Below are 57,671 nucleotides of genomic sequence, written 5' to 3' on the forward strand. Positions count from 1 at the left end.
ATTCACACAAGAAAACTTTTGAGGGTGTTATCAATAATTTAGAAAGAAGATTTTTGGAATCTGATAGTGAATGGAAGAGAGAGGCAATAGCCGAGTATCAATCAGATTCAGCCTGTGAAGGATGTAGTGGAAACAGACTTAAAGAAGAGGCTTTATGTGTAAAGATAGATAATCTAAACATAAGCGAAGTTACAAAAAAATCAATTTTAGATGCTTCTAAGTGGTTTAAAGAATTAGAAGTTAAATTAGATAAAAGACAATTTAAAATAGCTGAACATATTTTAAAAGAAATTAATGAAAGATTAAATTTTCTATTAAATGTTGGTTTGGATTATCTAACTCTGTCTCGTGAGTCTGGAACTTTATCAGGTGGAGAGGCTCAACGAATAAGATTAGCATCTCAGATTGGCTCCGGATTAACTGGAGTTCTTTATGTTCTAGATGAGCCATCTATTGGATTACATCAGAAAGATAATGTTAAACTAATTGATGCACTCAAAAGACTTAGAGATTTAGGAAACACTGTAATAGTTGTTGAGCATGATACAGAAACTATGGAAAATGCAGATCATATAATTGATTTGGGTCCTGAAGCTGGAACTAAGGGTGGAGAAATTATAGCTCAGGGAACTTATAATGAAATCTTAAAAAATAAAAATAGCATAACCGGACAATACTTATCTCACAAAAAATATATCGAAATACCAAAAATTAGAAGGCTTGCTAAAAATGGTAGATTTGTAGAAATTAATGGTGCATGTGGAAATAATTTAAATAATGTAGATCTAAAAATACCAATTGGTAGTTTTACTTGTGTAACAGGAGTTTCTGGAAGTGGTAAGTCTACGTTGATACTGCAGACCTTATATCATGCACTTAATTTAACCTTAAATAATAAGGCTCGAAAAGTACCAAAAGCATTTAAAGGATATAAGGGAGTTGAACTCATTGATAAAATTATAGATATCGACCAGTCTCCTATTGGAAGAACACCTAGATCAAATCCGGCCACTTACACTGGCGCTTTTGGTCCTATTAGAGATTGGTTTACAGCGCTTCCTGAGTCAAAAACTCGTGGTTATAAACCTGGGAGATTTTCATTTAATGTTAAAGGTGGTCGTTGCGAAGCATGCGAGGGTGATGGTGTAATTACTTATGAAATGCATTTCTTGCCTGATGTTTATATACAATGTGATGAATGTAAAGGAACTAGGTATAACAGAGAAACCTTAGAGATTAAATTTAAAGGAAAAAGTATTGCAGATGTTTTAGACATGTCTGTAGATGAAGGGTGTGAATATTTTGAAAATATTTCAAACATTAAAACTAAATTATTAACATTAAAGAAGGTAGGTCTTGGTTATATAAAAATTGGACAACAAGCTACAACTCTATCTGGTGGTGAGGCTCAACGTATTAAATTAGCTAAGGAACTTTCAAAAAGATCTACAGGAAGAACTATGTACATATTAGATGAGCCTACAACAGGTCTTCATCAACATGATATTAAAAAACTATTAGAAATATTGCACACATTTGTAGCTCTAGGAAATACAGTTGTTGTTATTGAACATAATTTAGATGTAATTAAAACAGCAGACTATATTGTCGATATGGGACCTGAAGGTGGTGTCAAAGGTGGAAATATTATCGCAGAGGGCAAACCTGAGGATATTATAAAGATAAAAGGTAGTTATACTGGTGAATTCTTAAAACCCATGCTCGAAGAAAAATTTAAAAAGAGGTTAAAGATTTAAAAATTTAGTGTATAAGTGATTCTAATTATGGGTAATTTACTATCATCACTTCCAAAAACTATTCACGCATCATTAGCTTTAGCTGTAATTTTTTTTCTAGGGTTATTTTATGGTAATGGTGGTTTTGATTTTGATATAATTTTTTGGAGTTGGTTAACAAGATTTATTCATGTAACGGTTGCTATAATGTGGATTGGGCTTCTTTGGTATTTTAACTTTGTACAAATTCCAAATATGCCAAAAATCCCTGATGAACAAAAGCCCGCTATAGGTAAAGTTATTGCTCCAGCCGCATTATTTTATTTTAGATACGCTGCATTACTGACAGTTCTGTCTGGATTAATTTTAGCTTATTTAAATGGTTATTTACACGATGCTATGACTTTAGGTGGTGGAGGAAAACATACAGCTATAGGTATTGGTATGTGGCTTGGTTTATATATGGCATTTAATGTTTGGTTTATAATTTGGCCAAATCAAAAAAGAGCTTTAGGCATGGTTGAATGTGAACCTGATGTTAAAGCAAAATCAGCAAGAACAGCTATGCTGTTTTCAAGAACAAATACACTTCTTTCTCTACCAATGTTACTTTCAATGGTAGCGGCACAAAATTTATATTAATTTTTTTCTGCTTCTTCTTTTATAATAGTTTTTTGTGATACTCTTAATTTAACTAATATTGGATTGGCAATATAGATTGAAGAATAAGTTCCGAAAATAACCCCAAATATCATAGCGAGTGAAAAACCTTTAAGTATCTCTCCACCGAATAAATATATTGAAACTAAAGCAAGTAATGTGGTTATTGAGGTAATTAAAGTTCTTGATAGAGTTTCATTTATCGACTTATTAGTTAGGTCAAAGATTTTAATATCAGAATATTTTCTGAGATTTTCTCTTATACGATCAAAAATTACAACAGTATCATTCATCGAATAGCCAACTATTGTTAAAACTGCGGCTACTATCGATAAATTAATTTCTAAATTTAATAGAGAGAATAAACCAAGTGTTATTAGAACATCATGAAACAAAGCTATAATTGCACCTAAACTAAACTGCCATTCAAATCTTATCCAAATATAAAATAACATTGCTGCTAACGACAAAAGTATTGCAGTTATACCAGACTTTAAGAGTTCAGAACTTACCTTGGGGCCAACATTTTCAACTCTTCTAAAGGTAAAATTTTCTCCAATAGAATTGGTAAGATCTTCTTTAATTAATTCAATAATATTTGAACTTGTGTCTTTTTTTTCAATTTTAATCAAATAATCACTATCTTGACCAAATTTTTTAATATTAACATCCCCTAAATTCATTTTACTGAATACACCACGAAGAGTTGCTACATTAGTTTGGTTATCTTGTGTTCTTAATTCAATTAATGTGCCCCCTTTAAAGTCAATACCAAAATTTAGACCTTTAAAAGATAAAAGTATAATTGAAATAGCAACTAACAATGTTGAGACTATACTGAATGATTTATAAAATTTATTAAAATTTATCATCTAAATAAGTTTAGGTTTTTCTTTATTTTTGACCACATAAAAACTTGTTAATAATCTTGCAATAAAATAAACCGAAAATAATGTTGTAAATATTCCTACAGCTAATGTTACAGAAAACCCTTTAACTGGTCCTGAACCCATAAAAAATAATATAATTGCTGCAATTAAAGTTGTTACATTGGCATCAATGATTGCTGTTTTGGATTTAACATAACCTGAGTCGAATGCTATAATATTATTTTTTTCTTCTCTTAATTCTTCTTTAATTCTCTCAAAAATTAAAACATTTGCGTCAACAGCCATACCAACAGTTAATATTATTCCAGCAATTCCAGGTAACGTTAAAGTTGCTCCAAATAATGTCAGTATACCAATCAGAAAAAATAAATTTACAATCAAAGTGATATTTGCAATCAAACCAAATACTTTATACTTATAAATCATAAAAATTATAACCAAAGCAAATCCAATACATAGTGAAATTATACCAGCATTTATCGAATCTTGTCCAAGATCTGGCCCAACTGTACGCTCTTCTATTATGTTAAGTGGGGCTGGCAATGCTCCAGATCTAAGAAGTAAAGCTAGATCAGTAGCTGATTGAAATGTAAAGTTTCCACTAATTTGTCCAGATCCACTTACAATGGCATCTCTTATTACAGGTGCACTAACAATTTTACCATCAAGAACTATAGCTAGTTGTTTGCCAATACCTTCTGTAGTAGCTTTACCAAATCTTTTAGCACCTACTCTATCAAGTGTGAAAGACACAACTGTTTCGTTGGTTTGAGTATTCATATTAGGTTGTGCATCAAGTAGGTTTTCACCACTCAAAATTATTCTTTTACTTACCAAGGCTTCGTTTATTTCATCATCGTACTTAAGAATTTCTGCACCAAAAGTATCATTGTCATTTTGTGTTATAAAACGAAAACTTAAATTGGCAGTTTTTCCTAATAAAGATTTTATCCTCATAGGATCATCTAAACCTGGTAATTCAACTAAAATTCTATCATTTCCTCTTTTTAGAATATTTGGTTCATTTGTACCTACTTCATCAACTCTTCTTCTAACTATTTCAATTGCCTGATCCTGTGATGATGTTTTAATTTCAACTAACCCATAATCTGAAAGCTTTAGTTGAAATTCATTATTTGAAGATATTAAGTCAAACTGGTGAGATTTGTATTGCGGATAATAAGGATTTATCTCACTATCTTTATCCATAAAAAAAGACTCTATCTTTTCTTTTAATGTTGGATCTACATTAAAAATTATAGATTTATTGGATATTCTTAAATCTATAAATTTAATATTTTCCTTGTTTAGAAAATTTCTAATATCGGTTGCTGTGTTCTGTAATTTTTGAAGTTCCACAGGATCATTATCAATTTCGAGTAAAAGATAAGATCCACCCTGTAGATCTAAACCAAGATTTATTTTGTTTGAAAAAAATTTATCTTCAGTATTTAAAAAATTTGATAACGATATAAATAAAAAAAATATAGTTATTATAGATATTATAATAATTCTTAATTTTGAAAAATATAACACTTCAACTTGATATTATTTTTTAACTTCAGGTGTATTTAGTAAACCTTGAATACCTGTAGATTTAATAATCTCAACTTTAACATTTTCAGAAATTAAAACCTCAACTTTTTCGTTATCAATAACTCTTTCAATGGTTCCAATAATTCCAGCAGAGGTAACAACTTTGTCTCCTCTTGTTAAGTTCTCAACCATGGCTTTATGCTCTTTAACTTTCTTTTGTTGAGGTCTTATTAAAAAAAAGTAAAAAATAACAAAAATTAAAATTAGTGGTATAAATTGACCTATTCCTTGATCCATATTTCTCCTAGATTAAAATGAATACTTATAACAAATGAGTGATTAAAACAACTTTAAATCTTATTGATTTTATCAATATTATTCATGTATGGTTTTAAAGCCTCTGGAATAAGAATTGAACCATCCTCTTGTTGATAATTTTCAAGTATTGCTACTATTGTTCTGCCGACAGCCAAACCACTTCCATTAAGAGTTCCAACAAATACTGTCTCTTTTTTACTATTTTTATATCTAGCTTTCATTCTTCTGGCTTGAAAAGAACCACAAGAAGAACAACTTGAAATTTCTCTATATTTATTTTCAGATGGTAACCAAACTTCAATATCAAAAGTTTTTTCTGCACTAAAACCCATATCACCTGAGCATAATATAATCTTTCTGTAAGGTAGTTTTAACAAGTCTAGAATTTTTGTTGCACAGTTAGTCATTCTATCTAATTCAGCTAAACATTGGTTTGGCTCTACAATACTAACCATTTCAACTTTGTAGAACTGATGTTGCCTAATCATTCCCTTAGTGTCTTTTCCATAGCTGCCAGCTTCTTTTCTAAAGCATGGTGTTGATGCAACCATTCTTATTGGAAGAATTTCTTTATTAATAATCTGATCTTTAACCATATTGGTTAATATCACTTCAGCAGTTGGTATTAAAAACTTTCTATCATTTGAATCATCAAGTTTGAGTTCAAACTGATCATTATCAAATTTTGGTAATTGACCTGTTCCAAACATTGTAGAGTCGGTTGCAATTAATGGAGGTGATATTTCTTTGTAACCATTTAAATTAATATGAGTATCAAGCATAAAATTAGAAATCGCTCTTTCTAGTAAAGCAAGTTTATCTTTAACAAAGACAAATCTAGATCCTGTGGTTTTTGTCGCAAGATCAAAATCAAGCATATTTAGATTTTCACCTAGCTCATAATGAGACTTAGGCTTGAAAGTAAAATTTGGTATTTTTCCTGATTTTAAAATTTCAATATTAGAGTTTTCATCTTTACCTATCGGAACATCATTATACGGTAAATTCGGTAATGATGCTAAAATATTGTCTAATTCATTTTTTATTTTACTTTGAGATGATGAAATTTCTTCAATTTTTTTTGAAATTTCTTTTGATTTTTCAAATAAAGATTTATCTTTTGATTTAGATATTTCTTTTTTTTCTTTTTCTAAATTTTCTTTTTCTTGTATAAATTTTCTATTATTTTCATCTAATAATAAAATTTTTTCAAAATCGACATCAATAAATCTTTTTTTAAGACCATCTTTAAATGATGAAATATCACTTCTAATATCTTTAATATTATGCATCTAATTTATTTTTTTTTTCAATAATATTTACTGAAAATATAGATAATTCATATAAAATCAATAAAGGTATGGCTAAACCAATTTGTGTTATTGGGTCTGGTGGAGTCAATAATGCAGCAGCAGCAAAAATTATTACAACAACATACTTTCTTCTTTCTCTTAGAAATTGAGCATCAACAATTCCTACTCTAGCAAGTAAACTTAAGACAACTGGTAACTGAAAACTAATCCCAAATGCAAAAATTAACTTCATTACTAAGGATAAATATTCATTTACTTTAGCCTCTAGCTGAATAGGCAAACCAGTTGCGGCTCCGGAGCTTTCAAATGATAAAAAGAATTTAATTGCAAGAGGCATTATCAGATAATAAACAAGCATTCCTCCTAAAAAAAATAATATAGGTGTTAAAACTAAGTATGGAATTATTGCAATTTTTTCATGCTTATACAATCCAGGAGCGATAAATTTCCAGATTTGCATTAATATATATGGACAGGTTACAAAGAAAGCAGCAAAAAAAGAAACCTTTAAATAAGTTAAAAAAGTTTCTTGTAGTGCAGTAAAAATTAATCTTCTATCTGTACCAGTTTCTTTTACTGCTTTAGCAAAAGGTTCTACCAAAAAACCATATAAACTCTCAGAAAAAAAATAACATCCTATAAAAAATATGAATAAAAAAATAAATGAATGGATTAATCTCTTTCTTAATTCAGCTAAGTGACTTATGAAGCCTCCGTCATTATCAGATTTTGTCATTATCTTTATCTTTATTTTTATTCTCTTCTTTTGATTTTTTTATTTCGTTAGATTCAATATCTAAATCTGCAACTTCACTTTGAATATTGTTAATATATCTCTTTGTTGTACCAATCCATGAACCTACTTTTTTTAACATAAATGGAAAATCTTTAGGGCCAATCACAATAATAGCTACTGCTACTATTAATAAAATCTCAAACCAGCCTATAGTGGGCATTTGACTTACTCTTTGTCTTTACTGTCTTGATTATCTTCAGAAATATTTTTTGGCTCTGGTTCATCGGTAATGTCTGAAGCCATTCCTTTTTTAAAACTTTTAATACCCTTGGCTACATCACCCATTAGACTAGAAATCTTACCTCTACCAAATAGTAGGACAACTAAAATTACAACGATTGCTATTTGCCAAATTCCAATGCTCATAAGGTTTTATACATCTTTTAAATAGTATTTTAAAGAAACTTTTTATTTGTCTTCATTGGAATTCAATGTGCTGCTTAACATCTCATCTATATTTTCATAGATATCTTCCTTTTTTTCTTCCTGTTTCTCCTTGTAAAACTTACCAGTACCAAAAATTGCATTATCAATATTTGAACTATCAATTAAACCAGCAGATCCCAATTCATCAACTGTAGGTAGGTCAGACAATTTTTGAAGACTGAAATGACTTAAAAAGTCATCAGTAGTTGCATATTGAATTGGTTTACCAGGAACATCTTTTCTTCCTTGGGGTTTGACCCAGTTTAACTCCATAAGTATTTCCAATGTATTCGTACCAAATGCTACACCTCTAATTTCCTCAATTTCAGCTCTAGTTACTGGCTGGTGATAAACAATAATTGCCAATGTTTCTATTGCAGCTCTTGAAAGTTTTTTTTCAACTGTTTTTTCCTGTGACATTAAATTTGATAAAGTTTCAGAAGTTCTAAATGACCATTTGTTAGAAATACAAACTAAATTTATGCCTCTTGACGAATAATCTGTTTGAAGTTTTTTTAAGGTTTTTAAAACATTAATTTTTTTTGAAATTTTTGACTCAATTGTTTCAATATCCAAAGGTTCTGCTGCTGCAAAAACTATAGCTTCAACTTCTTTTTCTCCAACATTTATTTTTTTTGGAAATTCAAAAATATTATTTTTTAAATCCTTTTTAACCTTGTTCATTTAATTTCCTTAACATAAATTTCATCAAATAAATTATCTTGTTTGATTGTAAGATTGCCTTCTTTAACAAGTTCAAGGGATCCAGCAAAAATTCCTGCTTTTCCAGTACGTTTATATTTAAGACCACTCTTAAACGTACTGGGTATTAAGTCATTTATATTTTTCCAATCTATGAGTTTGCCAAAAAATTCTTTAATTCTTTTAATGCCATCTTCTGTGGTGAAAACGGGTAGTTTGGGGATATTCATTCTTTGAAAATCTTTTGTCATAATAATAGATGAATAAGACTTAAGTAATTCGTATAAGTTTAATTTATATTCCGTGCTATAAATCGATCTTATATTACCTTTGATTCCTCTAAGTCTAATTTCTCTACCTAATCTTTTTCTTTTTAACATTTGATCAGAAAGTAAACGAATTAATTCCAATTTTTTTAATTGTAATTTTAATTTTTCAGCAACTTCTAAAACTTTAAATTCTTCTTCAGGATTACCGGGTAATAATAATTTAGATTTTAAATATGTAAGCCAAGTTGCCATTAATAAATATTCTGAGGCAACTTCTAAATTCAAATTAGATTGACTTTTTATATAATTATGAAATTGGTCGGCTAATAAAGTTATTGAAATATCTTCGAGATTAACCTTTTGAGCTTTTGCTAGATCTAATAATATATCAAGAGGTCCTTGATAATTATCAAGATCAACATTGAAGTTTTTAGAATCATTAATCGACATTCTAAATATTAGCTTATAATTTTGTAAAATTGTGATGTTTTTTTAATTATAAATTTGTTTAAAAATGGAGAATTAATAGCCACAGCTTTCATTTCCTTAAGATTTCCATTGCAGTGCAAAACCAAATCACATCCAGCACTGAATGCTTTTATCGTATTATCTTTTATACTAAATTTTAAACTTTTCATCGAAATATCATCTGACAACAAAATATTTTGAAATTTAATTTTTTTACGAATTATATCTATTACTTTTTTTGAATGAGTGGCTGTATAAACTTTATCAATATGAGAATAGACAATATGTGCCGTCATCCCAAAAAGACATCTCTTGTTCTTAAATGGTATAAAATCCTTTTTTGACAAATATTTAAGATTTTGTTTGATTGTAGGTGTTAATTTATGGCTATCTACTTTTGCTAAACCATGCCCTGGAATATGCTTCATAATGGTTCCTATTTTATTTTTATGAAAATTTTCTATGCAAATATCACCAATTCTTGAAACTACTTTGGGATCATGGGAAAAAGATCTATCACCTATGATGGAGCTTGAACCTTTTAATCTTAAATCAAGAACAGGGACAGTATTGAGATTTACACCTATTAACTTAAGATGATTAGCTGTTTCTGTAATAAATTCATTATATTTAACATTAAAAATTTTTCTATCTTTAGAATATAAATTTCCAAAAAATTCACTAGTTGATAAATCATTATTTAGAAAATTTGTAAGCCTGTTAACCCTACCTCCTTCTTGATCTAATAAAATAGGGTATTTTGTATCATTGAATATCTTTTTAATGTGATTGGTTAATTTTTTTGTTTGTTTAATTGTCTTAATATTGCGCTTAAAAAGAATTATTCCCCAGGGTTTATATTTTTTTAAAAAGAATATTTCTTTTTTATTCAATATTGTTGATTTAATTCCTATTATAAAACTTCTTCTATTAATCATTACTGTTTATCAATTTCCAAAAACTATGATTTTTTTTTTTATTATCTAAATTTTTTTCAACATATTTTACAACATTATCGGTGTCGTTATTTAACAAAATTAGTTTTTCTGAATAAGAAATAATCATTTCATTAATTTCTTGTACTGATCTGTAGGATTTCTTTTTATTATTATCTGAAAAATAATAATCAACAGCCAAAAAAATAGTTAATATTATAAATAATATAAAAAAAAGATATTTTAACTCTTTAAACATTACATTTTTTCAGGAGTGCTAACTCCTACAATAGACATACCACTTTTAATTACATTAGATATTATTTTTAAAAAAACTAATTTATCATTAGGAATTTTTTTATCATCATTTATGAATCTTTTGCTCTTATCTTCTTTGCCCATATTCCAGTATGAATGAAATTCAGATGAAAGTTCATAAAGGTAAATAGGTATTCTATGAGGCTCAAGCCTTGAACTTGCAGTTTCTATGCATTTTGGCCATTCAGCAATTTTTTTTAATATATTTATTTCATCTTTAGAATAATTAAAGTTATATTCTTTCATTTTTAAATCCTTATTAATATCTAATCCCACATGTCTAAAGACAGATGAAATTCTGGCAAAACAGTATTGAACATAATAAAGAGGATTTTCTTTAGATTTTTCTTTGACTTTACTAAAATCAAAATCAAGCTCAACATCACTACTTCTATTTAACATAATAAATCTTGTAGCATCCTTTCCAACTTCAGAAATTAAGTCTTCAACAGTTATATAGTCTCCTTTTCTTTTAGACATTTTAAAAGGTTTCCCTTCTTTAATAAGTTTTACAAGTTGGCTAACTTTACAAACTAACTTATTCTTAGATCCTGATAACGCTTCAACAACTGAGGTAATTCTTTTAATATAGCCGGCATGATCTGCGCCCAAAATATTAATTAAAACATCATAATTTCTCTCTAATTTGTTATGATGATAAGCAACATCACTTGCAAAATATGTCCATGTTTTGTCTGATTTTTGTAAAGCTCTATCTTTATCATCACCAAAATCTGTAGATCTAAATAAAAGCTGCTCTCTTTCTATCCATCCTCTATCATTATCTCCTTTAGGAGCTTTTATTTTTCCCTGATAGATCAATTTTTTTTGTCTAAGATTTTCAATTACTTTTTCAACTTCCTTATTTTGGACAATAGTAGTTTCACTAGTAAACTTATCGTGAATTATTCCAAGATTTGCTAAATTTCCCTTAATCAATTTTAAAGACTCAGAAACAGAAAGAAGTGTTAATTCTTTAGCTATATGCTCAAAATTGTCAAATTTATAATCATTTTTGATCTTTATAATATTATTAGCTATATCTATTAAATAGTCACCTGGATAAAGATCTGTATTATCTTTTGGAAAGTTTTCATTATAAATTATTTCTCTAATTCGATAATAAACAGACTTAGTAAAATTTATAATTTGATTACCATAATCATTTACATAATATTCTTTTGAAACATCATGTTTATTAAATATCAATAGATTAGATATAACATCACCCAAAATTGCACCCCTACAATGACCCACATGCAACGGACCTGTGGGGTTGGCGGATACAAATTCAATTAAATATTTTTTTTTCTTTTCTTTAATATTGGTTCCATAATTTATGTAATTGTCATTTACATTCTTTATAAAATTATTCCAATATTCTGATTTAAATTTAATGTTGATAAAACCTGGTTTTACTACATTTATTGAGTCAATTAACACATCTTGTTTCTTTATTTCATTAATTAAAAAATTAGCTAAATCAATTGGGGATTTTTTATTAATTTTTGATAAGAGCATTGCTACATTTGTTGAAATATCACAATCAAAGTTAGCAGGTGGAACATCTACATTAATTCCATTTAAAGATTCTGGCAAAACAATTAATTTATCTTTATTTAGTTTTTTAATTAATATTAATATCTTGTCTAAGTATAAATCGAAAATGTTCATTAAATAATTTTATTTAAATTAATTGCATACCTGTCAGTCATACCAGAAATAAAATCAGCTATTGCTCTATTAGAGTCTGCCTTTAATTGGTCCTTAGATATATACTTCGATGGGTTTTTTTTTATTTTAAAAAATAATTTACTGATAATTTTCTTACCTTGATTATTTTTTAATAATACATTTTTATTATTATACATTTTGGTTCTTAAAAAAAGTCTAATTTCTTTTTCAATTGATAAAAACTTATTTGAAAAGCAAACAATACTATTATCAAAATTATAAACATCTTTTATAGTCTTAATTTTATTAATCTTTAAATTGTACTTTGTATTAGCAATCAAATCTCTAACCATTAAATCAATCGAGTCTCTTATAATTTGATATATCAAAATATCTTTGTTATTTTTTTTTTTTAATTTTTTTTTATGTGATTTATAAATATCTCTAAAAAAATTAATTTCAATTAAGTCATTTAAATCAAATAATTTAGCTTTTATTCCATCTTGAATATCATGATTGTTATAAGCGATATCATCAGAAATTGTTGAAATTTGTGCTTCAAGTGATCCTGAATTCTCATATTTTATTTTTTTATTAAAATTTTTTAATCCAATTAATCTGTTAACAGTAGATAAGTCATTAACAGGACCATTATGCTTTAACAATCCATCTAGCGTTTCTATTGTTAAATTTAGTCCTTTAAATTTTAGATACTTGTGTTCTAAAAACATAACAATTCTTAAAGTTTGAAGGTTATGATCAAATCCTCCGTAATTTATCATGCAATCATTAAGAGCATCTTCACCTGCATGACCAAATGGAGTGTGACCCAGATCATGAGCAAGGCTTAAAGTTTCTGAAAGATCATCATTCAAACCTAAATATTTAGCAATAGATCTAGCTATTTGTGCAACTTCTATTGAATGAGTAATTCTAGTTCTGTAATGATCACCCTCTGTATTAACGAAAACTTGTGTTTTATGTTTTAGTCTTCTAAAGGAGGCACTATGTATAATTCTATCTCTATCTCTTTGAAAAGACGTTCTATAAACTGAACTGTTTTCTTTATGTAAACGACCTATACTTTTAGAAAGAGCCAAATGAGAGTAATTATTCATGCTTTAAATTCAATAAATTGATATTATAATAGTAATACCAGTGTTGTGTTATGTTTAAAGAAATTAAATTTACAGATAAAGCTATAAAACAGATTAATAATTTGCTCTCCAAAAAATCTCCTGGTTCTTTTTTTAGAATCGCTATTAAAGGTGGTGGATGTTCTGGTTTTCAATATGAATTTACTTTTGATAATGAGATATCTAAGGATGATCTAAATTATGAAAAAATTCTAATAGATAAAATTTCAGCTGATTTATTAAAAGGATCTGAAGTAGACTATGTTTCAGAACTTATTGGTGATCAATTTAAAATTTCTAATCCACAAAGCAAATCTTCTTGCGGTTGTGGTGTTTCATTCTCTATATAATGGTTATCACATCTTGGAATGTTAATTCTGTTAGAGCAAGAATTGAAAATATTAAAGAATACCTTCAAAAATTTTCTCCCGATGTTGTTATGATGCAAGAAATTAAAACACAAGATGAGACTTTTCCCTATGATGATTTTTCAACATTAGATTATGAAAGTTATGTGTTTGGTCAAAAAAGTTATAATGGTGTTGCTATTATATCTAAGCATAAACTAGAAAATGTTAGAATAGATTTGATTAAAGATAAATTGAAACAATCTAGAATTATTTCAGCAGAATTAAAATATAAGAAAAAAAATATACAAATAATTAATATTTATACGCCAAATGGTAACCCAGTTGATACAGAAAAATATTCTTATAAAAAAATGTGGTTAGATAGTTTGATTAAACAACTAAAGTCTCTTTCAAAAAAAAATGAAAATATTATTTTAGCAGGTGATTTTAATATTCTTCCTTCAGCAGAAGATGCTTATAATATTAAAGGGTTTGAAGATGACGCTTTATACCGACTTGAGATAAGAAAAAAATTTAGAGAAATAATTAATTTAGGTTTTCATGATGCTTACCGTCATATTCATGGTGGAACAGAGGGATATACTTATTGGGATTATATGAGAGGTGCTTGGCAAAAAAATAATGGCTTAAGAATTGATCACTTCTTAGTATCAAATTCTTTATTAAATATAGTTAAGAATGTTAATATTAACAAAGACCCCAGAGGAAAAGAAAAACCTTCAGATCACACCCCTATTGAAATTGAATTAGCTTAAAGATTTAATTTTATTAACAAGTTCTTCATTAATATTTCTTGGTCCTTTATCTAATCTATTTTTATGCCTTCTTTCACCTGGAAGTCTAACCCCATCCATAGCTGACATTTTACTAAAAAACTCATCTGCATGTTTATCCCAACCTTTACCAGAAATTTTATCTGGTGAAATTGCTATAATAAATTCACCACCACTTGGCGGACCACCATCGTTATTATCTTTAGCAGCAGTTTCAAAACTAAAATTTTCTCCAATTAATGCTCCGGCTAATAACTCAACCATCATTGCTATACTAGACCCTTTATAACCACCAAATGGAAGTATAACTCCACCATCAGCAATTTCACCAGGATCAGTTGTTTCTTTACCTTCTTTAGTTAAGCCTGTTCCGAGAGGAACTTTGTGCCCTTCTCTTTTTGCAATCTGAACTTCACCCATTGCCATTGAGGCTGTGGCCATATCATAGACAACTGGAGTTTTACCTGGTCTAGGCCAAGCAAAAGAAATTGGGTTTGTACCATATAAAGGTTTCGTAGCACCAGCTGGTGCAACTGCAGGCTTATAAGACGTACAAGCTATACCAACGAGGCCAGCTTCAGCAATAGCTTCAGTTTCAGGCCAAAGAGCTGCCATGTGATGTGAATTTTTTATAGCTAGAACTGCTACGCCATTTTTTTTTGCTAATTCAATAACAGCGGGTAGTCCTAAACTTAAAACCATAGGAGCAACTGCATTATTACCTAATACTTTAATAATACTTGGAGCAACATTTTCTAATTCAGGTCTTGCTTTACCATTAATCTTTTTACTTTTTAAGCCCGCAACATAAGCAGGTAATCTAAACAAACCATGAGACACAGAGCCGTCTCTTTCAGCTCTCATAATAGTGTCAGCTAAAATACTAGCATTCTCTTCATCACAACCATTAGCTAATAATGTTTTTTTTGCTAAATCAAAAATTTCATCTAATGTAAGGGAAACTGTACTCATTCCCCTATTAGATATTTTATTTATGCTTGGTTTTCAAATCTTTTTTTAGATCTTCATGATCACCTACAACAGTGTGATACTGACTTTTTGTTACATATTTTTCTAAAAAAGGTACGGATAAAAGAGGTAAAAAACCTCCAAGCACAATACCAATAGCTGCACTTTTTAAATCAGGATCAAGTAAGGCTGCTATAAAGTCTGCTATAATATGAGCTAAAACTATTCCAATTATTCCAGCAATTGCACCATTAGAAATTAATTTTAAAAAACGGTTTATACTCCAACCTGAATAAAAACCAATTAATGGAATTAAAGTATGCACAAAACCAAATATAAATCCTCTTAATATTTCGTATTCTTCTATAAGTTCTTCTAAAAAATGAAGAAATTCTGGTAATTCGTGCGCGTGCTCCATTAGTTACATCTCCTACATATTGTTGAAACTTCAAGCTGAAAATTACTGAAGTCATAATTTTTAATTGGGTTTTTTTTAAATATTGTTTCAAATAATTCTGATTTAAGCTCTTCTGTGTCTCCACAATCTCTACAAATAGCTATAGATGGATTATGTTTAACATGCTCATGACTGCACAATACATACGTTTTATTCTGATTGGATTTATGTATCTTGTCTTCTTCAATTAGTTTTTTTAAAGATCTGTAAACAGCCATTGGTTGTATCTTTTTAAATTTTTGAAATTTATCTAGTATTTCATAGGCAGTTAAATGCTTCTTCGATTTCTTAATTATATCAAAAACTATATCATTATTATTCATTATGTGATGTTATAACATAACATTTTTTTTTGTCAATACACTGTTAATAAAGATTTATGTATCCGTTATAATTGTAATAAGATTCTCATAAAACTTACATATAGAGGAGATTATGTTTATTAAAAAATACCTTAAATGGATCAGTACTGCTTTAGTATTAACTGGAATATTATTAACTAATTTAAATATCTATCCTATCAATATTTATTTTCATGGTTTAGGTGTGGTTGGGTGGACTGTTGCAGGATTTTTATCAAAAGATAAAGCAATACTAACTAATTTTGGTTTACAAATACCACTATTCTTAATTGGAATTTATAAAATTATTTTATAAAGAAAAATATCTTATGCGTTTATACAGGTAACACAGCTAGAAGCATAATAGCTGAAAGTATTATTTAATACGGCCGTATATATCTTGATATCTAACAATATCTGTTTCTTTAAGAATTGATCCTATTTGTGCTTCCATAATTTTGACTGGTTTCTTTCCAGGGTTTTGAATTCTATGAATAGCCTGTAATGGAATAAATACATGTTCATTAGGCTTTTTTATAAACTTATTTTTATTTAAAGTTATTTTTGGATTTCCTTGTGTAACTAACCAATGTTCGGATCTATGATGATGTTTTTGAAGGCTTAAAATACCTTTAGGTTTAACGAATAATTCTTTAATTAAGAATTCTTTTCCTTCAAACAAATTAGTATACCTACCCCAGGGTCGGTAATAAATATTTTTTTTCTTAGCATATTTATTTTTGTTTTTGTCATACATTTTTAAAATCTCTTTCCAACTTCCAAGATCAGACCAAGGTATATCTAATTTAATACCATTAATTTTTTTTGTTTTTTCTAAGATTGCATAATCAAAAGATTTAGCAGTTGCTTTAATAAATGACGCTTTATTTAAATAATAAGTATTATTTTTAAGTTTTGCTTTTTTAATAGAGTTAACACAATTTTTATAAATAATTGGCTGGTGTTTTTTAAAGTTATTTATTATTGAATCTTTTCTAAGGAAAAACATTCCTGAATTCCAATAACCTTTTTGTTTTATAACCTGTTTAGCTTTAGCTTCTTTTGGTTTTTCAATAAATTTAATTACTTTATTAACATTTCCTTTAATTTTTTTAGTTACAAAATATCCATATTCACTTGATGGAGATGTTGGTTTTATTCCAAATATAAAAATATTTTGATCAGTTAAATTTGATTTATTTCTATTAATTGCTTTATTAAAAATACTCATCTTTTCAATCAAATGATCGGCTGTAAAAAACATTAACGGTTGATCATCAGGAATATCTTTAATTAGAGCTGTGCTTAAAATAGCTGGAGCTGTATTTCTTTTTGCTGGTTCTAATACAATTTTAAATTTCTTAATCTTATTTTTTTGAAGATGTTGTTTAACTTGTTTTAAATATTTTTTATTAGTACTTATAATTGGTGAGTCATAAATGGACGCTTTAGTTCTTTCTAAAGTTTTGCTTAATAAAGTCCAATTACCAAAATCAATAAATTGTTTTGCTTGATGACTTTTTGAGTTGGGCCAAAGTCGAGTTCCAGCACCACCACATAAAATGACTGGACGAATTTTCATTAAATTTCTGAATAATCCTTAACTTCTTTTTTCTTACCAGGATGAGTTGGAGCACCTAAATAAGCAGGTCCTACTGTTTGCGCATATTTCCACAGTGTGCCAGAACCAAAATCTGATTTTCTTGGTTTCCATTTTCTTTTTCTTGCAGCTAATTCCTTTTTAGATAGTCTGACATTAATTGACCCTTTTTTAGCATCAATATCAATTATGTCTCCATTACGTAGTAGTGCTAATGGTCCTCCTAGAGCCGCCTCAGGGCCTACATGACCAACACAAAACCCTCTCGTAGCTCCTGAGAACCTTCCATCAGTTATAAGGGCAACTTTCTCACCCATGCCTTGACCGTAAATTGCACCAGTAGTTGATAGCATCTCTCTCATACCTGGGCCTCCAACAGGACCCTCATAACGAATGATGATAACATCCCCTTCTTTGTACTTTCTGTTTTGAACAGCTGACATTGCATCTTCTTCATTATCAAAACATCTAGCTTTACCAGTAAATTGTAATTTTTTAAGTCCTGCAATTTTAACAATACCGCCATCTGGTGCTAAATTTCCTTTTAAACCAACTACACCGCCATCTGGAGATAATGGATTATCATATTTTCTTAAAACTTTTTGCTTAGGATTAAATTTAATATTTTTTAAATTTTCCTTCATAGTTTTTCCAGTAACCGTCAAACAATCACCATGAATAAAACCTCCATCATGCAGTGTCTTTAACAACATAGGAACACCACCTGCTAACCACATATCTTTTGCAACATATCTTCCTCCTGGTTTTAAATCAGCAAGGTAAGGAGTTTTCTTAAATATTTTAGCAACATCCATTAAATCAAATTTAATTCCAGCTTCATTAGCAATTGCTGGTAAATGTAATGCAGCATTAGTGGATCCACCAGTTGCAGCAACTATGGTTGCAGCATTTTCTAAAGCTTTTTTTGTTACAATATCTCTAGGTTTAATTTTTTTCTTTAAAAGATTCATGACAGTTTTACCACTAGCTTTGGCATACTTATCTCTTTCCTCATATGGAGCAGGAGTTCCTGCAGAATATGGTAAAGCAAGTCCTATAGCTTCAGATACACATGCCATAGTATTTGCAGTAAATTGCCCTCCACACGCTCCAGCACTTGGACATGCAACTAATTCTAATTTTCTAAGTTCTGCTGATGACATTTGACCAGATGAATGTTTTCCAACAGCCTCAAATACATCAACAACTGTTACATCTTTTCCTTTGTATCTTCCTGGAAGAATTGAGCCTCCATATATAAACACACTTGGTACATTTAATCTAACCATTGACATCATCAATGCTGGTAAAGATTTATCACATCCAGCGATACCAACTAATGCATCATAACAATGGCCTCTTACAGTAAGTTCAGCAGAATCTGCTATTACCTCTCTTGAAATTAAAGAAGATTTCATTCCTTCATGACCCATTGCAATTCCATCTGTAACAGTAATTGTACAAAATTCTCTAGGTGTACCACCATTAGCTCTAACACCTTTTTTAACAGATTGAGCTTGTCTCATTAGGGCAATATTACAAGGCGCCGCTTCATTCCATGTAGAGACAACTCCTACAAATGGTTTTGCTACATCTTTTTCAGTTTCACCCATTGCATAATAAAATGATCTATGAGGGGCCCTATCTGCACCTAAAGATGTATGTCTACTTGGAAGTTTCTTTTTGTTAAATTTTGCCATTATATACCCTTAATTGTTACTGATATTTTATCAATATCATTCTTTAAATCATTATAATTAGTTTTTTCCTGTTCAACAATCTCTTTTGGCGCTCTATCTACAAAACTTTTATTTTCTAATCTTTGAGATATCTTGTTCATTTCGTCTTGAATTCTATTTTGTTTGCTAGTTAAATTTTCTTTTATAAGTTTTAAATCAACATCTTTATCAAAATAAATTTTAAATAAATCGCCTGAAACGACCATAGTTGCTGCTGGTTTATCCAAATCATCACTAAGAATATTATTTATTCTTCCTAATTTTTTAAGGATAATTTCATTATTATTAATAAAATCTTTTTGATCGTCATTAATATTATTAATGGATATGTCTATAAATGAACCAGGGCTTACATTTAGCTCATTTTTAAAAGATCTAATTTCAGATATGATGCTTATGATATTCTCAACTTGTTCAGTACTAGTGTCTTTATTAATCTTTCCAGTTGGCCAATTAGCATACATTAAAAAATCTTTACTAGAATTATCAAACTTATTTTTAAGCCAAATTTCTTCAGTAACAAAAGGAATAAAGGGATGCAATAAAATCAAAATTTGCTTGAATACATAGCTTGAAACTTTTTTAACTTCTGATTTTGCCTCTTCATTATTAGAAAATAGTATTGTTTTTGATAATTCTAAATACCAGTCACAATAAGAGTGCCAAGCAAATTGATAAGCATTTTTTGCTGCCTCATCAAATCTGTAGTCTTTTAAATTTTTCTCAATTTTTGACTTTGCTTCAATTAGCTCTGCATAAATCCATTTGTTAATATTAACTGATAAATTTGGAATTTTATCGATATTGGTAAAATCACATTTATTTGTTATTAAGAAATTATTAGCATTCCAAAGTTTATTAAGGAAATTTCTATATCCTTTAACCCTATCTTCAGAAAGTTTTACATCTGTGCCTGGGGATGCCATTGAAAGAAGAGTAAATCTTAATGCATCAGCACTATATTTTTCAATTAAATCTAAAGGATCAATTACATTTCCTTTTGATTTTGACATTTTTTGTCCCTTCTCATCTCTTACTAATGCATGAACATAAATATCTTTAAAAGGTTCTTTATTTAAAAATTCTGTACCAAACATAATCATTCTTGCAACCCAAAAAAAGATAATATCAAAACCTGTAACTAGAACAGATGTTGGATAAAATTTTTCGACATAATTTTTATCCTCAGGCCAGCCTAAAGTTGCGAATGGCCATAGGCCAGATGAAAACCAAGTATCCAACACATCTGCATCTCTTATTAACTCAACATTTTTACCATAATGATTATAAGCTAAATTTTTTGCTTCTTCTTCATTGTAAGCTACAAAGATTTTTTTATCTGGACTGTACCAAGCTGGTATTTGGTGACCCCACCAAAGTTGTCTTGAAATACACCATGGCTCAATATTGTTCATCCATTGAAAATAAGTCTTTGACCAATTTTCAGGAAAGAAATTTGTCTTTTTTGAACTAACAACTTCTTTAGCTTTAACAGATAATTTTTCTGCATCTACAAACCATTGTTCGGTTAAGAATGGTTCTATTATTGAATTCGATCTATCCCCATATGGAACTTTATTCTTAATATTTTCTTCTTTTACAAAAAATTCTTTTTCTTTAAGTTCTTTTAAAATTCTCTTTCTTGCCTCAAATCTATCTAATCCAATATATTCTTTGGGAGCATTTTCATTGATTTTACCAGCTTCTGTAAAAATATTAATAATCTCAAGATTGTTTCTTTGTCCAACATCATAGTCATTAAAATCATGAGCTGGGGTAATCTTTAATGCTCCTGTTCCCTGTTCAGGATCTGCATAATCATCTTCTATAATCTTAATCTTTCTGCCAACAATTGGTATCGTTACTACTTTGCCAATAAAATCTTTAAATCTTTCATCTTTTGGATTTACAGCAATCGCAGTATCTCCCAACATTGTCTCAGGTCTAGTAGTTGCTATTGTTATAAACTCATCAGTTCCGTCTATTGGGTATCTAATGTAATAAATTTTAGAATTTACCTCTCTTTGATCAACTTCAAGATCAGAAATCGCTGTTTTTAAAACAGTGTCCCAGTTCACTAATTTCTTATCTTTGTAAATTAAATCTTTATTATAAAGATCTACAAAAACCTTAATTACCGATTTAGATAGATTTTCATCCATTGTGAAGGCATTACGTGACCAATCACAAGAACATCCAAGTTTTTTTAATTGATTAATAATAATGTCACCATATTGTTCTTTCCATTCCCAAACTTTTTCAATAAATTTTTCTCTACCAATTTCATTTTTATCAATCTTTTCAGCTGTTAGTTTTCTCTCAACTAAAGCTTGAGTGGCAATACCAGCATGATCTGTTCCTGGCTGCCATAAAGTTTCATAATTATTCATACGGTGATATCTAACTAAAAGATCTTGAATAGAATTATTCAAAGCATGACCCATGTGAAGGCTGCCTGTTACATTTGGTGGAGGTATAACAACAGAGAATTGTTTTTTATGTTTTACTGGTTTAAATAAATTATTTTTTTCCCAATAAGTATAAATTTTGTCTTCAACGTCAGTATGTATGTATTTATCGTTACTCATAGATGATTATAAGTTTATAATTTAATAATATGAATTAACAATAATCATTTTTGAAGGCTTATTTGGTAGACTAATTTTATATATTTAATATATAAAAGGTTCTGTTTTGCTTAAAATATAGATACGATGGCAACGTGGCGGAATGGTTACGCAGAGGATTGCAAATCCTTGTATCCCAGTTCGATTCTGGGCGTTGCCTCCAAAAAAAATCTTGTTTTACTTTGAAAAAAAAGTAAGTTGAGTTTTTAATATTCCTCGGTAGCTCAGTTGGTAGAGCAGTTGACTGTTAATCAATTGGTCGCAGGTTCGAGTCCTGCCCGAGGAGCCAATTCAATAAAAATTTTATTTATAGATCTGTTTTAGGGTCTTGTATTATTTATTTATCCAACTTTGGAAATACCTGCGTTAGAAGCCTGTAAAGATTTACTAAACTTTAATTTTTGGTCATTATTTAATTCTGAATAAAGCTTAACTAAAAAATTATAATTTATTGTCATATGGTTTTCATTAGATCTTTCAAGATTGATCAAATATTCTGAAAAATCTTCAAAAAAATAATTAACAGGAACTTTTAGATAATTTGCTAATTGAAGTAACCTTATAGAGCTAACTCCATTAGTTCCTTTTTCATATTTTTGAATTTGTTGAAATGTAACGTTGATTGCTTTTGCAACCTTGGTTTGTGTCAAACCTAGAGCTAACCTTCTAAGCTTTAATTTATTACCCAGATGTTTGTTAAAATTATCTTCCATTAAGACCCCTCTTAAAATTTATTTTATAAATTTATATTCAACAGATTTTTACTAAATAGCGCAATAAAAAAATTTATTATTTTATATAAATTTAAGTAGCATATGGAATGAGTGTCAAGGATATAAAAAATTGATTTATCAAAATTCTTGTTGATAAATCGACAAAAATTGAGCTATAAAATCTGACTTAAAAATAATTTTGTTCGTTCACTTTTTGGATTTGCAAAGAAATCTTTAGTAGATGCTTTTTCTACAATCATTCCTTCATCCATAAAAATCATTTGGTCAGCAACTTCTTTAGCAAAACCCATTTCATGCGTAACAACTATCATTGTCATACCTTGTTTAGCTAAATTAACCATCACATCTAACACTTCTTTAATCATTTCAGGATCTAAAGCTGAAGTTGGTTCGTCAAACAACATAATTTTAGGCTCCATACAAAGTGCTCTAGCAATTGCTACTCTTTGTTGTTGACCACCAGAAAGTTGTCCTGGAAATTTTTGAGCTTGATCTAAAATTTGAACTCTTTCTAAGTGTTTTAATGCTAGCTCTTCAGCCTCTTTTTTGGGCATTTTTTTTACCCAAATGGGAGCAAGTGTACAATTATCTAAAATTGATAAATGAGGAAAAAGATTAAATTGCTGGAATACCATTCCAACTTCAGCTCTTACCTGTTCAATATTCTTAGTGTCTTCAGAAATTTCAGTTCCATCTACAATGATTGATCCTTTTTGATGTTCTTCTAATCTATTAATACATCTGATTAATGTAGATTTTCCAGAGCCAGATGGACCACAAACAACAATTTTTTGTTTTGGTTTTACTTCAAGATTTATATCTTTTAAGACTTGAAAATCACCAAACCACTTATTTACATTTGTAATTTGGATAATTGAATCTGACATAATTTATCTATCTGTTTTATATTTTAATTCTAATTTTTGACTATATTTACTCATACTATAACAAATAATCCAGAATATTATTCCAGCAAATACATATCCTTCCATTGAAAATCCTAGCCATTTTGGATTTGTTTTAGCTAAATTCAACATACCAACCACCTCTAAAAGACCTACTACAAAAATTAGTGGTGTATCTTTTACAAGTGCTAAGAATGTATTGGCTATTCCTGGGATTACTAATTTTAAAGCTTGTGGAAGAATAACAAAGATATGAAGTTTCCAATAACCCATACCAAGTGATTTAGCGGCATCATACTGGCCTCTTGGAAGTGCTTGTAGTCCTCCCCTTATAACTTCAGCTGTATAAGCTGCTTCAAATAAAGTAATCGCTACAACTACTCTAATAAGTTTATCCACATATGTTCCATCAGGCAAAAACATTGGAAACATTACAGCTGACATAAATAAAACTGTTATTAAAGGTACGCCCCTCCAAAATTCAATGAATGAAAGAGATGAATATTTAACAATGGGTAAATCAGATCTCCTACCGAGAGCCAACATCATCCCTATAGGGAAGCAAAAAATTAAAGAGAAGAAAGAAACAATAAAGGTTAAAGATAAGCCACCCCACGCACCTGTTTCAACCCACTCAAGTCCAAAAGAACCTCCTGAAATCAAATAATAAATTAAGATAAAGGAAATAATTGGTAATATAAGGGTGTAATAAAGAGAAAGATAATTTCTAAATTTAGCAGGTACAAAAAATCCAGCTGCCATAAAGGCTAATACAGCAACAAATGTTACATTAATTCTCCATTGTTCAGCATTAGGATACATTCCATACATAAATCTATTAAACCAAACTTTAATATAAACCCAGCAAGCACCGCCGCCTGTACACGCTTCTTTAGTGTCCCCTGAAATATTAGCATCAAAAATGAACCAATTTAATAATGGAGGAAGTGAAAATATTATAAGAAAAATAATACACAAACTCAAAGCAGCATTGAAATTACTTGGATTAATATTCTTATTTAAGCTATCCAAAACTTTAATACCTGAAAATTCAATTCTAATAAAATGAAGACCAATGACCCCAAAGATTAAAGGGGTAAAAAAATTAATAAACCTAGGCAAGAAAGAGGTAATATTTGTACCTAAGAAATTATTTAAACAAAAATCAAAAATACCTAAGAAAAAAAATAAAGCTCCAATAATTAGAGAAGTGTTTCTACTTAATTGGATTTTAGATTTTGGTAAATCAATATTTTTTGAATTCATTATTTTTCCTTAATCGCTATTCTTTGGTTGTACCAATTCATTAATAATGAAATTGCTATACTAATAGTTAAATATGTGGCCATTGTAATACCAACAATTTCAATTGCTTTTCCTGTTTGCATCATCGCAGTACCCGCAAAAACTAAAACTAGATCTGGGTATGCAATTGCAGCAGCTAAAGAAGAATTTTTAGTTAAATTTAAGTATTGATTAGTAGTTGGAGGTATAATTATTCTTAATGCTTGAGGCATAATTACTAATTTTAAAACTTGACTTGGTGTTAAGCCAATTGATGCAGCAGCTTCTTTTTGCCCTTTACCAATGCCCTGAATACCTGCTCTAACATTTTCTGCTATAAATGTTGCTGTATAGAGTGTTAAAGCTAAAGTTAATGCAATTAGCTCTGGTGGTATACCCATACCCCCATCAAATGTATAAGAAGATTGAGACATTTTTCTTAGCTCTGGAAAGCTGAAAGATAAATCAACACCACCAACTAAAAATGTTAAAAGCGGTAGTCCTATAAAAATAAGTAATGAAATTATTAAAACTGGTAACTGCTTACCTTCCTGTTCTTGTTTCTTTTTTGCAAATTTTACAAAAAAGAATACTAAAAAAAGCGCCACAACTAATGTTGTTAAAAAAACATCAAAATTTGTCCAAATTGGTGCTGGTGTATATAAGCCTTTGATGGTCATGAAAGATGACCCTAATATCATTGTTGCATCTTGAGGCATTGGCAGTGCTCTTAGAGCCGCAAAATACCAAAAGAAAATCTGTAATAATAATGGAACATTTCTAAAAAATTCTATGTAAAAAGAAGAAGTTTTTCTAATCAAATAATTTGGTGACAATCTAGCAACCCCAACAATTATACCTAATATTGTCGCAAGAATAATTCCGATGAAAGCAACTAATAAAGTATTAAGCAAACCAACGAGATATGCTCTGGCATAAGAATGTGATCCGTCATAATCAATTAAAGAAAATTGTATATCAAATGAAGCCTCTTGAGTTAAAAAACCAAAACCAAATTCGATACCTCTTGTGCCCATGTTCTCTTGGGCATTCATGGTAAAGAAACCAAATACTAAAACTATAAATAATAACGTTAATAGTTGAGGTAAGAATTTTTTTAATTTCATTTGAAGGATATTATAAAAAAAGGGCTAGATAAATCTAGCCCTTTATGTGTTTTATTAGATATTAATTATCTTGCTGGTGGTACGTATAATATTCCACCTTTAGTCCATAATTGGTTTGGACCTCTATCAGGTAAAATACCAGTATCAGCGATATTTCTCTTGTAGCTTTCACCGTAATTACCAACTTGTTTGATAATTCTTAAGCTCCAATCGTTATCTAAACCAAATGCTGCACCCATTTCACCTTCAGAACCAACAAGTCTTTTGATTTGTGGGTTATCAGAAGTTTTCATCATGTCAGCGTTTGAAGATGTAATACCGTATTCTTCAGCTTCGATCATTACGTTTAGAGACCATCTTACGATGTCTTCCCAAACTGCATCACCTTGACGTACAACAGGTCCTAGAGGCTCTTTAGAAATAGTCTCTGGTAACACGATGTGATCATCAGGGTTAGTCATTTTTGTTCTTTGTGCTGCTAAACCAGACTTGTCAGTTGTGTAAGTATCACATCTTCCTGAGTCATAAGCTGCAACAACTTCATCAGCTTTTTCGAAAGCTACTGGCTCATATGAAATTCCTTTTGAATTAAAGAAGTCTCTCATATTAAGTTCAGTTGTAGTTCCGATGTTAGTACATGCTGAAATTCCATTTTTGAATTGGCTCGTAGAAGTAATTCCTGAGTCTTTTCTTACCATGAAACCTTGGCCATCGTAGAAGTTTACTCCAACGAATGTTAGACCAATGTCAGCATCTCTAGAAAGTGTCCAAGTTGTGTTTCTTGATAAGATATCAATCTCACCAGAAGTTAGAGCTGTAAATCTTTCTTTAGCACTTAGTGGAGTGAACTTAACTTTGTTCGCGTCACCTAATACTGCAGCAGCAACCGCTCTACATACATCAACGTCAACACCAGTCCAATTTCCAGCTGCATCAGCATTTGAAAATCCTGGTAGACCTTGAGATACACCACATCTTACAAAACCTTTTTTCTGAGTGTTTTTAAGAGTTTTTGATTTCTTAGCTGCCATTGTTTCAGTTGAAAAAGCAACTAGAACAGCAAATACGGCAACCAAAGAAGTTAATTGTTTTACATATTTAAACATTATTATTCCTCTGTTTTATTTATTTGTTAACAAATAATTCAATAAAATTGAATTGCTGCAATTAACCATTTGGTACAACAAATAACAACCCCTATATCTGGTATTATAAAAAATAAATGTTCAACTAATTGTGGATAAAAGTAGTTTATGGTGCGCCCTGCACGACTCGAACGTGCGACCCTCGGTTTAGAAAACCGATGCTCTATCCAGCTGAGCTAAGGGCGCAAAAATACTCTAATAAACATACTTATAATACGAATTTAATTTTTAAAAAGGAATTTTTTACAAATTATCAATAAAGTTAATAACTCTAATCTACCAATAACCATGAAAAATATTAGATAATATTTGGTTAAAAAATGAAGATCATAAAAGCTGAAATCAGCTAAACCATACATCGAAGAGTTAACAGTATTCATTAATGTTAATATTGATAACTTAAAAGAATTTTCAAATTCAATATTGCTTGCAGTTAATAAAAAAGTCAAAAATAATAAAGACAAAATAAAGATTATAATTGACAAAAAGTATTTATAAATTTCATCTAGTTGAAAAAACTCTTTAGAAAATAAATGCTTATTTATATAAATATTTTTTGGTCTACTGTAGGAAAGAATTTCGTTGATAGAATATTTAAATAATGAATAAATTTTCAAAAATCTAATTCCTGAACTTGTTGAAAAAAAAGAACCCCCAATAATAACTAAAATTAAAAAAAAAAATGATAAGTTTGATGAATTATTATCAAAAGAAAGACCTATATTTGAAACGCTACTGGTTAAAGAAAGAAATAATTCAATAAAATTATTTTCAAAATTTAAAAAAACAAAAAATATTGTTGTTAATATTCCAAAATAAAAAAATAAATGAATATCTTCATTAAAAAAGTTCATATTGTGATTTTTTGTAAAAGTTAGATTATAAATTAAAAAGATACTAAAAAATGAAGTTAGCATTAAAATTGATGTTATAATTATTTGTAAATCATTAAGCAAAATACTTGATAGATAAGTAGTAGGTAGAAAACCACCAGATGAAATAATTGTCATTGCTAAGTTTAATGAATTAAATAACCTAACTCCAGATAAATTTAGAATAACAAAAATCATCAAAGTGATTAGTGAATATAATAGAAAAATTTTTAAAGATTGTTTTAATATTTCTGCTTTATTAAAAGATAGAAAATTAGTTAATGTCTTTTTAAAACTATGATCAAAAATATCTATTAAAAGTATAATAGAAAATAAGAAGTACAAACCTCCTACCCATTGTGAAGAAGATCGCCATAAAATTAGCCCTTGATCAATATGTTTAATATTATCAAAAATTGTAAAACCAGTAGAAGTAAAACCAGAAATTGACTCAAAATAAGAATCAATAAATGTTAAGTTGTAATTGCTAAAATAAAATGGAATAGAAATAATTAATGGTAATAAAAAATATCCAAAGATTATTGTTATTATTTTAGAGTAAATTGTTATTTTATTTTCTTTATTTTTATTAATTAAAGAAAAAATTATTGCTAAGAAACCTGATATTATAAAAGTATAAATATAGGTATTTAAATTAAGATAAAGATTCAAATAATAAGAATAAATTATATTAAAAAAAGAAAGGATTGCTATTAGTCCACAAAAGACACTCAAATAAATGAGTTTAATATAATTCATTTGGTTAAATAGAGCTTATACGAAACATGTTTTCAACAACATGTAAAAAATCTTTTTTTGCTAGTAATACGATTATATCTTCTTTTTTAAATACAAAATTGGATCTTGGTATAATTACTTCTTTTTCTCTTAAGACTGCTCCAATTCTTATTTCATCAGGCAAATTAGCGTTTTTTAATTCTTTATTAACTAGCTCTGAACTTTCAATAATTTCAGCTTCTATAACTTCATATTCACCATTTAAGATACTGTAGGCATTTTCAACAGTTCCTTTATGAACATGTTTTAATATGCTTGAGACTGTATTCATTCGTGGATCTATAAAGTCATCTATTTTTAAAGAAGATTGTAATAAAGCATAATTAGGTTTGTTAATTAATGCCATTGTTCTTTTTTCATTAATATCACTTTTATCATTAGTAAATTTTTCAACTAATACACTAACCATTAAATTATCTTCATCATCATTTGTAAGAGCCAAAACGGTCTGCACCTCTTCCAAATTAGCCTCCATTAGAACTTCCTCATCTAAAGCATCACCATTTATGACAATTGTATTATTTAGTTCACTTGCAATAAATTCCGCTCTTTCTTTATTTTTCTCAATAATTTTTACTCTTGCTGAATCAAAACTTTCCTCAAGGTTTTTGGCAAGATTAAATCCAATATTTCCACCTCCAATGATTAATATTTTATTTGATATTTTTTCATTATGACCAAACGCTACAAGTGTTTCTTTCATTTGAGATGCGTTTATTACTACGTAAGCTTTATCACCTTTGATTATTTTATCTGTTTTCTTAAGAATAATAAATTTATCATCTCTAACAACCCCCATAATATTAGCATCTAATTTTGGAAATTTTTTTGTAAGATCATTAAGTTTGATATTAATAATTGGGCATTTGTCGTTAATCAAAATTTCTAATAACCTAATTTTATTATCTGCAAAAGGCACATTGTCCAATGCTCCTGGGGCCTCAAGTTTTCTTTGTATAGATTTTGCAATTTCAATTTCTGGTGAAATGATAACATCGATTGGTAAATTTTCTTTATTATAAACTCTGGTAAACTTTGGATTTAAATAATCTTGAGATCTAATTCTTGCAATTTTTTTTTGTACATTAAAAATAGAAAAAGCGATCTGACATATCAACATGTTTATTTCATCATTACGCGTTACAGCTATGATCATGTCAGCTTCTGATGCATTCGCTTTTTCTAAAATCGATGGGTATGTTCCTTTTCCAACTATAGATTTTACATCTAACAAATCATCAATTTTTTGGATATCTTCACTAGACTGATCTATGATCGTTATTGAGTGACCTTGCTCACTTAAAATTTTTGCTATGGTAAAGCCTACTCTGCCAGCTCCACAAATTATAATATTCATTTAGTTTAATTCCTTGATCCCCAAGCCTTTAAGTTTTCTATGCAGGGCAGATCTTTCCATTCCAATAAAATCGGCGGTTTTTGATATATTGCCATTAAATTTTTTTAATTGTGTAGTTAAATACTCTTTTTCAAAATTTTCTCTAGCTTCTTTTAATGGTATAGATAAAGAGTTTTCTGATGGTACATTCTTGATATCAGGCGTTTTTAAGGATTCTTTAATGATATTTGAAATTTTATCAGTACTATCTGGCGAAAGTATTGCTATTCTCTCTATTAAATTTCTTAATTCTCTAACATTCCCTGGCCAATCATAATTAAGTAAATAGTTATTATTCGTATCAATACTTAGTTTTTTTAAATTATAGTTTGTTGAGATTTTTTCAGAGAAATACTCAACCAACAAAGGTATGTCGGAAACTCTATCTTTTAAAGAATCAATATTAATTTCAAATACATTTAGTCGATGATATAAATCTTCTCTAAAATTACCATTTTGTATTTCTTTTTTTATATCTTTGCTCGATGAGCATATAATTCTCACATCTACATTAATATCATGATTGCCATTAATTCTCTTAAATTTTTGATCTATTAAAACTCTTAAAATTTTAGATTGAGTATCAAGTGGGATTTCAGAAATTTCATCTATTAAAAGTATACCCTTTGATGATTTCTCTAAAGCACCATAAGTTATAGAACCATTATCTTTTTCTTCACCAAATAATTCTAATTCATATTTTTTAATATCAAGTAATGCTCCATTCAGAATAACAAAAGGACCCTTCTGTCTTTTGGATTCTTTATGTATTTTTCTTGCTATCAACTCTTTGCCAGAGCCAGTAGGTCCATTAATAAAAATTCTACTTTCAGAAACTGATATCTTATTTATTTGATCTTTTATTTTTTTAATGTTGTCGCTAACACCAATTAGTTCATAGGAATAAAAAAGTTTACTTTCAAATTCTTTATTCTTATTTATAAGATTTAAATTTTCAACAGCCCTATTAATAAAATTTAATAATCTATCTTGATTAAAAGGTTTTTCAATAAACTCAAAAGCACCTGCTTTTAAAGCTTTGATCGCCATTTCAACATTTGCATGCCCTGTAATTATTATAACTGGAATATTTTTATCCTTCGTTTTAATATGTGATAAAAGTTCTAAACCATCATTATCACCCTTGTCTAACTTAACATCTATAATTGCAACATCTGGGAGTTTTTTATCAATCTCATTTAATGCTTGATTATAGTTTGCAGCCAATCTTGTTTTATAACCAGCTTCTATAATTAGATCATTAATAATGTTTCTAATATCCGCATTATCATCAATAATTAATATTTCAGTACTCATTATTTTTTAAATATAATTTCAATTTTTGCACCATTTTCAAATGATATAAAATTTATTTTGCCATTATGATCATTTATTATTTTATTAACAATAGACAAACCTAAGCCAGTACCTTTTTTCTTTGTTGTAAAGTAAGGATTTAAAATTTCATTTATATTGTTTGCAAACATTCCAAACCCTAATCCATTATCAATAATACTAAAATTAATTTTTTCTGAATTATCATTTAAAAAAATGTCAATTTTTCCAATCAAATTAATATTATTAACCTTTTTTTCCTGAATACTTTCTATAGAGTTTTTAATCAAATTAAAGAATACTCTACTTAATTGTTCATTATCAGAATTTAATAATATATCAGATTTGCTTGCCTTAAAATCTATAATAATTTTGTCATCCAATTCATTTATTAGTTTGATATTATCTTTTATCAAAGACACTAGGTTGTTATCTTTAAGAATTGGTTTTGGCATTCTTGCAAAATCTGAAAATTCATTAACTAAATTTTCTATTTGATTAATTTGTTTTACAATAATCAATAAACTTTTAGAAAAATCTTCTTTTTCATGATCAGCTACTTTTTCTGAATATTTACTTTTTAATCTATCAATGGTTAATTGAATAGGTGTAAGGGGGTTTTTAATTTCATGAGCCAATTTTCTAGCTAAGTTTTCCCAAGCTTCATGTCTTTCTTTAATTATAAGTTTTTCTTGTTGTGATTTTAATTGATCTATCATTAAATTAAAATTTTGATTTAATAATTCCATGTCTCTATCAGTTTTAATTTCTGGTACTTTAATATCAAGATTACCTTTTCCGATATTAGAAGATGCAATAATCAAATTATTAATAGATCTAAAGAATCTTGATGAAAATCTGATAGCAATTGATATTGATAAAAATAATAATAATGAGACTATAACAAGATAAATAAATACAAATGATATCTTAATTCCTGTTTGCTTGTTTAAAACTGTGTAATAAAAATTAAGAGCTTCTTGAGATTCAAGTAAATATTGAGAAATTTTTTTATCTAAATATTTAACTATATACAAATACTTTTCATCAAAGTTTTCAAGTTTTATAATGGATGCTGTTTGATTTTTAAAAGCATTAATAATCTTAAGTGGTCTTTTATCATTTTGGACCATTTCTAAAGCATCATTTAAGGGTGGTGAATACAAAGTGTTATCTTCTAAAGTTGATAGATATAAGTTTCCATTACCGTCAATAATATGAACCTCATCCATACCTCTAATTAATTTTTGAGTATTAAGAAAACTTTTAAATTGATTAATATTTGTGTTTAAAAAATTAATACTTTTGTTTAAATCAAATGCTATTAAAATTATCTCTGATTGAGTTTTGGTTCTAACTTCCTCTGTATAACTTTTTGCAATTTCATAAGAGTTATTAACTGCTGTTGTAATTTTCTTATCCAAATATTTATCAAGAGCAAAAGAAAGAAGAAATAATGAAAATAAAGAAATTAAAATTGAAGGAATTAAAGTAAATAATGCAAAAAATGTTATATATTTTCTGTTAGCTTTAGAACCACTTACATCAACATCTATCTTTAAAGAATTTCTTACTTCTGAAAAAATCATAAAGAAAAGAAGTATTAACAATATAATATTTCCAATTAATAATAGCTGGAGATTATCATCAGATAATTTTAAAAAACTTTTATCAATAAACGTTAAAAAGGTTACAAAACCTACAAATAAAGTTATTAAAAATATCACAATGATAAATATATTTTTTTTTATAAAATCAATCATTGTGAACAAAATAATGTGTTATATATTTTTATCATGAATAGTTGCTTTATAATACTTGCTGGAGGCGAAAGTAAAAGATTTAATTCAAATATTCCAAAACCATACGTAGATTATAAAGGTAGGCCTTTATTATTGCATTCAATTGATAAAGCTAAAGTATTTAATAAGTTTAATAAAATTATTCTTGTAATAAATAAAAAACATAAAAATTATATCAAAAAACTTAATATCAAAAATATCAAAATTATTAATGGTGGTAAAACTAGAGCAGAGTCTGCTTATATAGCCTTAAAAAGTATTAAAAAAAATAATTTTAAACACGTAATAATTCATGATGCAGCAAGACCAAATTTTTCTCTAAAACTTTTAAAGAAACTAATAGATGAATTAAAAAAAAATGATTGCGTAATTCCTGCTATTCAAACAACAGATTCGATTAAGGAAAAAACTTCAAATATTGTTAAAAACTTAAAAAGAGAGGATATTTATTTAATACAAACCCCTCAAGCATTTAACTACAAAAAACTTTTTGAACTTCAAAATAATAAAAGTGAGGAAGTTACTGATGATGCCAACTTATTTGTAAGAGCTGGTAAAAAAATAAAGATTATTAAAGGCGAGCTTACCAACAATAAAATTACAATAAACAAAGATATTAAATTAAACAATTTAGTAAAATTTGGACTTGGTTTTGATGTTCACAGATTAGTTCCTAATAAAAAACTTTACTTAGGTGGAATTAAAATACCCTCATCTGTTGGTACATTAGGTCATTCAGATGGAGATCCTGTGTTACATGCAATAACTGATGCAATTCTTGGAGCTTGTTCTATGGGTGATATCGGTGAAAAATTTTCAGATAAGAATAAGAAATTTAAAAATATTAGATCTACCATTCTATTAAGTGAAATAATTAAGCAAACTGTAAAAAAAGGCTACCTAATCAATAATCTTGATATAAATATAATTACTCAAAAACCTAAAATTCAAAAATATAAAAAACAAATACTAAACTGTATTTCAAAAATTTGTAATATCTCCCCTAGTCAAATTAATATAAAAGGCAAAACAACTGAAAAGTTAGGTGTAATTGGTAAAGAAAAAGCTATAGCTTGTGAAGTAATAGCTTCTGTTATTAAAAATGATTAAATCTTTCAACTCATTATTCGTTACTATGTTTGGTCTTGGTAAAATTAGATATATGCCAGGAACATTTGGGTCACTGGCGACTGTAATTATTCTTTATTATTTATTCCACACTCTAAATATTTCACCAAATATAATTTTATTTGGATTGATAATAATATTTATTTACTCATTTTATGCTGTTTCAAGTCATATAGAAAATAGTGAAAATAAGGATCCTGGTGAAATCGTTATTGATGAATTTTTAGGTCAGTCAATTCCAATTTATCTTTATGAAATATCCCATGGAACAACGAAAGATAGCAGTGAAGCTATTCTTTATTATTCCTTATTTTTTATTCTTTTTAGATATTTTGATATCATGAAACCATTTCCAGTAAGTTTTTTTGACAAAAACTTTAAGAATAGTTTTGGTGTAATTATGGATGATATCTGTGCTGGTTTTTATGTGGTTCTAACTCTTGTGTGTTTCATGATTTTAAAAAGCTATGTTTTATAATGAAAAATATTGTAAAAAAATTAATCAAAAAAAAACTTAAAATCTCTTTAGCCGAGTCTTGCACAGGTGGAATGTTAGCTGCATCTATTACTTCTATTAGTGGTGCATCTAAAGTGTTCAACATAGGTCTCATTACCTATTCTAACCAAGCAAAAATCAATATTTTAAAAGTAAATAAAAATATTATCAAAAAATATGGTGCTGTTAGTGCTGAATGTTGTGAGGCTATGGTTAAGAATTTAGCAAAGATATCTAAAGCTCAAATAAATGTATCTGTCACAGGTATTGCAGGTCCTAATGGTGGGACTAAAAATAAACCTGTTGGACTAGTCTATATCGGGGTAAAAAGATCTAATAAATTAGTAATAACTAAAAATATTTTTAAACAAAAAACAAGAAACTCAATTCAAAAAGCATCAGTTAAAAGAGCTTTGGATATTGTTAGCTCTTTAATTTGAGCAATCTTTTACAATTTTTTTTATCCATGTATAGATTACAGGTCTAGAGTAACGTTTATGGTAAATCGTATCTTTTCGTAAAAGATCTAACCCAGGACCCAACTGATCTCTAATACATTTTTCGTCTTCTCCATCTGCAATCATTAAAAAATCTATTTCTTCTGATGAAAAATTTTCATGTTCACGAATCATGGCAGAAAATTCATTATTTAAGCAATCTTTTACTATTTCCTTTAAAACACTAACAACTTCCCACCTGTCGTATCGTTCGTGAGCAAGTGTATCTCTTCTTAAAAGATCTAAACCTGAAGAGAACTGATCTCTAATACATTTTTCGTCTTCACCATCTGCAGTCATTAAAAAAACTATTTCTTCTGATGAAAAATATTTGTGAGAATAAAGAGTTGGATCTTTTTTGTATGGAAGTGAAACTTGTTTTGAAGAAAAGTTTGAATTATTTTTTTTCTTCAGCTTTAAGATTTCAAATAAATCTTGATCAGGAACACGTGGAAAGTTTTGATACTTATTTGAGCTTTGTCTTAAATATGGTGTATTATAATCCCCCAACGCCCACCATGTAAGTCCACACTCATTACAAGCATCCATATATTTTACAATAGTATTTTTGACAAAATCTGTTCGTACATTCAAATCCACTCCACCTATGCCTTCTAAAAGTCCAGTCATTCCAAATTCAGTAACGCTTACTGGAACGTTATATTGTTCACCATATTTAATAACGCTTTTTAATGCTTTCCATCCATTTGAATATTCACTTTTATTAATTTTTTTCACAACGACTTTTGGATTATTTTCAGACTCTGGTCCTGCATTAGTTGTCAAATAATAATGAAATCCATAAATAATTTTATCTCTATCTACTGGTTTACCCATAACACCTCTCGCAGTCCAATCTCTGGCAATTAGTGATTTATTTATGCCTTCTAGAATAATCCAACGATTTGGTGAAATTTCTCGGATAGCATCAATGGCTTCTAGTGATAATTTACGCCATTTTTTTTTACCTTTAGATATCTTGTGCCATTCAGGCTCATTCATTATAGTGAAGGCAACACGATCAATTTTTTTAAATTCATTGGCAACAAGACGCCACCATTTTAAATATTCTTTTTGTAACTCTGGTGAGTCTTCTATACGTTTATATAATATTGCTTGTGGTATACCTTTTACATCCCATCCATATTTTCCAGTTCCACCGACAGGTTTATATCCTTTAAAACTTATTCCAAACGCAATATCAGGATATTTTTTTAATAATGCTTCAATTTGTATTCTAAGGTTCATAATTCTAATATCAAAACCTTTTGTGCTAAGTTTGTCGTTTGGAAAATCATTATGAGCACACAGAATAATATTTATATGTCGCCAACCATCATTTATTACTTGTTCATACTCTTCATATTTAGCTGTAGGGATATCATTATTGGTTGCACATGAAGACCATTCTCTAATTGAGTTAATACCAACATCTAAAAAAGCATCCTTAGTCATGTCTGCTTTTAAAAGATTAAATGAAAAAAATAATAATAAAAAAGTAAGTTTTATAGTCTTCAATTTCATATGGTTTCAGCTCTTTTTTGGAAAGCATCAGCAATTTTATTTAAACCAAATTCAAATGATTTTTCCATTAACAAATTTAAAAACTTATTTTTAATTTCAAAATCAACATCAAAATAAACCTCTGTCATGTTGTTATTTTCTACAAATTTCCAATTATTTTGCAAGTGCTTTAGTGGCCCATCTAAATTAGTAACATTAATCGTATCATCTTTTTTATTATATCTAACATCACTTTTATAAGTGTCACTAAAGGGACCCTTTCCAATTGTTAAATCTGCTATGATTAGGATTTGATTATTTTCTTCTTTTCTATCGTAAACTTTTGAGTCTAAACAAAAAGGGATGAATTCTGGATATTTTTCAATATCTAGAACAAATTCAATAAGTTTATCTTTTTTCTTATTTATGTTTCTTTTAACAGATGCCTTAGGCATTAATGATTGTTAATTCTATTTTGTTGAAGTTTAGCGAAATCTTCATCTGCATGGTATGAAGATCTAGTTAAAGGTGTCGATGAAACTAATAAAAATCCTTTTGATTTTGCAATAGTTTCTAACTCTTTAAATTCATCTGGGTGATAATAACGGTCTAAGGGGTGATGTCTTACAGAGGGTTGTAGGTATTGACCAATAGTTAAAAAATCTACCTCTGCTGCTTTTAGATCATCCATCACTTGAATGATCTCCTCTTTATTTTCACCTAATCCAACCATTAAACCTGATTTAGTGAAAACATTTTTATTAACTAGCTTTGCATTCTTTAAGAGTTCTAATGATGAAAAATATCTAGAGCCTGGTCTTACTTTTAAATAAAGTCTAGGCACTGTCTCAATATTATGATTAAAAACATCTGGATTAGCATCTAATACTTTTTTATAAGCATCCCCTTTTCTAAGAAAATCAGGCGTTAAAACTTCAATTGATGTATTAGGATTTTTTTTTCTTGTTTGATCAATTACCTCAAAAAAATGATTTGATCCTCCATCTTCAAGATCATCTCTATCAACAGAAGTAATTACAACATGTTTTAAATTTAATTTTTTTACAGCTTCAGCAATCTTAACAGGTTCTAATGAATCAAGTTTTCCAGGCTTGCCTGTTTTTACATCGCAAAAAGCACATGCTCTTGTGCAAGTATCACCCATTATCATAAACGTTGCATGTCTTTTACTCCAACATTCTGTGATATTTGGACAGTTAGCTTCCTGACATACGGTTACTAAATTATTATTATTAACAATTGTTTTTGTTAAAAAAAACTCTTTACTATTAACAAGCTTGGATCTTATCCAATCAGGTTTTTTTTTAATTGGATTTACTGGTTTGTTAACTTTTTCTGGGTGTCTTGGTTTAATTGTCATTCTTTTTAATTATATAGAGTGTCTCACCTTCTTTTCCAAATAAAAACTTTTCACGTAATAGTGTTTCAACATAATCTAAATCAAGATTTTCACTTAATAAAGAATTCTTGAACTCTAAATCTTTAATTTTATTTCTTAAATCTGCTTCTTCCTTTGTTAAATTTAATAAAATTTCTTTTTTTTTAAAGTATGAAAAAAGACCTCTTTCACCATCGAGTAAGTTAAAAAAGAAATAAAGTATTAAGAAAGTAGAGATTAATAAAAAATAATTTTTTTTAATTTTACTCAACATTAATGAATCTTATTCATTTTTACTTTTTTACCAAGCTGTTCTTCTATACGTAATAGTTGGTTATATTTTGCAACTCTTTCAGATCTTGCAAGAGAACCAGTTTTAATTTGATTGGAATTGGTTCCAACAGCAAGGTCGGCTATAAAAGTATCTTCACTATCTCCAGATCGATGAGATATAATTGTTTTGTAACCAATGATTTGAGCAAATTTTATAACCTCGAGTGTTTCAGAAACTGTGCCAATTTGGTTTAACTTAATAAGAATTGAATTTGATGAATTATTTAAAAAACCTTTTTTAAGTCTCTCTAAATTTGTAACATAAAGATCATCACCTACAATTTGAACATTCTTTGTAGATTTCATTAAATTGCTCCATGAAGTCCAATCATTTTCAGCGAAAGGATCTTCAATTGATTTTATCTTATATTTATTTATAATTTTTAGATATTTATTAATTGTTTGATCTACTGAAACTAATTTTTTTGAATGAATTGAATATTTTTTACTTTTAAATAGCTCATTAGCCGCAACATCTAAACAAATTGAAACATCTTTACCATTTTTAAAGCCTGCAGCTTTTATTGCTGATACAATTAAGTCTAAAGCTTTTTCATTACTATCAATCATAGGTGCAAAACCACCTTCATCGCCAACAGATGTTGACAGCTTCTTTTTTTTAATAAGTTTTCTTAAACTGCTTATTACTAAAAAACAAATTCTCATTGCTTCAGAAAAATTTTTGGCTTTATCTGGTCTGATCATAAATTCTTGGATTCTCAAACCATTGTTTGCATGAGCCCCACCATTAATAATATTCATTAGTGGATAAGGTAAACTAAAATTATTCTTAACTAAAAAAGTTTTAAATAAAGGTATTTTTTTAATTTTTGCTGATAGTTTTTTTGCAGCCATTGATACAGCAAGTATAGCGTTAGCTCCTAAATTTGTTTTTTGTCTTGTGCCATCAAGATTAATTAATATTGTATCTATACGAATTTGATCATGAATATTAATACCTTTTAGCTTTTTAGAAATTTTAGTATTAATTATATCAATTGCATTAAAAACACTTTTACCAAGATATCTTTTGTTATTTTTGTCTCTTTTTTCAAATGCTTCATACGTTCCAGTAGAGGCACCTGAAGGACAAATAGCTGATGCACTTTGATTCTTAGAATAAACTTCAGCTTCAATAGTAGGATTACCACGACTGTCAAATACTTGACGAGCTCTTATCTTTAAAATCTTACTCATCTATTTTTTAATTAAATTATCAATTTCAAATAGTTGGGATAATAGATTTTCTAATTTATCTAAAGGTACCATATTTGGTCCGTCAGACGGTGCGTTGTCTGGATCTTGATGAGTTTCAATAAATACTCCAGCAACACCTACTGCAACTGCAGCCCTTGCAAGATATTCAACAAATTCTCTTTGACCACCACTAGTTTCTCCTAACCCTCCAGGTTGTTGCACTGAATGTGTAGCATCAAAAATAACTGGATAACCATTTTTTGCCATTATAGGTAAAGATCTCATATCAGAAACAAGTGTGTTGTATCCAAAACTCGCACCTCTTTCAGTTACCAGAATATTTTCATTTCCTGAGTCTGATATTTTTTTGGTTACATTAACCATGTCCCAGGGTGCAAGAAATTGACCTTTTTTAACATTTATAATCTTTCCAGTTTTTGCTGCGGCAACCAACAAATCCGTTTGTCTGCATAAAAAAGCTGGAATTTGCAATATATCCGCATGGCTTGCAACAACTGAACATTGTTCAATATTATGAATATCAGTTAAAATTGGTACATCTAATTCTTTTTTAATTTTGTCAAAAATTGGTAAAGATTGTTCAAGACCCGCTCCTCTCTTTCCTTTTAAGCTTGTTCTATTTGCTTTATCAAAAGAGGTTTTATAAATAAAACCCATCTTAAATTTAGAGGTAATCTCTTTAATTTTTCCAGCCATATCCATGGCATGTTGCTCTGTCTCAAGTTGGCAAGGTCCAGCTATAATACAAATCTTATTATTATTAGCAATTTCAATATTTCCACAATTAACTTTTATATTTTTCATTTATATTTTTTTGCAGCTCTAATAAATGAAGAGAATAAAGGATGAGGATCTAAAGGTCTAGATTTAAATTCAGGATGAAACTGAACTCCTATAAACCAAGGGTGATTTTTGAGTTCGATAATCTCTGGAAGCTTTTTATCTGGGGATAAACCTGAAAATATTAACCCTTTCTTCTCAAATTTTTCTTTATATGAAATATCCACTTCGTATCTATGTCTATGTCTTTCTTTGATTAATCTAGATTTATAGATATCTCTAATTTTAGATTTCTCTTTTAAAATTGCATCGTAAGAACCAAGCCTCATAGTTCCACCAAGATCTTTATCTGTGCCTTTAACTTTTCCTCCACTTTTTTCCCACTCATGCATTAAGCCAATTAAGTGAACTCCTTTTTTGTCAAATTCAGAAGAGGTTGCTTTTTTAATCTTTAATTGATTCCTTGCAAACTCTATAATTGCCATTTGCATGCCATAACAAATTCCAAGAAAAGGAATTTTATTTATCCTTGCATATTTAATGGCCTCAATTTTTCCCTCTGTTCCTCTTTTACCAAAACCTCCTGGAATTAAAATTCCTGAAACATCTTTTAGTTTATCTTTAATTTGTGAAACTTTTAGTTTTTCAGAATCAATTCTTACTAAATTAACTTTAAGATTATTAGTAATACCTCCATGAGTAAGTGCTTCATCTAAAGATTTATAAGCATCTTTTAATTCAACATATTTTCCAATAATTGCAATATCAACTTGTCTCTTTGTATTTAGGGTAACTTTGGTTATTTTTTTCCATGGTACTAAGTTATTAGATCTTTTAGATTTTAGTTTAAAATGATTTAAAACCTGAACATCTAATTTTTCTTTTGCAAAACTAATTGGTGCTTCATAAATTGTTTTTACATCAACGGTTTCAATTACATTTCTAATATCAACATTACAGAACAAGGATATCTTTTTTCTGTGTTCTAAAGGGATAGGTCTTTCTGATCTGCAAATTATAATATCAGGTTGAATACCAATACTTCTTAGTTCTTTGACAGAGTGTTGAGTTGGTTTTGTTTTAATTTCGTCTGATGCTTTTAAATAAGGTACTAGTGTTAAATGAATAAATAATGAATTTTTCTTTCCAACATCGTTAGAAAATTGTCTTATAGCTTCTACAAATGGAAGGCTTTCAATATCACCTACTATGCCTCCTATTTCGCAAATTACAAAATCTTCTTTGGTAGTGTCATATTTAATAAACTCTTTAATTCTATCAGTGATGTGGGGAATAACCTGAACAGTTTTTCCAAGATACTGTCCTTTTCTTTCCTTTTTAAGAACATCGCTATAAATTTTTCCAGTTGTAATATTGTCTGTTTTCTTTGCAGTTACTCCAGAAAATCTCTCATAATGACCTAAATCTAAATCAGTTTCAGCACCATCATCTGTTACAAACACTTCCCCATGTTGAAACGGACTCATTGTTCCTGGATCTACATTTAGATATGGGTCTAATTTTCTTAAACGAACTTTGTAACCTCTAGATTGTAATAAATAAGCAAGAGATGCAGAAGAGAGACCTTTACCAAGAGAGGAAACCACGCCGCCAGTGACAAATATAAATCGCGCCATGGAATTATCTTATAGCGATTATTTGATTAATTGAAAAGACTTAATTGTTATTTTCTGGAATCGACGGTGTATCGTCAGATTTTTCCTCAATTACATCTAGTACAGAAGAAGTTGGAGTAAGCTCACTCCGAGATATAATAGTAAGTAAGAGGCTACAAACTATAAAAAGAGTCGCAACAATTGCTGTTGCTTTGCTCATGAAATTACCTGCAGATCTTGAAAGCATAAAATTATCTTGAGACATTCCAATACCTAAAGCTCCACCCTCTGATTTTTGAGTAAGTATTAAAAGAACCAAAATAAAAGCTAGTATAAGATTTACTACTAGAAGAATATTTTCCATTGCGTTTAACTATACGTTTTTTTAACTATATCAATAAATTTTTTAGCACTTTGTGATGCTCCGCCAACTAAAAAACCATCAAGATTATTAACTTTTTTAAGATTAATAATATTCTTAGGATTTACAGAGCCTCCATATAAAACTCTTTGGGGCTTATCTCTAAATTTATTCTTAATAAACTTAATTGTCTCAAAAAGATCCTTGTGAGTTGGAATGACTCCACTTCCTATAGACCAAATGGGTTCATAAGCGATAAATATGTTTGATTTGTTTTTAATATTTTTTAATCCAAAATGAATTTGTTTAGATAAAGTTGATTTTGTTTTTTTTTGTTTTTTTTCATTTAAAGTTTCACCAATACAAAAAATGACTTTTAATTTTGATTTAAGAGCACTTTTAATTTTAACATTGATAACTTTATCAGTCTCACCCTCAGCTCTATTTTCGGAATGACCAATGATTACAAATTGTGCACCAATATTTTTTAACATACGTGAATTGATAGAGCCTGTATAAGGTCCATAATCATCATCTTCATGACAATTTTGACCGCCAATACCTATTTGACAATTTTTGAATTTTTTTGAAAATGCGTCAATCAAAGTAAATGGAGGACAATAAATCAATCTACCTTTCTTGATGTCTTTTGATTTTGAAAATTTAATAACTTTATTCAATGAATTTAGCGAAGATAGGCTTCCATACATTTTCCAGTTTGCTACAAAATACATATATTTATTTGTCATAATGAAAGAATTAATCTATAGATTTATTTTAGTTCAATAAATATATAAAGCAATGATTAGTACTTTTAAAAATCTTACAAAGAAAAAAATTGGTGGCTTAGTATTAATAATTGTCATTATTATTGCATTTGGCTTTGGAGGATTTGGTGGTGGTTTTAACACCAGCAATCAAAATAATATTGCTAAGATTAATAGTACTAAAATTTCTACACAAAACTATGTTGATTATTTAAACCAATCTGGATTAAGCAATCAAGTAATAAAAAACAATATTGATAACGGTATTATTGAGGAACTTTTGTCCACATTGGTCTCAACTACATTATTGGATCTAGAGATAAATGATTTGAGTCTTTCTGTCTCCAAACAGATCATTGTAGAAAAAATTAAATCCAACAAAAATTTTATGGATGATGATGGTAATTTTCAAAGAACCTTATATGAAAAATTTTTACTAACAAACAATTCATCTGCTCCAGCTTTTGAAAGCAAATTAAAAAATAATGAATTACAAAAACAACTTTTTACTTATATTAGTGGAGGCACCAAGACACCTAATTTTTTAATAGATAAATTTTATAAAGAACAAAATAGTAAATTAGAGATTGATTTTATCGATTTAAATTTATTTTATAAAAAAAAAGATGAATTTACTGATATTGATATAAATGATTTTATTACTGAAAACTCAGATAAGCTTGTACAAGATTACATTAATTTTGAGTATGTGGATCTAAATCCTAAAAATTTGACTGGATTAAGTGAATTCAATCAAGCTTTTTTTGATAAAATTGATGCCATTGAAAATCAAGTTTCAAAAAATATTAATTTTTCACAAATTATAAAAGAGTTTAATTTAAAAGCTAATAACGTGGTTGACTATATTAATTTAGATAACAAAGAGGATATAAAAAATCTAATTTATAATTCAAGAAAAAATAAAATAGATATTATTGAATATAATGATAATTACACATTATATAATATATCTGAATTAAATTCAAAATTACCAGACAACAAAGATGAAAAATTTAGAAAACAAATCACAAATCTTTTATTTGAAAAAGAAAAATATGAATTCAATAAAAATATTTTAGATAAAATTAACAAAAAAGAATTTGATCAAAATTCCTTTTTAAAATTAGGTTCTAATAAGATTGAAAAAATTAAATTAAATTCAATAAAAGATGATAAAAAATTTGAAATCAATTCAATTAAAGTTTTATATTCTTTGCCACTTAAAACTTTTACTTTAGTTGCAGACAGCAAAAACAATATATATTTAGCTCAAACACTAGGTTTCGATATAAACAACGTTGATTTCAAGTCAAAAGAGTTTGCCAATGCATCTATTGAAGAAAGTGCTCAAAACAAAAATAGTATCTTAAAATCATATGATTTCTTTTTAAATACTAAATATGATGTTGTTGTAAATGACTCAGCTGTTGACCGAGTTAAAAATTATTTTAAATAATGCTCAATAAAAGCCTTTCTGAATTTAAGCGCCAGCACCAAAAAAAAATAAATCAAGTACTTTTTGTCTCTAGAAAGATAAATGATGACACTGAAATTTTAAATTTAATTGAAAATTTTCTTGTTGAAAAAAATAGCTTTATTTTTGAGTCAGTTGAGAAAGGAAAAATAAAAGGAAGATATACAATATTTGGTAAAAATCCTGATAAAATTTGGGAATTTAATAATGATAGATCTTATCTAATTGAAGATAAATCTAAAAAAAGAATTAAAGGTTCGCCAGATAAAATAATAGAAAAAATAATTGAAAGTTTTAATTTTAAAACACCCACCAGCCTTCCTCCTATTTGTTCTTTAATTTCTGGTTATTTTTCTTATGACTCAATTAGATATATAGAAAAAATACCTAACAAATGTAAGGATGATTTAAAATTACCAGATGTTAGATTGTTAAGGCCTCAAACTGTAATTATTCATGATAATCTAAAAAAAAAGATTTTCTACATAGTGAATGTCTTTAAAGATAAAAAAATATCAAACTATAAAAAAGTATATTTAAGGATTAAAGAAGATATTGAAAGATTATTAATGGAGTCTTCCTTTAAAAAGACTTCACCACAAAGAACATCATTTTCTAATTTTAAAGTTAAATCTAATACTTCAAAAAACAAGTTTCTAGCCATGATTACAAGGGCTAAGAAGTATATTAAGCTTGGAGATATATTTCAGGTTGTCTTAAGTCAAAGATTTGAGGCAAAACTATCTAAAAGTCCATTAGATATTTATAAAAAATTAAGAAATACAAACCCTTCTCCATTTATGTATTTTTTTAATTTTACAGATTTTCAAATAATTGGTGCGAGTCCTGAAATCTTGGTTAGACTTAGAGATAATAAGATAACTGTCAGACCAATAGCTGGCACTAGACCAAGAGGCAAAGATGTAAAAGAAGATAACTTTTTAGCAAAAGATTTATTAAATGATAAAAAGGAACTTTCAGAACATCTAATGTTATTAGATCTTGGAAGAAATGATGCGGGTAAAGTCTCTAAAATTAATTCAATTAAAGTTACAGAAAGTTTTATAATTGAAAAATATTCCCACGTTATGCATATAGTTTCAAATGTAATTGGAATATATAATAAAAAATTCAGTAAATTTAAAACCTTACTTGCTGGTTTTCCTGCTGGTACTGTTTCTGGAGCGCCTAAAATAAGAGCAATGGAAATTATTGATGAATTAGAAACATCAAAACGAAAAGTTTATGCTGGAGGCATCGGCTACTTTTCTTCGAATGGGGAATTTGACACCTGCATTGCTCTTCGAACAGCTATAGCAAAGAATGATAAATTTTATGTGCAAGCTGGTGCTGGTATAGTTGCTGATAGTAATCCAATAAAAGAATATGAAGAAACTATAAACAAAGCGAAAGCATTACTAAGCGCATTAAGATAATGAAACTTTTACTAATAGATAACTATGATAGCTTTACATTTAATCTCTATCATTATCTTTCATCATTAAAGGTAAATGTTGATGTTGTTAGAAATGATAAAATTAATGTTAAAGAAATTATCAAAAAAAAATATGATAGGATTGTAATTTCTCCTGGACCAGGTAACCCAAATCAATCTGGTAATTGTATTAATATTGTTAAATCACTTTATAAACAAGTACCAATTTTGGGTGTGTGTTTGGGACATCAAATAATTGGCCAAGTCTTTGGTTCAAAAATAATTCAAGCAAAAAAAGTAATGCATGGCAAAACTAGTAGAATAAAATCCAATCAAATTGGAATTTTAAAAAACCTACCCTTAAATTTTGAGGCGACTAGATATCATAGTTTAATTATTGATAAAAAAACTCTATCTAATCAACTTAAAATCACTGCTGAAACTAATGATGGGATTATTATGGCTATTATGCATAAAGAATACAACATTCATGGTGTTCAATTTCATCCAGAAAGTATTAAAACTAAATTAGGAATAAAAATATTAAAAAACTTTATTAATTATTAATCTATGAAACAAATTCTAGAGAAATTAAGAAAAAAACAAGATTTAACTTTTGCAGAAAGTAAATCTGCCTTTGAATTATTAATGACTGGAAAAGCTAATGAAGAAGAGATTTATAACTTTTTAACCCTGCTCTCTGAAAAAGGTGAAGTTTCAGATGAAATAGCAGGAGGTGTTTATGTCCTTAGAGAAAAATCAAAAAGAGTAAACGTTGCCGATTGTGTTGATACCTGTGGAACTGGTGGAGACGGCATGAATACTCTAAATATTTCAACTGCTTCTGCTTTATTGTTGGCCAGTATGGGTACAAAAGTAGCTAAACACGGTAATAAAGCCGTATCATCAAAATGTGGTTCTGGTGATGTTTTAGAGGCTCTTAAAATTAAAATAGATCTTGAGCCAAATGATATAGAAAAAGAGATCGATAATAATAACTTTGGTTTTATGTTTGCTCCCAATTATCACAGTGCAATGAGATTTGTTGGTCCTGTTAGAAAGAAAATTGGCAAAAGAACTATTTTTAATATGATCGGTCCATTAAGCAACCCAGCTTTAGTTGATAGACAAGTTGTTGGTGTTTTTGATAAAAAATTACTAAAGATATTTGCAGAAGGACTTCGAAATTTAAATATTAAATTTGCATGGATTGTAAACAGTGAAGATGGTTTGGATGAGATATCCCCTTATGCAAATACAAATGTAATTCAATTAAAAAATGGGGAGATATCTGAAATTACAATTGATCCAAAGTCTCTTAATGTTAATGCAGATAAATTCGATAATTTAATTGGTGATGATGCTAATTTTAATGCTAATAAAATGATTGAAATTTTTAAAGGTAAAGATAATGATTTTTCAAAAGCTGTTTGTTTAAATGCAGCTGCTGGATTAATAGTTAGTGAAAAATTTACAAACTTCCTAGATGCTTATAATTTTTCAAGAGAATTTATTTTATCTGGCAAACCCTACTCTCATTTAGAAAAAATTCGAAATGTCTGAAAATATATTAAATAATATAATTAAAAAAAAAATAGAAAGAATAGATTTATTAAAAAAATCAACTAGCTTAGATTCTTTAAATGAAATTATAGATAAAAATAACTCTTATATTAATTTTAAAGAAAAAATTGAAAATAATACAATATGTGACAAAATTTCAATAATAGCTGAAATTAAGAAAGCTAGCCCATCTGCAGGTGTAATTATAAATGATTACAATCCAGTTGAAATTGCAAAAATTTATTATGAAAATAAAGTAACTTGCTTATCAGTTCTTACAGAAGAAGATTTTTTTTTAGGAAATTTAATTCATATTAGTAAAATTAAACAACAATTTAATTTACCAATTTTATGTAAAGATTTTTTTATTGATAAATTTCAAATACCATTGGCTAAAAGTTATGGGGCTGATGCAATTTTAATTATTCTTGCAGGTGTATCAGATGATTTGGCTCATGAATTATATGAAGAAGCATTAAAATATAATATGTCAGTTATTGTTGAAGTGCACACTGTAGAAGAAGCTGAAAAATCTTTGAATTTTAAAAATGCTTTAATTGGAATTAATAATAGAAACTTAAAAACGCTAAAGACTGATATTAATACAACCTACGATATTCATAATGTACTTGCTAAACACCAAGGACCTTTAATTTCTGAAAGTGGAATTAAAACAAAAGATGAACTTTTAGATTTGAAAAATAAAACCTCTATTAAAACTTTTTTAATTGGAGAATCACTTTTAAAAAATTTGTCAGAAAATTCTATATTTTCAGTTTTAAAGTCAAATTAACCCTTATTTTACTTACTTATTAAGCTATTGTTAATTAATAAGAACTTTTATAGAACATTGTTTGTACGATATTTGTTCTTATGCTTACAAAAAAACAAAAAAACTTGCTTTTATTTATCAACAAAAAGTTGAGAGCTTCGGGCGTATCACCTTCATACGAGGAGATGAAAGATTCTTTAAATTTAAAATCTAAGTCAGGAATTCATAGATTAATAAGTGCTTTAGAGGAAAGAGGTTTTATTAGAAGGTTAGCTCACAAAGCAAGAGCTCTAGAGGTTATAAAGCTACCTGAAACAGCTTCAGCAAATGATATTTACAATAGCTTTTCACCTAGTGTTATTAAGGGTGGATTAGACAATGATATAAGTAATGGAGATGAAATTGAAATACCTGTTCTAGGCAAGATTGCTGCTGGAACTCCAGTAGAAGCAATTCAAAATGAGGTTGCTAGAATACCGCTTCCAAGTAATTTAGAAAAGAATGGCCAATATTTTGGACTTAAAGTTCAAGGAGACTCTATGATCGAAGCAGGTATCAATGAAGGAGACACAGTAATCATAAAAAGAACTGATACAGCTGATAATGGAAAAATTGTTGTGGCTTTAATAGATGAGCATGAGGCAATGCTTAAAAGAATTAGAAGAAAAGGTAAAACTGTAGCACTTGAGAGTGCAAATAGAAATTATGAAACCAAAATATTTGGCCCAGATAGAGTAAAAGTTCAGGGTGTTTTAGTATCTTTATATAGAAACTTCTAATAAAATAGTTTAAAAATCCCTAATGTCAAAAGTAGCAACAAGATTTGCTCCCTCACCTACTGGAGCGCTTCATATTGGTGGAGTTAGAACAGCTTTATTTAATTGGCTATTTTCTAAAAACCAAAAAGGAAAATTTCATCTTAGAATTGAAGATACTGATAAAGAAAGATCTAAAGATGAACATAAAGTTCAAATTATCAAATCTTTAAAATGGATTGGTATAGAGCACGATGGTGAAGAATATATACAATCAACTAAAATTGATGATCATATAAAAGTTGCTAATGATCTGCTTAAAAGTGGTAATGCATATAAATGCTACTGTTCAAGTGAAGAGATTGAAGAACAAAAAAAAAGAGCCAGACAAAAAAAGCTTCCTTATATCTATAATAGAAAATGTAGAGATCTATCACAAACAGATTCCCTTAAAGATATTAAACCTGTAATTCGATTTAAAAGTAAAATTGAAGGATCTACTGTACTAAAAGATTTAGTTCAAGGTGATGTAGAAATTGACAATAATACAATTGAAGATTTTATAATTTTAAGAAATGATGGAACGCCAACATATAATTTATCTGCAACCGTTGATGATCATCAAATGAATATGACCCATATCATTAGAGGCGATGATCATAAGATTAATACATTCAAACAAATGCAAATTTACTCAGCAATGAAATGGGAAGTTCCTCAATTTGCACATATACCTCTTATTCATACAATAGAAGGTAAAAAATTATCAAAAAGAGATAATGCATCAACTTTAGATGACTACTCCAAAATAGGAATAATGCCTGATGCATTAAGGAATTATTTACTGAGATTGGGTTGGTCTTTTGAAGATAAAGAAATATTTACTCTAGATGAGAGTATTAAGTACTTTAACTTAGAAGGTATAGGAAAATCACCATCTAAACTAGATATGAGTAGAATTCTATCAATGAACGAGCATTATATTAAAAATATTGATGAAAATGATTTATTTAATCAACTAATAGAATACTGCAAATTATATAAAAGTGAAATTAAGTCAGATAAAAAAGATAAGATCAAAAAATCTTTAACTTTCTTAAAAAATAAAGCAAAGACATTAGAAGATATATTTAATAATGGTCAATATATTATTGTAAATGAAGTAAATTTTAATCAGGATGACATTAAGATCATTGATGATAAAGCAAAAAAAATCATTTCTGCTTTCAGTGAACAATTTGCTACCATTGATAAGCTTAGCAAAGAAACGTTAGAGCCAATAGTAAATGAACTAATTAAATCAAATAATACAAATTTTAAAGGAGTTGGTCAGCCTTTAAGAATAGCTTTAACAGGTTCAAAATTTGGACCTGGCATATATGATATAATTATTTCACTTGGAAAAGAGGAAGTTATAAAAAGATTAACTAATAAGAAACTTAGTTAACACGGAAGAAGCTTCATCAGAAGATGAGGTTTTTGATCTAATTTTAGTTAAAGTTTCATCACACTCATTGATTTGTTTTTTCATTAATTCTGGATTTTTTAAAAAATAAACAACAGAATTGTAAATCTCTTTAGCATTACATTCTTTTTGTATTAATTCAGGAATTATCTCTTTGTTGTTAATAATATTGATGATATTAGCAAATTTTGTTTTCACCAACATTTTAACAATTAAAAAATTCAAAAAATTCATTTTATAAATAATTATAGAAGGAACTCTTGCATTGCAAATTTCAAGAGAAACAGTTCCAGATTTAGAAACTGCGAAAATAGATTTATTTAAAATTTGTTTTTTAATATTTTCTTCAGAAATAACTTCAACATTTTTTAAATTTATATTATGAATTTTTTCACTAATTAAATTTTTATTATCCTCAGTGGTATGAAAAATAAAAGTAAAATTATTAAATTTTCTATTCATCATATTAATAAAATCTATCAAGATAGGCAAAAGTAAATTCACTTCAGATGATCTACTTCCAGAAAAAAGAGAAATAATTTTTTTATCATTGGATATAATGTTAGTTAGATCTATTTTGTTTTTTGACTCTTCTTCAAGCAACGGATGACCGACAAAAGTATTTGGAATATTTTCTTTATCAAAGTATTTTTTTTCAAAATCAAATAATAATAAAACATGATCTAAAAATTTTTTAAATTTTTTTACTCTGCCCTCTCGCCATACCCATACTTGTGGTGCTACATAATGAATAGTTTTTATATCATTATTTAATTTTTTAACTTTTTCTGCAACTCTTAATGTAAAATCAGGACTATCTACACTAAACAAAATATCTGGATTAAATCTTATTATCTCTTCTACTGTTTTATTTATTTTATTCTTTATTTTAAAAATATTTAATAAAACACTTGTAAAGCCGATGTGAGTAATTTCTTTTAGGTTAAAAATAGATTTTATCCCTAACGAATTTAAATGTGTTCCACCGACACAAGCATATTGAATATTAGGATTATTTTTTTGGACTTTAGATATAACTTTAGAAGCAAGTTTATCTCCAGAAGGTTCACCAGTTAATATAAAGATTTTTTTCATTTTACCGAGATAAACATCTTATTTCTATTTGCAAATTTTATGCATTTGATTTTATCTAAAAAAACATGTTGTTTGTTTTTTATAACAATGCCCTTTAATCCAGCAGTCTTGCTTTGTTTGATAGTTTTTAATCCTATCGTTGGCAGATCTACTCTTAAGTCTTGTTTTTTTTTGGGAAACTTAACTAATACTCCGTGATTTCTAAATATTTTGCTTTTGCTTTTTTCAAGCATTTTTTTAGTCCCACCTTTTCCTTCTATAGAAATCACTTTTTTGTTTCTAACTACAACAGCTTGGCTAAAATTATATTGTCTTAAATTATTTAATGTTTTAATTGCTTTTTTAATATCTAATTGATCTTGTTTGTTTGGTTTTATCTTTGAATAATTGCCTTTCGTTAAGGATAATTCGGGATTAAATTTAAGTGAATTTTCTGTTTTTATCTTGTTTTGTGCCAATATCTTAATAATTTCTTTAAGTATCGCTGCATCTCCAAGCTTTGAAGCTTTGATTATTCTAGGGATATAATAAATTCCTTTTAAATCTAATTTCAATTTAGAAAAGTTTGGTTTATTTACTTTTCCAGCAAATAAGACTTTTTTACAGTTATTTTCCCTAAGAATATTAATAATTTTACCGAATTGACCCATAGATACAGCAAAAGAATTTTTATCTTTTTTAAATTTCTTTGATTTTGATAAATCAATTATCAAATATTTTATTTTATTTTTTTTAATTGTTTTTAGAATTTCCTTTGGAAAATCAGTATCACCAAAAATTAATCCTATCATCTTATGAAAATGGCGTGCAAATAGATCTTTTTTTATCTTTTGTTATAAATTTAATTACATCTTTTACTAACGGATTTTCTTGAAAAGAGCCATTCAATTTACTTATATTTTCATTAATATTTTTTGTAGCAAAAATTTCTTTATAAGCGTCACTTAAGCCTAAGATATCCTTATTTTCATACTTGGCTCTTCTCAGCCCTATTAGGTTCAATCCTTGTAATGAATTTCTATTTCCGGTAGACAATCCATAAGGTATTACGTCATGTAATACACCTGTCATTCCACCAATCATTGCCATTTTTCCAATCCTAGTGAATTGTTGAACAGCGGAATTGCCGCCAATAACAACATTGTCCTCAATAATTGCATGACCACCTAAAGGTACATTATTTGCAATTATTACATTATTACCAACATGACAGTCATGAGCGATATGTGATGAAATCATAAATAAACAATTATTTCCAATAACTGTTTTACCCCCGCCACTAACTGTACCAGGGTTTATTGTTACATACTCTCTAATTTTGTTATTATCACCAATTATTAAATTGGTAAGTTCACCATTGTATTTCAAGTCCTGTGGATCATTAATTGAAACAAAAGGATAAATCTTGTTTCCCTTTCCAATTTTAGTACTTACAGAAATATTTACATGAGAATGAATGATGGTATTTTCACCAATTTCTACATTTGGACCAATTACACAATATGGACCAATCTCAACATTTGAGGCTATTTTTGCTTTAGGATCTATTATTGCTGTTTTATGGATCATTTGTTATCTTTGATAAATTTTTTTAAATCTTTAGCAGGGTAACCCATTTGTTTAGTATTATCAGGAATATTCTTTACAACACCAGATCCACCTCCTATTTGTACATTGTTACCAATTTTTAAGTGTCCAGATATACCTGCTTGACCACCAATCATCACATTATTTCCAATTATAGAACTACCAGCAAAACCTACTTGTCCTGCAATAATACAATTTTCTCCAATTTTATTATTGTGAGCTATATGAACTTGATTATCAATAAAGGTATTTTTGCCAATTACAGTGTTCGATAAAGAGCCTCTATCAATTGTTGAGCCACAACCGATTTCACAATTATCTTCAATTATAACAATGCCAATATGTGGATATCTAATATTTCCTTCATTGCTTGGAAAAAAACCAAAACCTTTCTTTCCTATTACGCAACCATCTAAAATTGAAACATTATTTTTTATTAAAGTATTTCTAATTATAACATTAGATCCTATTGAGCAATTATCTCCAATTGCAACATTACTTTCAATTATTGAGTTATGTCCTATTGAGCAATTTTTTCCAATCTTTACATTTTTTCCTATCAATACATTGTTGCCATGTCTTAATTTTTTATAAAAAGGCGTCTTTTCAAGATTCAATGTTAATGGGTCAAAGTCATCTGTAATAGCATTTGGATAGAAAAGTTTAGTAATCATTGCCGTAGAAATCAAAACATTTTCAACAACAATAGGTTTACAATTATTAGGCAAGATATTTGATAATTGTTTAGTAGTTACACAATAAGATGCTTTTGTTAATGCTGCCACAGCCTCATATTTTTTTGAATGAAAAAAAGTAATATCTTTATCAGTTGCAGAATTGATATCTTTTATATCAAAGATTTTTGTATCTTTATAATTAGAATTATTAACAATATTTATAGAGGTTAAAATATCATCAATTTTTATAGGACCTCTATTTTCAAAAAATGGATTAATCATTGATAAACTTTACTACCAAAATTTTAAAGATTTGTTTATCAATAATTATTACTAATTATTTTCTATCAACAATTGTTGCTGACCATATAGCATCAGCCATTTTTTTACCTTCTACAAAGGCCTCGCCTTTATATTTCCAAACTCTTCCATGAGATCTTATTGCTTCAATATTAAGTTCTAGTTTGCAGTCTGGTATAACGGGATTTCTAAATCTTGCCTTTTCAATTCCCATAAGAAAAACTAATTTATTTTCATATGTCTCTTTATCTATGCCATGGGCAGTAAGAGCTGCTGCAGCCTGACCAAAAGCTTCAACTATCAAAACACCCGGCATAACTGGATTACCAGGAAAATGTCCCTGCACGAAAAAACTTTCCTTTGTCACATTAACAATGGCTGATGCAGAAAAAAGTTTCTTTATATTGACTAATTCATCGATGAGAAGCATTGGCTCTCTATGAGGTAATAAATCAATTATTTGTTTTTTATTTAAACTAATAGACATATTTATTGTAAATTAATCTTTTTAATTTTTGAATTTAAAATTTCAATAATAGTTTTTGTGAGATCTAGCTCGGATTTACCAATTATAATATTTTGTTTTGGAATTATATACGAGATAGAATTTTTTTTTGCGTATTCAGCTAATATAGGTGTTAATATTTCAGTAAGTTTTTTTTGGGAATTATTTTTCATTACAGAAATATCATTAATTTTTTTATTTCTTGATAACTTATAATCTTCAACTTTTTTTTTAAATAATTCTGCTTCTTTTAAATATTCTTGTTTACTTAAAATATTTTTTTTTGAAATTATTTTTTTTTCTTCATCTAATAAGTTTTTTTCAATTTTTTTAAATTTATTTTGACTAGATTTATTTATTTCATTCAGTTCTTTAATGATTGATTTTCCAGCTAAAGAATTATTCATTACAAAATCAATATCTATAAAATAAATATTATTATTCGATAGGGCCATATTAGAATGCAGCATTGAGATTATTATCAAAAAATATCTTAAGTATTTTATAAAATTCATTAAAAGGTAGTACCTAGGTTAAATCTAAAACCTTCAGTTTTATCGGTAGAGCTTTTTGTAATAGGTTGAGATAATGAAAAATTAAGTGGTCCTACTGGTGTTAATACATCCACAGCCACACCGGTTGAGCTTCTAATTTTATTATTGTCATCAATAGTGCTATCATAATCAACACCCCATACATTTGCAGCATCAACAAATATTGAAAAATCCATATTCTGAAATGATGGCAACAATCCAGGCAACGTAGCACTAAAGTTTAAAGCAGAAACATAATTACCACCTATATAGTCATTATTCTCAATGGGTCCAATTTTTCCAGCCTCAAAACCCCTAAGTTTACTGCTGGGCATAAATAATCTTTTAGAAATTCTTACATCATCATTACTTAATGTGTTTACAGCTTTTCCATAAAAACTAATTTTAGTTACCATTTCCGATATTTTTTGATATCTAGTAGTCTCAAAAGAGTTAACAATTTCATAATTATCAGACACTAATGGTAATTCTTGCCTAAATATATTTCTAAATCCTTCATCTGGACGAAATCTTTTATTTCTCAAATCATAATCTAAAGAATAATTAAAGTAATTATCAAAATAATCACCTTCTTGTTTTTTAAGGGATGCTGAAGCTGCACCAGTTGTTTCAAGTTTTTCATAAGAAACATCAAATTCAGGTCTAAAATATAAGTTTTCAAATTGTTCGAAGGCAGTACCTAGGGATAAACCTAGATCAGATGTTTTATAACCAAAGTCCTTTATATTATCCGTGGTCCTACTTCTTATCGAAGTAAATAGAGAATTATCTGAATAATTAAAATTAGGTTTTTCATATATAAATTGTCCCTTTAAAGCATTTTCTGTAATTTCTAAATTTGAAATTAACTTAATACCCCTACCTAAAAAATTATTTTCTTTTATTCCACCTCCTATTGTTCCTCCAGATGTTCCAACACCAGCACCTAAAGAAATTTCACCTGTAGGCTTTTCTTCAACCGTTAGATTTACGACTTTAAGTCCTTTACTAGATCCAGGAACAATTTCTGCTTCTACTTTAGAAAAAATATTTTTTGCTTTAATATTGTTTACAGATTTATTAAATAAAATTTCATTATAAGGGTCACCCTCATCCACTATTAGGGCATTTCTGATAACTTCTTCAATAGTATAATTGTTTCCTAGTATATTGATCTTTTCAACATAAAATTTTTCATTGTCTTTAAGTGTAAAAGAAATATCTAATTTATTATTATCAACTATAGTTTCTTCTAGTGATGCATCAATAAATTGGTATTGTTTTGTAAGAGCTATTTTATCTACCTCCCTTAAGATTTTTTCTACTTTATCTAGTGAATATTCTGTATCCTTTAATTTTACTAAAACATCATTAATTTCATTAAAATATTTAGGATCATAATCATCAGCTAACTTTAAAGATAAATCGTTGAATCTAAATTTTTCACCTGCCTCAATGTTAAAAATCAATTTAAAAGAATCATTATTATTAAATTCCACAAAAGAATTTGTTATTTCTACATTATAGTAACCATTATTTTTATAAAAGTTAGATAATAATCTTTTATCTAATTCTATTCTTTCATAATTAAGATAAACAGATTGGGAGATAAACTTCCAAAATTTTCTTTCTTCAGATGTAATGATATTTTTTAATTTTCTATTTTTTATTTTTTTATCTCCAATAAATTGAATTTCTTCAATTTTGGCTCTTTTACCAAGATTAACTTCATAAATTAATCTTATTGAATTCTGTTCTTCATTTGAAGAAGAGGTGGTTTTAATTTCTGCAAAATAGTATCCACTACCTTTTAAAATATTTTTAATTAAATTTAAATCAGATAAAAATGAAGATTCTATATATGAGCTCCTATTTTTTAATTTAATCTTATCAAATAACAGCTCAGTTAAATTTTTACTTTTAATACCATTAATTTGAACATCTTCAATTATAGGGTTCT

At 28.1% G+C, this 57,671-nt stretch carries 59 protein-coding genes and 3 tRNA genes (2 of these 62 cut by a window edge); 17 read left to right on the plus strand and 45 right to left on the minus strand.

Annotated elements, in window-relative coordinates:
• Together uvrA and AC5SLL_RS03190 are read left to right on the plus strand one after the other, a co-directional pair.
• On the plus strand, positions 1-1,757 hold the 3' portion of the coding sequence (uvrA, locus tag AC5SLL_RS03185) for an excinuclease ABC subunit UvrA (protein WP_494587024.1). It extends 1,123 nt beyond the left edge of the window; only the last 1,757 of its 2,880 coding nucleotides appear in the window; its start codon lies off the left edge, out of view; the stop codon is at positions 1,755-1,757.
• Between the two features lie 27 nt (positions 1,758-1,784).
• Positions 1,785-2,378: a urate hydroxylase PuuD gene (locus AC5SLL_RS03190; RefSeq protein WP_494587025.1), complete on the plus strand. Its 594-nt coding sequence runs from the start codon at positions 1,785-1,787 to the stop codon at positions 2,376-2,378.
• Here the strand turns inward: AC5SLL_RS03190 and secF are convergent.
• Genes secF through AC5SLL_RS03255 form a run of 13 tightly spaced genes read right to left on the minus strand, consistent with a single transcriptional unit; the run spans position 2,375 to position 13,159 of the window.
• Complete coding sequence (secF, locus tag AC5SLL_RS03195) at positions 2,375-3,268, minus strand: protein translocase subunit SecF (RefSeq protein ID WP_494587026.1); 894 nt, start codon at positions 3,266-3,268, stop codon at positions 2,375-2,377. The genes AC5SLL_RS03190 and secF overlap by 4 nt on opposite strands.
• Positions 3,269-4,822, minus strand: a complete 1,554-nt coding sequence (gene secD / locus AC5SLL_RS03200; RefSeq protein WP_494587027.1) for a protein translocase subunit SecD — start codon at positions 4,820-4,822, stop codon at positions 3,269-3,271.
• Positions 4,823-4,834: 12 nt separating this feature from the next.
• Positions 4,835-5,119, minus strand: a complete 285-nt coding sequence (yajC, locus tag AC5SLL_RS03205) for a preprotein translocase subunit YajC (RefSeq protein WP_494573721.1) — start codon at positions 5,117-5,119, stop codon at positions 4,835-4,837.
• 53 nt (positions 5,120-5,172) lie between these two features.
• Positions 5,173-6,432 (minus strand): serine--tRNA ligase, encoded by a 1,260-nt coding sequence (gene serS / locus AC5SLL_RS03210; protein ID WP_494587028.1) that lies wholly within the window; start codon positions 6,430-6,432, stop codon positions 5,173-5,175.
• Positions 6,425-7,189 carry a twin-arginine translocase subunit TatC gene (tatC, locus tag AC5SLL_RS03215; protein ID WP_494580676.1) on the minus strand — a complete coding sequence of 255 codons (765 nt, stop codon included), beginning with the start codon at positions 7,187-7,189 and terminating at the stop codon, positions 6,425-6,427. Before tatC ends, serS begins: the two co-directional genes overlap by 8 nt.
• Positions 7,176-7,409, minus strand: a complete 234-nt coding sequence (tatB, locus tag AC5SLL_RS03220) for a Sec-independent protein translocase protein TatB (RefSeq protein WP_494580674.1) — start codon at positions 7,407-7,409, stop codon at positions 7,176-7,178. The genes tatC and tatB overlap by 14 nt, the downstream gene beginning before the upstream one ends.
• Before the next feature lie 5 nt (positions 7,410-7,414).
• Complete coding sequence (tatA, locus tag AC5SLL_RS03225; protein WP_494573725.1) at positions 7,415-7,615, minus strand: twin-arginine translocase TatA/TatE family subunit; 201 nt, start codon at positions 7,613-7,615, stop codon at positions 7,415-7,417.
• 42 nt (positions 7,616-7,657) lie between these two features.
• Positions 7,658-8,359 (minus strand): SMC-Scp complex subunit ScpB, encoded by a 702-nt coding sequence (gene scpB / locus AC5SLL_RS03230; RefSeq protein WP_494587030.1) that lies wholly within the window; start codon positions 8,357-8,359, stop codon positions 7,658-7,660.
• Positions 8,356-9,096: a segregation and condensation protein A gene (locus AC5SLL_RS03235; RefSeq protein ID WP_494573727.1), complete on the minus strand. Its 741-nt coding sequence runs from the start codon at positions 9,094-9,096 to the stop codon at positions 8,356-8,358. Before AC5SLL_RS03235 ends, scpB begins: the two co-directional genes overlap by 4 nt.
• 8 nt (positions 9,097-9,104) lie before the next feature.
• Positions 9,105-10,052 (minus strand): glycoside hydrolase family 3 N-terminal domain-containing protein, encoded by a 948-nt coding sequence (locus AC5SLL_RS03240; RefSeq protein WP_494573728.1) that lies wholly within the window; start codon positions 10,050-10,052, stop codon positions 9,105-9,107.
• Complete coding sequence (locus tag AC5SLL_RS03245) at positions 10,045-10,308, minus strand: hypothetical protein (RefSeq protein WP_494587031.1); 264 nt, start codon at positions 10,306-10,308, stop codon at positions 10,045-10,047. Before AC5SLL_RS03245 ends, AC5SLL_RS03240 begins: the two co-directional genes overlap by 8 nt.
• Positions 10,308-12,041 carry an arginine--tRNA ligase gene (argS, locus tag AC5SLL_RS03250; protein WP_494587032.1) on the minus strand — a complete coding sequence of 578 codons (1,734 nt, stop codon included), beginning with the start codon at positions 12,039-12,041 and terminating at the stop codon, positions 10,308-10,310. The genes AC5SLL_RS03245 and argS overlap by 1 nt, the downstream gene beginning before the upstream one ends.
• Positions 12,041-13,159 carry a deoxyguanosinetriphosphate triphosphohydrolase gene (locus tag AC5SLL_RS03255; RefSeq protein ID WP_494587033.1) on the minus strand — a complete coding sequence of 373 codons (1,119 nt, stop codon included), beginning with the start codon at positions 13,157-13,159 and terminating at the stop codon, positions 12,041-12,043. Before AC5SLL_RS03255 ends, argS begins: the two co-directional genes overlap by 1 nt.
• Before the next feature lie 50 nt (positions 13,160-13,209).
• Between AC5SLL_RS03255 and AC5SLL_RS03260 the strand changes: the two genes are divergently transcribed.
• Complete coding sequence (locus tag AC5SLL_RS03260) at positions 13,210-13,527, plus strand: HesB/IscA family protein (protein ID WP_494587034.1); 318 nt, start codon at positions 13,210-13,212, stop codon at positions 13,525-13,527.
• Positions 13,527-14,303 carry an exodeoxyribonuclease III gene (gene xth, locus AC5SLL_RS03265; protein ID WP_494587035.1) on the plus strand — a complete coding sequence of 259 codons (777 nt, stop codon included), beginning with the start codon at positions 13,527-13,529 and terminating at the stop codon, positions 14,301-14,303. Before AC5SLL_RS03260 ends, xth begins: the two co-directional genes overlap by 1 nt.
• Here xth and AC5SLL_RS03270 read toward each other — a convergent pair.
• Genes AC5SLL_RS03270 through AC5SLL_RS03280 form a run of 3 tightly spaced genes read right to left on the minus strand, consistent with a single transcriptional unit; the run spans position 14,295 to position 16,070 of the window.
• Positions 14,295-15,293, minus strand: a complete 999-nt coding sequence (locus tag AC5SLL_RS03270) for an Ldh family oxidoreductase (RefSeq protein ID WP_494587036.1) — start codon at positions 15,291-15,293, stop codon at positions 14,295-14,297. The genes xth and AC5SLL_RS03270 overlap by 9 nt on opposite strands.
• A gap of 16 nt (positions 15,294-15,309) precedes the next feature.
• Positions 15,310-15,708, minus strand: a complete 399-nt coding sequence (locus AC5SLL_RS03275; protein WP_494573735.1) for a hypothetical protein — start codon at positions 15,706-15,708, stop codon at positions 15,310-15,312.
• Entirely contained in the window at positions 15,708-16,070 is a 363-nt protein-coding gene (locus AC5SLL_RS03280; RefSeq protein ID WP_494573736.1) for a Fur family transcriptional regulator, read from the minus strand. Before AC5SLL_RS03280 ends, AC5SLL_RS03275 begins: the two co-directional genes overlap by 1 nt.
• Before the next feature lie 112 nt (positions 16,071-16,182).
• Between AC5SLL_RS03280 and AC5SLL_RS03285 the strand changes: the two genes are divergently transcribed.
• The gene (locus AC5SLL_RS03285; protein ID WP_494587037.1) at positions 16,183-16,404 is read left to right on the plus strand and encodes a DUF6552 family protein; all 222 of its coding nucleotides are present in this window, start codon (positions 16,183-16,185) and stop codon (positions 16,402-16,404) included.
• Between the two features lie 60 nt (positions 16,405-16,464).
• Here the strand turns inward: AC5SLL_RS03285 and AC5SLL_RS03290 are convergent, their stop codons facing one another.
• From AC5SLL_RS03290 to AC5SLL_RS03300, 3 genes are read right to left on the minus strand one after another with little or no spacing between them, the layout of a single operon-like run.
• Positions 16,465-17,670 (minus strand): sugar phosphate nucleotidyltransferase, encoded by a 1,206-nt coding sequence (locus AC5SLL_RS03290; protein WP_494587038.1) that lies wholly within the window; start codon positions 17,668-17,670, stop codon positions 16,465-16,467.
• Positions 17,670-19,388 carry a dihydroxy-acid dehydratase gene (gene ilvD, locus AC5SLL_RS03295; protein ID WP_494587039.1) on the minus strand — a complete coding sequence of 573 codons (1,719 nt, stop codon included), beginning with the start codon at positions 19,386-19,388 and terminating at the stop codon, positions 17,670-17,672. Before ilvD ends, AC5SLL_RS03290 begins: the two co-directional genes overlap by 1 nt.
• A complete protein-coding gene (locus AC5SLL_RS03300; protein ID WP_494587040.1) occupies positions 19,388-22,015 on the minus strand; it encodes a valine--tRNA ligase in 2,628 nt (875 codons plus the stop codon). Before AC5SLL_RS03300 ends, ilvD begins: the two co-directional genes overlap by 1 nt.
• A 128-nt stretch (positions 22,016-22,143) precedes the next feature.
• Between AC5SLL_RS03300 and AC5SLL_RS03305 the strand changes: the two genes are divergently transcribed.
• Together AC5SLL_RS03305 and AC5SLL_RS03310 are read left to right on the plus strand one after the other, a co-directional pair.
• Positions 22,144-22,217: transfer RNA gene (locus tag AC5SLL_RS03305), tRNA-Cys, on the plus strand.
• 50 nt (positions 22,218-22,267) lie between these two features.
• Positions 22,268-22,343 (plus strand) — tRNA-Asn (locus tag AC5SLL_RS03310).
• Positions 22,344-22,395: 52 nt separating this feature from the next.
• On the opposite strand, the gene AC5SLL_RS03315 is transcribed toward AC5SLL_RS03310, so the two are convergent.
• The 10 genes from AC5SLL_RS03315 to AC5SLL_RS03360 form a co-directional block, all read right to left on the minus strand.
• Positions 22,396-22,767 carry a helix-turn-helix domain-containing protein gene (locus tag AC5SLL_RS03315; RefSeq protein ID WP_494587041.1) on the minus strand — a complete coding sequence of 124 codons (372 nt, stop codon included), beginning with the start codon at positions 22,765-22,767 and terminating at the stop codon, positions 22,396-22,398.
• A 173-nt stretch (positions 22,768-22,940) separates the two neighbouring features.
• Complete coding sequence (locus tag AC5SLL_RS03320; RefSeq protein WP_494573742.1) at positions 22,941-23,675, minus strand: amino acid ABC transporter ATP-binding protein; 735 nt, start codon at positions 23,673-23,675, stop codon at positions 22,941-22,943.
• Between the two features lie 3 nt (positions 23,676-23,678).
• The gene (locus AC5SLL_RS03325) at positions 23,679-24,959 is read right to left on the minus strand and encodes an amino acid ABC transporter permease (protein ID WP_494587042.1); all 1,281 of its coding nucleotides are present in this window, start codon (positions 24,957-24,959) and stop codon (positions 23,679-23,681) included.
• Entirely contained in the window at positions 24,959-26,104 is a 1,146-nt protein-coding gene (locus tag AC5SLL_RS03330; RefSeq protein WP_494580644.1) for an amino acid ABC transporter permease, read from the minus strand. The genes AC5SLL_RS03325 and AC5SLL_RS03330 overlap by 1 nt, the downstream gene beginning before the upstream one ends.
• A 65-nt stretch (positions 26,105-26,169) precedes the next feature.
• Positions 26,170-27,210 carry an amino acid ABC transporter substrate-binding protein gene (locus AC5SLL_RS03335; RefSeq protein ID WP_494573745.1) on the minus strand — a complete coding sequence of 347 codons (1,041 nt, stop codon included), beginning with the start codon at positions 27,208-27,210 and terminating at the stop codon, positions 26,170-26,172.
• A gap of 148 nt (positions 27,211-27,358) precedes the next feature.
• Positions 27,359-27,435: transfer RNA gene (locus AC5SLL_RS03340), tRNA-Arg, on the minus strand.
• A gap of 35 nt (positions 27,436-27,470) precedes the next feature.
• Entirely contained in the window at positions 27,471-28,880 is a 1,410-nt protein-coding gene (locus tag AC5SLL_RS03345; RefSeq protein WP_494587043.1) for a TrkH family potassium uptake protein, read from the minus strand.
• Positions 28,881-28,884: 4 nt separating this feature from the next.
• Positions 28,885-30,276, minus strand: coding sequence for a Trk system potassium transporter TrkA (gene trkA, locus AC5SLL_RS03350; RefSeq protein WP_494587044.1), 1,392 nt, complete (start codon positions 30,274-30,276; stop codon positions 28,885-28,887).
• Positions 30,277-31,632 (minus strand): sigma-54-dependent transcriptional regulator, encoded by a 1,356-nt coding sequence (locus AC5SLL_RS03355; RefSeq protein WP_494587045.1) that lies wholly within the window; start codon positions 31,630-31,632, stop codon positions 30,277-30,279.
• Entirely contained in the window at positions 31,632-33,413 is a 1,782-nt protein-coding gene (locus AC5SLL_RS03360) for a sensor histidine kinase (RefSeq protein WP_494587046.1), read from the minus strand. Before AC5SLL_RS03360 ends, AC5SLL_RS03355 begins: the two co-directional genes overlap by 1 nt.
• 33 nt (positions 33,414-33,446) lie before the next feature.
• On the opposite strand from AC5SLL_RS03360, the gene ispD reads away from it, so the two are divergent.
• From ispD to AC5SLL_RS03375, 3 genes are read left to right on the plus strand one after another with little or no spacing between them, the layout of a single operon-like run.
• Complete coding sequence (gene ispD / locus AC5SLL_RS03365) at positions 33,447-34,562, plus strand: 2-C-methyl-D-erythritol 4-phosphate cytidylyltransferase (RefSeq protein WP_494587047.1); 1,116 nt, start codon at positions 33,447-33,449, stop codon at positions 34,560-34,562.
• Positions 34,555-35,058, plus strand: a complete 504-nt coding sequence (locus AC5SLL_RS03370) for a phosphatidylglycerophosphatase A family protein (protein WP_494587048.1) — start codon at positions 34,555-34,557, stop codon at positions 35,056-35,058. Before ispD ends, AC5SLL_RS03370 begins: the two co-directional genes overlap by 8 nt.
• A complete protein-coding gene (locus AC5SLL_RS03375) occupies positions 35,025-35,516 on the plus strand; it encodes a CinA family protein (protein WP_494587049.1) in 492 nt (163 codons plus the stop codon). The genes AC5SLL_RS03370 and AC5SLL_RS03375 overlap by 34 nt, the downstream gene beginning before the upstream one ends.
• Here the strand turns inward: AC5SLL_RS03375 and AC5SLL_RS03380 are convergent.
• From AC5SLL_RS03380 to AC5SLL_RS03420, 9 genes are read right to left on the minus strand one after another with little or no spacing between them, the layout of a single operon-like run.
• Complete coding sequence (locus tag AC5SLL_RS03380) at positions 35,508-37,097, minus strand: glycoside hydrolase family 5 protein (protein ID WP_494587050.1); 1,590 nt, start codon at positions 37,095-37,097, stop codon at positions 35,508-35,510. The genes AC5SLL_RS03375 and AC5SLL_RS03380 overlap by 9 nt on opposite strands.
• A complete protein-coding gene (locus tag AC5SLL_RS03385) occupies positions 37,094-37,531 on the minus strand; it encodes a type II toxin-antitoxin system RatA family toxin (protein ID WP_494587051.1) in 438 nt (145 codons plus the stop codon). The genes AC5SLL_RS03380 and AC5SLL_RS03385 overlap by 4 nt, the downstream gene beginning before the upstream one ends.
• Complete coding sequence (gene lipA / locus AC5SLL_RS03390) at positions 37,531-38,457, minus strand: lipoyl synthase (RefSeq protein ID WP_494587052.1); 927 nt, start codon at positions 38,455-38,457, stop codon at positions 37,531-37,533. The genes AC5SLL_RS03385 and lipA overlap by 1 nt, the downstream gene beginning before the upstream one ends.
• On the minus strand, positions 38,447-38,749 hold the full coding sequence (locus AC5SLL_RS03395; protein WP_271516680.1) for an FtsB family cell division protein: 303 nt from the start codon (positions 38,747-38,749) through the stop codon (positions 38,447-38,449). The genes lipA and AC5SLL_RS03395 overlap by 11 nt, the downstream gene beginning before the upstream one ends.
• On the minus strand, positions 38,749-40,005 hold the full coding sequence (gene eno, locus AC5SLL_RS03400) for a phosphopyruvate hydratase (protein WP_494587053.1): 1,257 nt from the start codon (positions 40,003-40,005) through the stop codon (positions 38,749-38,751). The genes AC5SLL_RS03395 and eno overlap by 1 nt, the downstream gene beginning before the upstream one ends.
• Positions 40,006-40,830, minus strand: coding sequence for a 3-deoxy-8-phosphooctulonate synthase (kdsA, locus tag AC5SLL_RS03405; protein WP_271516684.1), 825 nt, complete (start codon positions 40,828-40,830; stop codon positions 40,006-40,008). It lies immediately after the preceding gene.
• Complete coding sequence (gene pyrG, locus AC5SLL_RS03410; RefSeq protein WP_271516687.1) at positions 40,827-42,443, minus strand: CTP synthase; 1,617 nt, start codon at positions 42,441-42,443, stop codon at positions 40,827-40,829. The genes kdsA and pyrG overlap by 4 nt, the downstream gene beginning before the upstream one ends.
• A gap of 40 nt (positions 42,444-42,483) precedes the next feature.
• Positions 42,484-42,786, minus strand: coding sequence for a preprotein translocase subunit SecG (gene secG, locus AC5SLL_RS03415; RefSeq protein WP_271516690.1), 303 nt, complete (start codon positions 42,784-42,786; stop codon positions 42,484-42,486).
• 5 nt (positions 42,787-42,791) lie between these two features.
• The gene (locus tag AC5SLL_RS03420) at positions 42,792-43,532 is read right to left on the minus strand and encodes a triose-phosphate isomerase (RefSeq protein ID WP_271516691.1); all 741 of its coding nucleotides are present in this window, start codon (positions 43,530-43,532) and stop codon (positions 42,792-42,794) included.
• A gap of 52 nt (positions 43,533-43,584) precedes the next feature.
• Between AC5SLL_RS03420 and AC5SLL_RS03425 the strand changes: the two genes are divergently transcribed.
• From AC5SLL_RS03425 to gltX, 7 genes are all read left to right on the plus strand, one after another.
• On the plus strand, positions 43,585-45,006 hold the full coding sequence (locus AC5SLL_RS03425; RefSeq protein WP_494587054.1) for a SurA N-terminal domain-containing protein: 1,422 nt from the start codon (positions 43,585-43,587) through the stop codon (positions 45,004-45,006).
• Positions 45,006-46,460 carry an anthranilate synthase component I gene (gene trpE, locus AC5SLL_RS03430; protein WP_494587056.1) on the plus strand — a complete coding sequence of 485 codons (1,455 nt, stop codon included), beginning with the start codon at positions 45,006-45,008 and terminating at the stop codon, positions 46,458-46,460. The genes AC5SLL_RS03425 and trpE overlap by 1 nt, the downstream gene beginning before the upstream one ends.
• Complete coding sequence (locus AC5SLL_RS03435) at positions 46,460-47,026, plus strand: aminodeoxychorismate/anthranilate synthase component II (protein WP_271516697.1); 567 nt, start codon at positions 46,460-46,462, stop codon at positions 47,024-47,026. Before trpE ends, AC5SLL_RS03435 begins: the two co-directional genes overlap by 1 nt.
• 3 nt (positions 47,027-47,029) lie before the next feature.
• Positions 47,030-48,022 carry an anthranilate phosphoribosyltransferase gene (trpD, locus tag AC5SLL_RS03440; protein WP_494587057.1) on the plus strand — a complete coding sequence of 331 codons (993 nt, stop codon included), beginning with the start codon at positions 47,030-47,032 and terminating at the stop codon, positions 48,020-48,022.
• Positions 48,015-48,815 (plus strand): indole-3-glycerol phosphate synthase TrpC, encoded by an 801-nt coding sequence (locus tag AC5SLL_RS03445; protein WP_494586101.1) that lies wholly within the window; start codon positions 48,015-48,017, stop codon positions 48,813-48,815. Before trpD ends, AC5SLL_RS03445 begins: the two co-directional genes overlap by 8 nt.
• Before the next feature lie 80 nt (positions 48,816-48,895).
• Positions 48,896-49,573 (plus strand): transcriptional repressor LexA, encoded by a 678-nt coding sequence (lexA, locus tag AC5SLL_RS03450; RefSeq protein ID WP_271516705.1) that lies wholly within the window; start codon positions 48,896-48,898, stop codon positions 49,571-49,573.
• A gap of 22 nt (positions 49,574-49,595) precedes the next feature.
• Positions 49,596-50,996 (plus strand): glutamate--tRNA ligase, encoded by a 1,401-nt coding sequence (gene gltX, locus AC5SLL_RS03455; RefSeq protein WP_494586102.1) that lies wholly within the window; start codon positions 49,596-49,598, stop codon positions 50,994-50,996.
• Here gltX and lpxB read toward each other — a convergent pair.
• The 7 genes in view from lpxB to bamA are tightly spaced (at most 55 nt apart) and all read right to left on the minus strand, a layout consistent with a single transcriptional unit that may run on beyond the window.
• Complete coding sequence (lpxB, locus tag AC5SLL_RS03460; RefSeq protein WP_494586103.1) at positions 50,973-52,109, minus strand: lipid-A-disaccharide synthase; 1,137 nt, start codon at positions 52,107-52,109, stop codon at positions 50,973-50,975. The two genes, gltX and lpxB, sit on opposite strands and share 24 nt — an antisense overlap.
• Positions 52,106-52,900, minus strand: a complete 795-nt coding sequence (locus AC5SLL_RS03465) for a UDP-2,3-diacylglucosamine diphosphatase LpxI domain-containing protein (protein ID WP_271516714.1) — start codon at positions 52,898-52,900, stop codon at positions 52,106-52,108. The genes lpxB and AC5SLL_RS03465 overlap by 4 nt, the downstream gene beginning before the upstream one ends.
• A gap of 1 nt (position 52,901) precedes the next feature.
• Entirely contained in the window at positions 52,902-53,678 is a 777-nt protein-coding gene (gene lpxA / locus AC5SLL_RS03470) for an acyl-ACP--UDP-N-acetylglucosamine O-acyltransferase (RefSeq protein WP_494586104.1), read from the minus strand.
• Positions 53,675-54,655: a UDP-3-O-(3-hydroxymyristoyl)glucosamine N-acyltransferase gene (gene lpxD, locus AC5SLL_RS03475; RefSeq protein WP_494586105.1), complete on the minus strand. Its 981-nt coding sequence runs from the start codon at positions 54,653-54,655 to the stop codon at positions 53,675-53,677. Before lpxD ends, lpxA begins: the two co-directional genes overlap by 4 nt.
• A gap of 55 nt (positions 54,656-54,710) precedes the next feature.
• Positions 54,711-55,160, minus strand: coding sequence for a 3-hydroxyacyl-ACP dehydratase FabZ (gene fabZ, locus AC5SLL_RS03480; RefSeq protein ID WP_494586106.1), 450 nt, complete (start codon positions 55,158-55,160; stop codon positions 54,711-54,713).
• 2 nt (positions 55,161-55,162) lie between these two features.
• A complete protein-coding gene (locus AC5SLL_RS03485) occupies positions 55,163-55,693 on the minus strand; it encodes an OmpH/Skp family outer membrane protein (RefSeq protein ID WP_494586107.1) in 531 nt (176 codons plus the stop codon).
• A protein-coding gene (gene bamA, locus AC5SLL_RS03490; RefSeq protein ID WP_494586108.1) for an outer membrane protein assembly factor BamA crosses the window boundary here: on the minus strand, positions 55,693-57,671 show its 3' portion. 262 nt of this gene lie beyond the right edge of the window; only the last 1,979 of its 2,241 coding nucleotides appear in the window; its start codon lies off the right edge, out of view; its stop codon occupies positions 55,693-55,695. The genes AC5SLL_RS03485 and bamA overlap by 1 nt, the downstream gene beginning before the upstream one ends.

This window comes from Candidatus Pelagibacter sp. PS_43 (assembly GCF_059417795.1).

Coding starts and splice junctions, on each gene's coding strand:
- AC5SLL_RS03190 (WP_494587025.1), top strand. CDS start 1,785: ATGGGTAATTTACTATCATCACTTCCAAAAACTATTCACGCATCATTA.
- secF (WP_494587026.1), bottom strand. CDS start 3,268: ATGATAAATTTTAATAAATTTTATAAATCATTCAGTATAGTCTCAACA.
- yajC (WP_494573721.1), bottom strand. CDS start 5,119: ATGGATCAAGGAATAGGTCAATTTATACCACTAATTTTAATTTTTGTT.
- serS (WP_494587028.1), bottom strand. CDS start 6,432: ATGCATAATATTAAAGATATTAGAAGTGATATTTCATCATTTAAAGAT.
- tatC (WP_494580676.1), bottom strand. CDS start 7,189: ATGACAAAATCTGATAATGACGGAGGCTTCATAAGTCACTTAGCTGAA.
- tatB (WP_494580674.1), bottom strand. CDS start 7,409: ATGCCCACTATAGGCTGGTTTGAGATTTTATTAATAGTAGCAGTAGCT.
- tatA (WP_494573725.1), bottom strand. CDS start 7,615: ATGAGCATTGGAATTTGGCAAATAGCAATCGTTGTAATTTTAGTTGTC.
- scpB (WP_494587030.1), bottom strand. CDS start 8,359: ATGAACAAGGTTAAAAAGGATTTAAAAAATAATATTTTTGAATTTCCA.
- AC5SLL_RS03235 (WP_494573727.1), bottom strand. CDS start 9,096: ATGTCGATTAATGATTCTAAAAACTTCAATGTTGATCTTGATAATTAT.
- AC5SLL_RS03240 (WP_494573728.1), bottom strand. CDS start 10,052: ATGATTAATAGAAGAAGTTTTATAATAGGAATTAAATCAACAATATTG.
- AC5SLL_RS03245 (WP_494587031.1), bottom strand. CDS start 10,308: ATGTTTAAAGAGTTAAAATATCTTTTTTTTATATTATTTATAATATTA.
- argS (WP_494587032.1), bottom strand. CDS start 12,041: ATGAACATTTTCGATTTATACTTAGACAAGATATTAATATTAATTAAA.
- AC5SLL_RS03255 (WP_494587033.1), bottom strand. CDS start 13,159: ATGAATAATTACTCTCATTTGGCTCTTTCTAAAAGTATAGGTCGTTTA.
- AC5SLL_RS03260 (WP_494587034.1), top strand. CDS start 13,210: ATGTTTAAAGAAATTAAATTTACAGATAAAGCTATAAAACAGATTAAT.
- xth (WP_494587035.1), top strand. CDS start 13,527: ATGGTTATCACATCTTGGAATGTTAATTCTGTTAGAGCAAGAATTGAA.
- AC5SLL_RS03270 (WP_494587036.1), bottom strand. CDS start 15,293: ATGAGTACAGTTTCCCTTACATTAGATGAAATTTTTGATTTAGCAAAA.
- AC5SLL_RS03275 (WP_494573735.1), bottom strand. CDS start 15,708: ATGGAGCACGCGCACGAATTACCAGAATTTCTTCATTTTTTAGAAGAA.
- AC5SLL_RS03280 (WP_494573736.1), bottom strand. CDS start 16,070: ATGAATAATAATGATATAGTTTTTGATATAATTAAGAAATCGAAGAAG.
- AC5SLL_RS03285 (WP_494587037.1), top strand. CDS start 16,183: ATGTTTATTAAAAAATACCTTAAATGGATCAGTACTGCTTTAGTATTA.
- AC5SLL_RS03290 (WP_494587038.1), bottom strand. CDS start 17,670: ATGAAAATTCGTCCAGTCATTTTATGTGGTGGTGCTGGAACTCGACTT.
- ilvD (WP_494587039.1), bottom strand. CDS start 19,388: ATGGCAAAATTTAACAAAAAGAAACTTCCAAGTAGACATACATCTTTA.
- AC5SLL_RS03300 (WP_494587040.1), bottom strand. CDS start 22,015: ATGAGTAACGATAAATACATACATACTGACGTTGAAGACAAAATTTAT.
- AC5SLL_RS03315 (WP_494587041.1), bottom strand. CDS start 22,767: ATGGAAGATAATTTTAACAAACATCTGGGTAATAAATTAAAGCTTAGA.
- AC5SLL_RS03320 (WP_494573742.1), bottom strand. CDS start 23,675: ATGTCAGATTCAATTATCCAAATTACAAATGTAAATAAGTGGTTTGGT.
- AC5SLL_RS03325 (WP_494587042.1), bottom strand. CDS start 24,959: ATGAATTCAAAAAATATTGATTTACCAAAATCTAAAATCCAATTAAGT.
- AC5SLL_RS03330 (WP_494580644.1), bottom strand. CDS start 26,104: ATGAAATTAAAAAAATTCTTACCTCAACTATTAACGTTATTATTTATA.
- AC5SLL_RS03335 (WP_494573745.1), bottom strand. CDS start 27,210: ATGTTTAAATATGTAAAACAATTAACTTCTTTGGTTGCCGTATTTGCT.
- AC5SLL_RS03345 (WP_494587043.1), bottom strand. CDS start 28,880: ATGAATTATATTAAACTCATTTATTTGAGTGTCTTTTGTGGACTAATA.
- trkA (WP_494587044.1), bottom strand. CDS start 30,276: ATGAATATTATAATTTGTGGAGCTGGCAGAGTAGGCTTTACCATAGCA.
- AC5SLL_RS03355 (WP_494587045.1), bottom strand. CDS start 31,632: ATGAGTACTGAAATATTAATTATTGATGATAATGCGGATATTAGAAAC.
- AC5SLL_RS03360 (WP_494587046.1), bottom strand. CDS start 33,413: ATGATTGATTTTATAAAAAAAAATATATTTATCATTGTGATATTTTTA.
- ispD (WP_494587047.1), top strand. CDS start 33,447: ATGAATAGTTGCTTTATAATACTTGCTGGAGGCGAAAGTAAAAGATTT.
- AC5SLL_RS03370 (WP_494587048.1), top strand. CDS start 34,555: ATGATTAAATCTTTCAACTCATTATTCGTTACTATGTTTGGTCTTGGT.
- AC5SLL_RS03380 (WP_494587050.1), bottom strand. CDS start 37,097: ATGAAATTGAAGACTATAAAACTTACTTTTTTATTATTATTTTTTTCA.
- AC5SLL_RS03385 (WP_494587051.1), bottom strand. CDS start 37,531: ATGCCTAAGGCATCTGTTAAAAGAAACATAAATAAGAAAAAAGATAAA.
- lipA (WP_494587052.1), bottom strand. CDS start 38,457: ATGACAATTAAACCAAGACACCCAGAAAAAGTTAACAAACCAGTAAAT.
- AC5SLL_RS03395 (WP_271516680.1), bottom strand. CDS start 38,749: ATGTTGAGTAAAATTAAAAAAAATTATTTTTTATTAATCTCTACTTTC.
- eno (WP_494587053.1), bottom strand. CDS start 40,005: ATGAGTAAGATTTTAAAGATAAGAGCTCGTCAAGTATTTGACAGTCGT.
- kdsA (WP_271516684.1), bottom strand. CDS start 40,830: ATGAAAAATATAAAAGTTAATTGTGGAAATATTGAAATTGCTAATAAT.
- pyrG (WP_271516687.1), bottom strand. CDS start 42,443: ATGGCGCGATTTATATTTGTCACTGGCGGCGTGGTTTCCTCTCTTGGT.
- secG (WP_271516690.1), bottom strand. CDS start 42,786: ATGGAAAATATTCTTCTAGTAGTAAATCTTATACTAGCTTTTATTTTG.
- AC5SLL_RS03420 (WP_271516691.1), bottom strand. CDS start 43,532: ATGACAAATAAATATATGTATTTTGTAGCAAACTGGAAAATGTATGGA.
- AC5SLL_RS03425 (WP_494587054.1), top strand. CDS start 43,585: ATGATTAGTACTTTTAAAAATCTTACAAAGAAAAAAATTGGTGGCTTA.
- trpE (WP_494587056.1), top strand. CDS start 45,006: ATGCTCAATAAAAGCCTTTCTGAATTTAAGCGCCAGCACCAAAAAAAA.
- AC5SLL_RS03435 (WP_271516697.1), top strand. CDS start 46,460: ATGAAACTTTTACTAATAGATAACTATGATAGCTTTACATTTAATCTC.
- trpD (WP_494587057.1), top strand. CDS start 47,030: ATGAAACAAATTCTAGAGAAATTAAGAAAAAAACAAGATTTAACTTTT.
- AC5SLL_RS03445 (WP_494586101.1), top strand. CDS start 48,015: ATGTCTGAAAATATATTAAATAATATAATTAAAAAAAAAATAGAAAGA.
- lexA (WP_271516705.1), top strand. CDS start 48,896: ATGCTTACAAAAAAACAAAAAAACTTGCTTTTATTTATCAACAAAAAG.
- gltX (WP_494586102.1), top strand. CDS start 49,596: ATGTCAAAAGTAGCAACAAGATTTGCTCCCTCACCTACTGGAGCGCTT.
- lpxB (WP_494586103.1), bottom strand. CDS start 52,109: ATGAAAAAAATCTTTATATTAACTGGTGAACCTTCTGGAGATAAACTT.
- AC5SLL_RS03465 (WP_271516714.1), bottom strand. CDS start 52,900: ATGATAGGATTAATTTTTGGTGATACTGATTTTCCAAAGGAAATTCTA.
- lpxA (WP_494586104.1), bottom strand. CDS start 53,678: ATGATCCATAAAACAGCAATAATAGATCCTAAAGCAAAAATAGCCTCA.
- lpxD (WP_494586105.1), bottom strand. CDS start 54,655: ATGATTAATCCATTTTTTGAAAATAGAGGTCCTATAAAAATTGATGAT.
- fabZ (WP_494586106.1), bottom strand. CDS start 55,160: ATGTCTATTAGTTTAAATAAAAAACAAATAATTGATTTATTACCTCAT.
- AC5SLL_RS03485 (WP_494586107.1), bottom strand. CDS start 55,693: ATGAATTTTATAAAATACTTAAGATATTTTTTGATAATAATCTCAATG.